The 50,565-nt window shown below is 44.1% G+C and carries 47 protein-coding genes and 1 pseudogene; 37 read left to right on the forward strand and 11 right to left on the reverse strand.

Translation table 11 applies throughout. The features are described 5' to 3' along the window. Positions 1-3 precede the first annotated feature (3 nt). The 6 genes and pseudogenes from G604_RS14205 to G604_RS0110655 all read left to right on the forward strand — a co-directional run. Positions 4-495: pseudogene (locus G604_RS14205) on the forward strand (helix-hairpin-helix domain-containing protein); the annotation flags it as partial. Between the two features lie 143 nt (positions 496-638). Then, positions 639-998: a hypothetical protein gene (locus G604_RS0110635; protein WP_028910551.1), complete on the forward strand. Its 360-nt coding sequence runs from the start codon at positions 639-641 to the stop codon at positions 996-998. Positions 999-1,003: 5 nt separating this feature from the next. After that, complete coding sequence (locus tag G604_RS0110640) at positions 1,004-1,183, forward strand: hypothetical protein (protein ID WP_028910552.1); 180 nt, start codon at positions 1,004-1,006, stop codon at positions 1,181-1,183. A 3-nt stretch (positions 1,184-1,186) separates the two neighbouring features. Then, positions 1,187-2,521 (forward strand): hypothetical protein, encoded by a 1,335-nt coding sequence (locus G604_RS0110645; protein WP_028910553.1) that lies wholly within the window; start codon positions 1,187-1,189, stop codon positions 2,519-2,521. A 414-nt stretch (positions 2,522-2,935) separates the two neighbouring features. Beyond that, positions 2,936-3,166, forward strand: a complete 231-nt coding sequence (locus tag G604_RS14210; protein WP_036905427.1) for a hypothetical protein — start codon at positions 2,936-2,938, stop codon at positions 3,164-3,166. Positions 3,167-3,177: 11 nt separating this feature from the next. Then, positions 3,178-3,570 (forward strand): VOC family protein, encoded by a 393-nt coding sequence (locus G604_RS0110655; RefSeq protein WP_028910555.1) that lies wholly within the window; start codon positions 3,178-3,180, stop codon positions 3,568-3,570. 459 nt (positions 3,571-4,029) lie between these two features. Here the strand turns inward: G604_RS0110655 and G604_RS15065 are convergent, their stop codons facing one another. Together G604_RS15065 and G604_RS0110670 are read right to left on the reverse strand one after the other, a co-directional pair. Beyond that, positions 4,030-4,239 (reverse strand): hypothetical protein, encoded by a 210-nt coding sequence (locus G604_RS15065; protein WP_028910557.1) that lies wholly within the window; start codon positions 4,237-4,239, stop codon positions 4,030-4,032. A gap of 80 nt (positions 4,240-4,319) precedes the next feature. Next, positions 4,320-5,183 (reverse strand): hypothetical protein, encoded by an 864-nt coding sequence (locus G604_RS0110670; RefSeq protein ID WP_028910558.1) that lies wholly within the window; start codon positions 5,181-5,183, stop codon positions 4,320-4,322. 173 nt (positions 5,184-5,356) lie between these two features. Between G604_RS0110670 and G604_RS15575 the strand changes: the two genes are divergently transcribed. The 25 genes from G604_RS15575 to G604_RS0110795 all read left to right on the forward strand — a co-directional run bounded on the left by G604_RS15575 (position 5,357) and on the right by G604_RS0110795 (position 34,602). Next, positions 5,357-6,058, forward strand: a complete 702-nt coding sequence (locus G604_RS15575; RefSeq protein ID WP_231376142.1) for a hypothetical protein — start codon at positions 5,357-5,359, stop codon at positions 6,056-6,058. A gap of 5 nt (positions 6,059-6,063) precedes the next feature. Further along, the gene (locus G604_RS0110680; RefSeq protein WP_028910559.1) at positions 6,064-7,062 is read left to right on the forward strand and encodes a helix-turn-helix transcriptional regulator; all 999 of its coding nucleotides are present in this window, start codon (positions 6,064-6,066) and stop codon (positions 7,060-7,062) included. Between the two features lie 120 nt (positions 7,063-7,182). After that, positions 7,183-7,386, forward strand: a complete 204-nt coding sequence (locus G604_RS0110685; RefSeq protein ID WP_028910560.1) for a helix-turn-helix transcriptional regulator — start codon at positions 7,183-7,185, stop codon at positions 7,384-7,386. After that, the gene (locus tag G604_RS0110690; protein WP_028910561.1) at positions 7,383-7,853 is read left to right on the forward strand and encodes a BrxE family protein; all 471 of its coding nucleotides are present in this window, start codon (positions 7,383-7,385) and stop codon (positions 7,851-7,853) included. Before G604_RS0110685 ends, G604_RS0110690 begins: the two co-directional genes overlap by 4 nt. After that, a complete protein-coding gene (locus tag G604_RS0110695; protein ID WP_051220367.1) occupies positions 7,850-8,617 on the forward strand; it encodes a BrxA family protein in 768 nt (255 codons plus the stop codon). Before G604_RS0110690 ends, G604_RS0110695 begins: the two co-directional genes overlap by 4 nt. Continuing rightward, on the forward strand, positions 8,604-9,164 hold the full coding sequence (locus tag G604_RS0110700) for a DUF1788 domain-containing protein (RefSeq protein WP_028910563.1): 561 nt from the start codon (positions 8,604-8,606) through the stop codon (positions 9,162-9,164). Before G604_RS0110695 ends, G604_RS0110700 begins: the two co-directional genes overlap by 14 nt. A gap of 3 nt (positions 9,165-9,167) precedes the next feature. Beyond that, positions 9,168-12,764, forward strand: coding sequence for a BREX system P-loop protein BrxC (gene brxC / locus G604_RS15270; RefSeq protein WP_155941928.1), 3,597 nt, complete (start codon positions 9,168-9,170; stop codon positions 12,762-12,764). Positions 12,765-12,773: 9 nt separating this feature from the next. Further along, a complete protein-coding gene (pglX, locus tag G604_RS0110710; RefSeq protein ID WP_028910564.1) occupies positions 12,774-16,667 on the forward strand; it encodes a BREX-1 system adenine-specific DNA-methyltransferase PglX in 3,894 nt (1,297 codons plus the stop codon). 57 nt (positions 16,668-16,724) lie between these two features. Next, positions 16,725-19,217, forward strand: coding sequence for a PglZ domain-containing protein (locus tag G604_RS0110715; RefSeq protein WP_036905433.1), 2,493 nt, complete (start codon positions 16,725-16,727; stop codon positions 19,215-19,217). Positions 19,218-19,219: 2 nt separating this feature from the next. Next, a complete protein-coding gene (brxL, locus tag G604_RS0110720) occupies positions 19,220-21,352 on the forward strand; it encodes a BREX system Lon protease-like protein BrxL (RefSeq protein ID WP_028910566.1) in 2,133 nt (710 codons plus the stop codon). A gap of 5 nt (positions 21,353-21,357) precedes the next feature. After that, the gene (locus G604_RS0110725; protein WP_036905435.1) at positions 21,358-22,821 is read left to right on the forward strand and encodes a P-loop NTPase fold protein; all 1,464 of its coding nucleotides are present in this window, start codon (positions 21,358-21,360) and stop codon (positions 22,819-22,821) included. A 93-nt stretch (positions 22,822-22,914) separates the two neighbouring features. Beyond that, positions 22,915-24,816, forward strand: coding sequence for a hypothetical protein (locus G604_RS0110730; RefSeq protein WP_155941929.1), 1,902 nt, complete (start codon positions 22,915-22,917; stop codon positions 24,814-24,816). Continuing rightward, complete coding sequence (locus tag G604_RS0110735; protein WP_028910569.1) at positions 24,813-25,493, forward strand: OmpA family protein; 681 nt, start codon at positions 24,813-24,815, stop codon at positions 25,491-25,493. Before G604_RS0110730 ends, G604_RS0110735 begins: the two co-directional genes overlap by 4 nt. Next, on the forward strand, positions 25,486-26,856 hold the full coding sequence (locus G604_RS0110740; RefSeq protein ID WP_028910570.1) for an EH signature domain-containing protein: 1,371 nt from the start codon (positions 25,486-25,488) through the stop codon (positions 26,854-26,856). Before G604_RS0110735 ends, G604_RS0110740 begins: the two co-directional genes overlap by 8 nt. Continuing rightward, positions 26,853-29,618, forward strand: coding sequence for a DEAD/DEAH box helicase (locus G604_RS0110745; RefSeq protein WP_155941930.1), 2,766 nt, complete (start codon positions 26,853-26,855; stop codon positions 29,616-29,618). The genes G604_RS0110740 and G604_RS0110745 overlap by 4 nt, the downstream gene beginning before the upstream one ends. 57 nt (positions 29,619-29,675) lie before the next feature. Beyond that, positions 29,676-30,149 (forward strand): GNAT family N-acetyltransferase, encoded by a 474-nt coding sequence (locus G604_RS14225; RefSeq protein WP_051220368.1) that lies wholly within the window; start codon positions 29,676-29,678, stop codon positions 30,147-30,149. A gap of 2 nt (positions 30,150-30,151) precedes the next feature. After that, the gene (locus tag G604_RS0110755; RefSeq protein WP_196801124.1) at positions 30,152-30,619 is read left to right on the forward strand and encodes a pyridoxamine 5'-phosphate oxidase family protein; all 468 of its coding nucleotides are present in this window, start codon (positions 30,152-30,154) and stop codon (positions 30,617-30,619) included. Further along, a complete protein-coding gene (locus tag G604_RS0110760) occupies positions 30,619-31,029 on the forward strand; it encodes a secondary thiamine-phosphate synthase enzyme YjbQ (RefSeq protein ID WP_028910573.1) in 411 nt (136 codons plus the stop codon). The genes G604_RS0110755 and G604_RS0110760 overlap by 1 nt, the downstream gene beginning before the upstream one ends. Before the next feature lie 7 nt (positions 31,030-31,036). After that, positions 31,037-31,600, forward strand: coding sequence for a flavin reductase family protein (locus G604_RS0110765; RefSeq protein WP_028910574.1), 564 nt, complete (start codon positions 31,037-31,039; stop codon positions 31,598-31,600). A 12-nt stretch (positions 31,601-31,612) separates the two neighbouring features. After that, positions 31,613-31,960 (forward strand): MmcQ/YjbR family DNA-binding protein, encoded by a 348-nt coding sequence (locus G604_RS0110770; protein WP_028910575.1) that lies wholly within the window; start codon positions 31,613-31,615, stop codon positions 31,958-31,960. Positions 31,961-31,964: 4 nt separating this feature from the next. Then, complete coding sequence (locus G604_RS0110775; RefSeq protein WP_028910576.1) at positions 31,965-32,216, forward strand: hypothetical protein; 252 nt, start codon at positions 31,965-31,967, stop codon at positions 32,214-32,216. Then, the gene (locus tag G604_RS14830) at positions 32,213-32,590 is read left to right on the forward strand and encodes a hypothetical protein (RefSeq protein ID WP_028910577.1); all 378 of its coding nucleotides are present in this window, start codon (positions 32,213-32,215) and stop codon (positions 32,588-32,590) included. The genes G604_RS0110775 and G604_RS14830 overlap by 4 nt, the downstream gene beginning before the upstream one ends. Positions 32,591-32,780: 190 nt before the next feature. After that, the gene (locus tag G604_RS0110785; protein WP_028910578.1) at positions 32,781-33,227 is read left to right on the forward strand and encodes a cupin domain-containing protein; all 447 of its coding nucleotides are present in this window, start codon (positions 32,781-32,783) and stop codon (positions 33,225-33,227) included. A gap of 80 nt (positions 33,228-33,307) precedes the next feature. Beyond that, positions 33,308-33,676: a winged helix-turn-helix transcriptional regulator gene (locus G604_RS0110790; protein WP_028910579.1), complete on the forward strand. Its 369-nt coding sequence runs from the start codon at positions 33,308-33,310 to the stop codon at positions 33,674-33,676. 2 nt (positions 33,677-33,678) lie between these two features. Then, the gene (locus G604_RS0110795) at positions 33,679-34,602 is read left to right on the forward strand and encodes a DUF1848 domain-containing protein (protein WP_028910580.1); all 924 of its coding nucleotides are present in this window, start codon (positions 33,679-33,681) and stop codon (positions 34,600-34,602) included. Positions 34,603-34,606: 4 nt separating this feature from the next. Here G604_RS0110795 and G604_RS14235 read toward each other — a convergent pair whose 3' ends face one another. The 3 genes from G604_RS14235 to G604_RS0110810 form a co-directional block, all read right to left on the reverse strand. Further along, positions 34,607-35,911: a relaxase/mobilization nuclease domain-containing protein gene (locus G604_RS14235; RefSeq protein WP_051220369.1), complete on the reverse strand. Its 1,305-nt coding sequence runs from the start codon at positions 35,909-35,911 to the stop codon at positions 34,607-34,609. A 16-nt stretch (positions 35,912-35,927) separates the two neighbouring features. Then, entirely contained in the window at positions 35,928-36,314 is a 387-nt protein-coding gene (locus G604_RS14240) for a hypothetical protein (RefSeq protein ID WP_051220370.1), read from the reverse strand. 641 nt (positions 36,315-36,955) lie between these two features. Beyond that, positions 36,956-37,573 carry a hypothetical protein gene (locus tag G604_RS0110810; RefSeq protein WP_231376144.1) on the reverse strand — a complete coding sequence of 206 codons (618 nt, stop codon included), beginning with the start codon at positions 37,571-37,573 and terminating at the stop codon, positions 36,956-36,958. Positions 37,574-37,780: 207 nt separating this feature from the next. Between G604_RS0110810 and G604_RS15275 the strand changes: the two genes are divergently transcribed. After that, complete coding sequence (locus tag G604_RS15275) at positions 37,781-37,951, forward strand: hypothetical protein (RefSeq protein ID WP_155941931.1); 171 nt, start codon at positions 37,781-37,783, stop codon at positions 37,949-37,951. Positions 37,952-37,979: 28 nt separating this feature from the next. Here G604_RS15275 and G604_RS0110820 read toward each other — a convergent pair whose 3' ends face one another. From G604_RS0110820 to G604_RS0110830, 3 genes are all read right to left on the reverse strand, one after another. Beyond that, positions 37,980-40,067 (reverse strand): bifunctional DNA primase/helicase, encoded by a 2,088-nt coding sequence (locus tag G604_RS0110820; RefSeq protein WP_028910582.1) that lies wholly within the window; start codon positions 40,065-40,067, stop codon positions 37,980-37,982. Between the two features lie 14 nt (positions 40,068-40,081). After that, complete coding sequence (locus tag G604_RS14835) at positions 40,082-40,525, reverse strand: hypothetical protein (protein WP_051220371.1); 444 nt, start codon at positions 40,523-40,525, stop codon at positions 40,082-40,084. A gap of 63 nt (positions 40,526-40,588) precedes the next feature. Further along, positions 40,589-41,086: a hypothetical protein gene (locus G604_RS0110830; protein ID WP_028910583.1), complete on the reverse strand. Its 498-nt coding sequence runs from the start codon at positions 41,084-41,086 to the stop codon at positions 40,589-40,591. Between the two features lie 610 nt (positions 41,087-41,696). On the opposite strand from G604_RS0110830, the gene G604_RS0110835 reads away from it, so the two are divergent. The 4 genes from G604_RS0110835 to G604_RS0110850 all read left to right on the forward strand — a co-directional run bounded on the left by G604_RS0110835 (position 41,697) and on the right by G604_RS0110850 (position 45,070). After that, the gene (locus G604_RS0110835) at positions 41,697-42,281 is read left to right on the forward strand and encodes a flavin reductase family protein (RefSeq protein ID WP_051220372.1); all 585 of its coding nucleotides are present in this window, start codon (positions 41,697-41,699) and stop codon (positions 42,279-42,281) included. A 283-nt stretch (positions 42,282-42,564) separates the two neighbouring features. After that, complete coding sequence (locus tag G604_RS0110840) at positions 42,565-43,149, forward strand: type IV toxin-antitoxin system AbiEi family antitoxin domain-containing protein (RefSeq protein ID WP_028910585.1); 585 nt, start codon at positions 42,565-42,567, stop codon at positions 43,147-43,149. Between the two features lie 255 nt (positions 43,150-43,404). Next, the gene (locus G604_RS0110845; protein ID WP_028910586.1) at positions 43,405-44,175 is read left to right on the forward strand and encodes a type IV toxin-antitoxin system AbiEi family antitoxin; all 771 of its coding nucleotides are present in this window, start codon (positions 43,405-43,407) and stop codon (positions 44,173-44,175) included. Beyond that, positions 44,165-45,070: a nucleotidyl transferase AbiEii/AbiGii toxin family protein gene (locus tag G604_RS0110850; protein WP_028910587.1), complete on the forward strand. Its 906-nt coding sequence runs from the start codon at positions 44,165-44,167 to the stop codon at positions 45,068-45,070. The genes G604_RS0110845 and G604_RS0110850 overlap by 11 nt, the downstream gene beginning before the upstream one ends. A 655-nt stretch (positions 45,071-45,725) precedes the next feature. Here the strand turns inward: G604_RS0110850 and G604_RS14250 are convergent. Next, complete coding sequence (locus G604_RS14250) at positions 45,726-47,135, reverse strand: site-specific integrase (protein ID WP_081657749.1); 1,410 nt, start codon at positions 47,133-47,135, stop codon at positions 45,726-45,728. 172 nt (positions 47,136-47,307) lie between these two features. Further along, a complete protein-coding gene (locus G604_RS14840) occupies positions 47,308-49,086 on the reverse strand; it encodes an ATP-binding protein (RefSeq protein ID WP_051220374.1) in 1,779 nt (592 codons plus the stop codon). A gap of 158 nt (positions 49,087-49,244) precedes the next feature. Here G604_RS14840 and G604_RS0110865 point away from each other — a divergent pair, with 158 nt between their 5' ends. Beyond that, entirely contained in the window at positions 49,245-50,276 is a 1,032-nt protein-coding gene (locus G604_RS0110865) for a hypothetical protein (protein ID WP_028910588.1), read from the forward strand. Here the strand turns inward: G604_RS0110865 and G604_RS0110870 are convergent. Further along, the coding region (locus G604_RS0110870) for a transposase (RefSeq protein ID WP_028910589.1) at positions 50,273-50,565 on the reverse strand (293 nt) is incomplete at its 5' end. The genes G604_RS0110865 and G604_RS0110870 overlap by 4 nt on opposite strands.

The following is a 50,565-nucleotide window of genomic DNA, read 5'->3' on the forward strand; positions in this document are numbered from 1 at the left end:
ATCATTATGAAGCTGCGGGCAGTCATAGAACGGATTACGTATCAGAATGGCGAGAACGGCTATTCAATACTGAAGGCACGGGTGAAGGGGTACGACGACCTCGTCACCCTTGTCGGCAATATGCTCGACGTGACCGTAGGCACCGTGCTCGTCGCTGACGGCCAGTGGAAAGTCCACCGTCAGTACGGCAGTCAGTTTGTTGTGGAGAGCTACGAAGAAGCCATGCCCGCCACACTCTTCGGTCTGGAGAAGTACCTCGGCAGCGGACTTGTCAATGGCATCGGACCAAAGTTCTCCAAACTCATTATCGCCAAGTTCGGCATGGATACCTTTGACATCATCGAGCACGACAGCAAGCGGCTGGCAGAGGTCGACGGCATCGGTCCCAAGCGCATCAGGAAGATCCACGACTCATGGATGAAGCAGCTCGACATCAAGGACGTGATGGTCTTCCTCCAGGACAATGGTGTAAGTACCGCCTATGCCGCCAAGATACCTGATAGAGAATACATTTTATATGTTGTGGGTGATGAGATCACATCTGCTCCCAACTATGATGTGGCAAAACTAAAGGAAGAGTTTGCACCAAGCTTAAAAAAGGGAGCACCATTCTTTGTCTCATACTAATTATAAGATTTATGGACATTAAAGACTTTATAAAGGAGTCTCTACTACAAATAGTAGATGGCATAACTGAGGCTAATATAGCTCTAGAGGCTAAAGGTGCATCTATTCCTACTACAGGAGTAGCAGGAGAGGGTGTATGGTGGACTCTTGTAAAAGAGGGTAAAAACCAGCACACAAGACACGCTCTAAGAGTTGATTTTGACATAGCTGTTACTGTTACTCAAAGTGACAACCTCAAGGCTGGAGGTGGCATATCCATAGCCTCTCTTGTAAACGCTGGTACTACTTGTGAGAACAGCTCACAAAGTGAGTCCGTAAGTAGGATAAAGTATACTATCCCTTTGAAGTTACCCGAGCTTAATAAGAAATAAAGTTTATGAAAATACTAGGAATAATCTTTTTAGTGCTAGCGGTGCTAAATCTATTAGTAGCATTAGTTGCTATGTCAAATGGTGCTCCCTCTGAAGCAATTACAATGAAATTTAATGCTTTCGTTTTACTTGCTGTCTTAGGCGGTGCTTTGTACTATTTTGGAAAGAAAAAACAAAACAAATAAATTATGAAAAGAGGTAATATAATTGCTTTAGCATTTGTCGCTTACTTAGTGGCAATGGTTGCAATGTTCTTTGGTGTAAATTCCTATATAACATCAAAGGACATCAGATTAAGAGATGAAATCTATGAAGCCGTTTCAAATGCTTTTGAGGGCAGAAAAGAGGTTATAGGTTTGACATATTCTGGCTATAGAGTAGAATATGACAAAATGAATATACCTTTAAGTCCAGCTCAACTTGCTAAGAAAATAGACAAATCAGAAATAGCACAGCTGCCAGACTCCTTGAAACATCTTGAAAGCACCACCCTACAATCTATAGCTGATGACCAAGAGAAAGAGTGGAAAGAAAACTATGGAGATTTGTATAAGATGTACCAGCTACGCTGGAATGACAATATTAGGAAAGAGGATGGATGGTGTTTGTCTGTCTGCAAACAAGAGATAGATGGAGTATCTATGTCTTATATATTCCCATACGCTGTAGGTTATAAAAAACAAGAATGGAGTGACTTTTATAGTTATGCACCTAGTGTACAGGCGGCTGTAAATGAAGCGTTTGATTTCTTTACAAACAATGACAAATCACAATATTACGGAATATACGAAAAAAACAGTGTGGATGATTTGTGGAGCAAGCTCAATGCTGCATCAAATGAGTATTATTTTCTTGCAAAAGATGAAACACCTAGGATGTGGGTAGGTTCTAGTAGCACACGAATAGACCCTGAGATAAAGGACAAGAATGGTAGAGAGGTTTGCCCTTATAAAAATGGCTCAATGTATAATGGATATTATAGAGTGTTTATAGGGCGAACACAGCCAACCACATACTCTATAGAAAAGTATGGCTGGGAACCTGATGAGAAAGATAGAAAAGATTTGTGGCTGTATTGGTCTATAGGTCTTACTGTGTTACTCTTGCTGGTAGTAATACCTCTTTGGGTAATAGATGCAAAGCATCAAAAAGTTAAAGATGAGTCTTTATATGACAAGCTCAAGCGAATGTGTAATCCTACAAACTTTATGAATGGTGCTAACTATGATAAAGAAAAAGTAGACAGGGCTAATGCTATCTACAAAAGATTACTTGAGATAAATGGAGATGATGTAGAGTCTCTCAATGAATTGCAGCAGCAAGCTGTAGCAGAATTAGGTATTAACCTTATTGATGCAGAAAAGCTCTCTGATCTGAAAGAAAAAGTAAATCCAAAGAATTATATGACCCCTTACAATCCTGATAAGGTTGCTTTAGCAAATGAGCTGTATGCAATACTTAGCAAGGAGGAATTGACATATAATGAAATGGCTGATGTTGAAGAAAAATCAAAACAATTATAAGATATGAAGCACTTATTTATATTTTTTTGTAGCAATGAGCATTTGCTGTTTTGCAAAAGCTCAATCAATTAGCCAAGGTTTTACTGGTAATATGGTTGTAAATACTGAGGGCGGCAATAGATTTGAACTCAGTTTTTATAATCATAAGGGAGCTGATGTTGTATCAATATGTGATTGGTATAGAAACCCTGGATTATCTACACCGCCGTCACCCGTGCCAAGAAAGTCTGCATTGTCATCAGTCAGAAACGCGCCCTGTGGTATGCCGTCAGCCATGTCACCGTCACCCAGCGTAATACGAAGCTCAAGGAGCGGTTGCAAGGAAAGACCGTCCACATGACCTACACCCATCATGACGAAGCGACACAGACGGATATGGCAGCAGAAGAACACCCACATAACAAATAGAAGCCTATGAACTACGAGGACATCTGGCAGATACAGGACGAGATAACGGCAGCAGTCAACTCCATTGGCTTTTCCCTATGGGACTTGCACTACGAGCGCCCGTCCCTCTCCTTCCACTTGGAGTTGAATGAGCACGTTCCCGACGACGCACTGACATCCCTTTGCTCACAGATGCCATTGACCACTGACTATGATGGCGAAGGCTGTCATGGCTCAGTGTTCACATTGTACCCTTAAAAACGGAGACTATGAAGATAAAGAATATCGACCATTTCGTAATCACTACACAGCATTTGCAGGCTTGTCTCGATTTCTATGTCAGAGTATTAGGCATGGAACACCGAGAAAGTAAAGGCCATCACAACCTATACTTCCCCGGTGGCAAAATCTCTATCCATACCTGTAAAGGTGAGTTTCAGCCAGCTGCCCAAAATCCAACTTACGGCTCGCAAAACTTCTGCCTGTTAGTAGAGGATGACCTGCAAACCGTCAAACGGGAATTAGAGGCTAAAGGTATCACACCCTTAACGGATATTGTTGAGCGTCATGGTGCCCACGGAGTCATGCACAGCTTGTATGTCAGAGATCCCGATGGCAATCTTGTAGAACTAAGCAATTATCAAGAAAGATGTGAAATGTAGATTGCTATCTGTGTTCCTCCCAAAACGCATCATCCTCTTCTTGCTGTTGCTTGAGCATGATATATTCGTCTATTTCATCCATAAAGCCGGGATCTGATTCGGGATTATAGGGGGTACAGTCATTACCGCCTATGACTTTTTGCTTTTTGTGTTTTTTGTTTGAAGGTGGCTTTTGTTGGACAATGCCTTTGCGTCTTAGTCTCAACCGCTTCCTGTCATGCCTATTCATCGGTTTGGAAATGTTAATCCCATACCGATAATAGATTATCATCTGTATGATGGCCAGAACAAGCAGAAGTATGGATATGACTAGAACCATTATTGCTAAAAACTAATGAAGAAAGTTATCAATGCTACCCACAAATCCGCAACCTTGACATTTGCAGGTTCCGTCATCATAGACGATGACCTCCGGACATCCGCATTCGGGGCAAAGTAAACCATCCATAAGCGAAGATCTTATTTGAACAATGCTTTGAAAATATCGCCCAATCCGAATGTCGTGCGGCGATAGACACGGTTATACAGGGCTTTCTTGGGGTGTAAGATGCCCATGCCACGTTTTCCATATCCTGGAATTAGCGCACGCTTGATGGCTCTCTTGGCCCGCCCCGTCGTCCGTGCGCTGATGCTTCTCTTGATTGACGGTGTTCTGAATCCGAATTTCATAAGCACTCCTTCCTTTATATGTCATTTACAACGGCAAATATACGACTTATTTTTCAAAGTCGCATATCTGCCAAAGCTTTTTATTCGTACATATCCGAGCTGCCATTAACACCCTGACTACGATAAGTCTTGTAGAACTTATTAGGCCCGCCAATCTTGAAGTACTCGCGCTTCTGTTTCCGTGTGCTGTAGCAGTCGGTCTTTTCGCGTACTTTCTCTACCGCAGCCTTTTTGGAGTAGTTGGTGACACCGCTCACATAGAAGCTGTTCTCAATGTGCTGCAAGTTCTTGCAGTCACTGTCGAATGAATAAGCTATGCGGTTCTTGAACTTCACAGGTGATGAGCCCTCCGAGTAGCTGGCTACAGTGGCAGTACGTTTCGGGAAGTCTTTCGTACGCTCGCAAGTCTTGACAAAGCGTGGCGATACCTTATACTCGCTGATGACCTTATAGGCGTGAGCCGGGATGCATACGATCTGCTTCTCCTTCGTTGTAACACCATGCGACTGCCCTTTCACGAGTTTAGCCAGTGCTGAGGCCGTGGTCGGTACGTAATACTGAGTCGGCCAATAGCCGTTCACGCTCCAATAGGTCTGACTGACTCCATATCCCATAGAGGCAACCTCGGTAGTGCTCGTCGTGTACTCCCGATTCTTGAAGTAGTCGTTTGCCTCCCCATTGAGGATAAAGAACGTCTTGTCCATATCGACAAACAAGTCCTTGTCGGTCTTGTTCTGGAGGATAAAGCCGACAGAGCCATCCTTTCCCCAAAGATTGTACATCACCTTCATGTCATTGTTCTCATACACCAGCGAGTTGTCCTCCTGCTTCAGTGCATCCGATTTGACATCATACACCTGATAGTAGAGCTGTTTACACGATGACAGTCCCATGCAAGCTAAGACGGCCATCAAGGCCAGCGTTCTCATGCTTCTTTTCTTCATAGTTAATGCGTTTTTAGTTGAACTTAAATTAAAATCTGCCGCAAAGATAATATCCATCTGTTCTCCCTATGCGGACACGTCCATTTATTTTCGATAAATACAATTTTTTTTGAACGTGTCCGCATAGGACGAACATATTCTTCGTATATTTGCACCGATTAATAGAATACTATATGGACAAGAAGTTGAAAGTTTACCTCAATTACGATGCCGAAACCAAGGAGTACAGCATCGTACCACCAGAATTGGAGGCACATCATATCTTTGCCTTCGGTTCCGAAGTAACAGAGACGGTGGAAGAACTGATTACTCTTATCGACGACGTACAGAGCTTTGAGTATAATGACGCTACTTTAGAGGTGGATCCGCAGGACATCATCGGCTTACTTTTGGAGATCGTTCTAAAATGCGAGATTTCCGATGAGGATAAACTCTATATTGATACCATAAATCTTATGATGCGTCAGCACTACGGCCAGAAGGACAAGGCAGGGAAAGACTATTACTTCCATCCGTTAAGGGTCAGCACACGCCTGAATCTCATTGACACAAAAATTGTCGCCTTGCTGCATGACACAATAGAAGATACCGGCATGACAGCTGAGAAGCTCTTGCAATTAGGCTATTCCCAGGAGACTGTCAATGCGATTCTCTCTGTCTCGCGAAAGAAAGGAGAGAGCTATGCCGAGTTTATAGCAAGAGCCAACACCAACCAAGCCGGAAGACTTGTGAAAATGGCAGATTTGGAGGATAATATGGACATACGCCGCCTGCGTGACCTCACGGAGAAGGATTGGCACAGACTCAATAAGTATCTTCATTCCTACCATTTTCTTAATGGAGAGGAAAACGACACATCACTCATTAAAGATTAAGCACAATGCCGAATACTAAGAACTATTCAACCCGTCTGCGCGTCCTCGACCAGTGTCTGCGCAGTGGACACGCCTATTCGGGCAAGGAGCTCACCGATTTCATCAATCGGGAGTTGGAGCTGCGTGGTGAGCCTGTCATTACCTCACGTACCACGCTGATGGATGACCTGCTCAATATAGAGAATGAGTATCACACCAACATCATTCGCAAGAAACACGGACGGCAGACCACCTACCAGTATGAGGATCCCAACTTCTCCGTTTTCTCCACAGAGCTTAACGAGGACGACATTCTGCACCTCAGTCAGGCCATGAACATCCTCCAGCGGTTCGACGGCATGCCGGAAGCCGATTGGATATCTGAGCTCAGTGCCCGTCTCAACCTTTGTATGAACAACCGCAGGAAAGTGCGCTCCGCAGTCGGCTTCGAGTCCTCCTTATATAATAAAGGTATGGAGCATTTCACTCCGCTTTTCGATGCCATCCGTAAGAAGACCACCGTGGAATTGCGCTATCAGAGTTTCAAGATGGCAGAGCCCCAAACGCTCATCGTGCATCCATACTACCTCAAGCAGTACAACAACCGCTGGTTCCTCTTCTGCTGTAACGGTGACTACACCAACCTCAGCAACTATCCCCTTGACCGCATCCTCAGCGTGAAGCTCGCCCACGTGCCTTATAGAGACACCGACATTGACTTCGACGAATACTTCGCTGACATGATAGGTGTCAGCCGCCGCAACGGGCAAGAACCGGAAGAAGTAGTTCTCCGCTTCCCCAAAGACCAATATAAATATGTGGCGACAAAGCCTTGGCACGGCAGTCAGAAAGTCATAGAAGAGACAGGCGATTATGTCTTAGTTCAATTGAAAGTCATCCACAACTATGAGTTGGAACAGAAAATACTATCATTTGGTCAATATGTTGAAGTATTATCTCCAAAACAACTTCGTGAGCAAATAAATGATAGATTAAATAAATCTTTACAACAGTATAACCCTTAATGCGAATAGAATGACGGCTTACAAATAAAAATTGCATTATACGCAAAACTTTTTATTCTAAAATTATGTCGTCTCAAATTATAGTTGTATTTTTGCATGTATAGACTAAAAATAGCTAATATGGACGACATCAACCGCCTCAAGATATGTCTTGTGGAGCATAAGAAAACCAACAAGTGGCTGGCCGAGCATGTGGGCAAAGACCCTGCGACGGTCTCTAAATGGTGTACCAATACTACTCAGCCGGATTTGGTAACACTCAAGAAGATTGCACAGCTTCTTGATATAGACATTTGTGAACTTATAAATCATACCAAGCAATGACAGAGCAACAAATCAAAGATATACTTGCTCTTCGTTATGCAGTCTATAAGTTAGGCGCGGAGAAGGGATTTTGGCAGGATTTAGAAAAAAATTCCGCCAAGCCGGTAATGGACTATCTTTTCGCAAGAACAAGTAACATAGCCTATTACAACATGATGCTGGAGACCTGTAAAAGTAAGCATACGGGTAACCAAGGCGAATACAATCTTTTTAAGTTGCCAGCAAGAACAGAAGAGGAATTACTCAACTATATGAAAACTCATCTTGATTTGAATGTTAGCACACTTGTAAAAGAACCTGTAGAATACTTGCAGCAGAAAGCTATTGTCACTATTGCCCCAACTGACGAGCCTGTCAACATAGGCAGAATGTCGGAGCATGACACGGACACTCTGCTGGCACTGATAGCATCCGTTTATCAAAATGCATTCACCAAAGGAGCCAATAATTATCCATACTTTGAATGATGGCAAATAAGAGCAAATATACAGTGGAGCTTATCAAGGGCACGGGGCTGGTGCCTGAGACGATGACCTTGCTTGAGAACTATGAAGGGCAAGACAAGAATACTTTTGTCAAGTTCATACTTGACAACAACATTCTTGCCACCAGTTCGGAGCGAAGAGCGAAGGATATTGTCTCCCGCGTATTCTTCAAACGGTACGTTGATCCAGACAGGGCAATCGTGACTCGTCTGAAGACAATACGCGAGAAAGGACTACCGTTGAAGCAGTTCAAGCAGTTGCTATATCTTTACACGGCACGTGTCGATACTGTACTTCGAGATTTTATCACTAAAGTTCTGAATCCTATCGTCAATGAGGGTAAAGTCATATTAGACGATAGCACACCGAAAGCTTTTATCGAGCATCTAAACGATGAGGAGGGGCTTAACTGGAATGAGGGTAACATACGACGTGTGACAAGTGGATTGCATAAAGTGTTGATCGACTTCGACATGCTGTCTAAAAAAAACGACATCACCTTCGACGGCATTTCCAGTTTCGTGTTCCTGTACATCTTGCACGATCTCCATTTCAAAGGAATGTCTGACAAGGAGGTATGGGAACATCCTGACTGGAAATTGTTCTTCCTTGACAGATATTCAGTGCTCGATCTCATCAAGGAACATAGTTTGCGTGATGGCTACATCGCCCAGTCAAGTGGTGACTTACTTGCAATAACTTGGAATTATAAAAGTATGGAGGAGATGATAAATGGCTTATTATGAGAATAAGATAGATGACGCGCTCAAATTTCTCTTGAGTCATCAATTGACCAATCCTATGGGTGACAAGCCTATAGTGTATGTGGTATATGAACCATCTGATGCCATAGAAATTGAGAAGCTAATAAATAGCATCATTATGCCCAAAGTAAAATTTTGGGGCTTTAAAACCATTGATGTCATTAGAATGGGAAAAGTAATTGATGAAGCCATCCAATCCAGTAAAAACTTGAAATGGTATTCTTCCAACAGGTTCAAAGAAAAAATGCTGTTCAAGGGCATAGCTAAGGAAATATCAGATTCAAAGTACATGTCGAATGCCATTCTTGACAAACAGAAAGAGTTGTCAAGCAAGGAAAAGCCACTCATCATTATCACTGAACTGGAGATGCTGCATCCGTTTGAACGCATCGGGAGTTTCGAGAATGATCATTATAATGACATTCAAGTGCCAATGTTGATTTTATATCCGGGTACGAGTAAGGGCTTTGCCCGTTCCTATCTGGGAGTCAACGAGATGGATGGCAGCTACCGGTCAAAAAACTTTTAGAATATGAAGCAGATAAAAGATCTATTCGATCAGTCAAAAGATATCAATCGTAAAATCGAAAGTGTTGTCACATTCGGAGCCAATACCAAGGATGATTTGGAAAAGGAGCTGAATGAATATGTCGTAACCGACAAGCTTAAGGACAACTACAACAATGTCATGGAGCGTATCCGTGACGCTTTCGACAATGGTTCCAATGAAGTCGGCGTATGGGTTTCCGGTTTCTATGGTTCTGGTAAAAGTTCATTTGCCAAGTACCTTGGCTATTCTTTTGACAAGAGTGTAGTCTTGTCAGATGGTCAGACCTTTGGCGCAAGACTGATGAACAAAATTGGCTCGCAGCAGACAAAGGCCTTGAACCATATCCTTCAGCAGTTCAATCCTGTCGTTGTTATGATTGACTTGCTTGTCAAGATGAAAGCAGGACAAGGACAACGCGCTCCCATTAGTGACATTATGTATTATGAGACGCTGAAAGAACTTGGATTCAAGACAACGGAGCCCAAGCTGATAGCCCTTGAGTTGCTCCTTCAAAAATATGGCAAATACGATGAATTTCTGAACCGCGTTCGTGAAGACAATGGAGAAGACTGGGAAGAAGTCGTTGAAAATCCATTGGCCGGATTGGGTATCGGCTCTACTCTTGCACACGAGCTATTGCCCAATATATTCCGTACTGAGGATACGCTCATTGATATGGATGTGGACTCGGTGATGAATGAGAAGGAACGGTTCGACAGCTTGCTACGGCTTGTCAAGGAGAAAAAAGGCAATGAAAAAGTCATCTTCGTCCTCGACGAGATAGGATTGTACATGAACGACAACAAAGACCTTATTACCAGTCTTGAGGGCACCATGCACATTCTAAAAGATGACTTCAAGGGTAAGGTGTGGGTTATTGGTACAGCTCAGCAGACCCTTACGGCTAATTCGCCAGATTCAGCCAATGAGATATTTACACTCAATGCTCGTTTCCCCATTCATGTGGACATCGAGGCAGACGACATTAAGGAAATCGTTACACGCCGTCTGTTAGGTAAATCTGTTGATGGCAAAGGTTACTTGACAAAGCTATTCCACGAGTTTGGCCCTCAGCTAAATGTTGCCACCCAATTCCACGACATGCAGGACCGGTCTGTCTATTATGAACAGCCAGATGTTGAGTCTTTCGTCAATCTTTACCCATTCCTGCCTGTACACATTGAGATGTTACTCAATCTGCTCAAGAAGCTCGCGAGCAGAAGTGGTGGTGTAGGACTTCGTTCTGTCATCCGCCTTATCCGTGATATTCTTGTTGACAAGAATTTGGCGGATAAACCTATCGGCACATTGGTGACACCGGCTGACTTCTATGACATCTTCAAGAACGACATGGAGGATAATGGATACAGCGAAATAGTTCAGGCAGCAAAGAAAGCTATCACGATGTATAGTGACAATCCTTTGGCAGTTCGCATCTGCCAAACGATAGCCGTCATGCAGTTGCTTGATGACTTCAAGCTGAGCCGTGATAACATTGTAGCCCTTCTTTACGATAAATTAGATGCAGACGTAAAACCTGCAGAGGTGCAACAACTTCTTGACGAGATGAAGGACAACGAGAGCATCACCCTTCAGGAGGTCAAAGGCGTGTATCAGTTCATGACCAATGCCATTCTCAATGTCCAAAGTGAGCGGAACCGTATTCAGGCTAAGCCAGAAGAGAAACGCGAGGTGCTGGTAGATGCAGTCAAAGATGTTCTCTCACCTCTCCCCAGCGTGCAAATCTTCAGTTCTCTTACTGTGCAACCTTCCATAGAGTTGACCGAAGGTCGCAAGGTGTGGCCCGTAGAAGTACGTCCGAACAGTGATATTACGCTTAACTTCCGTTTCATAGATGCCGCAACCTTTGAGGATACAAAGCGTAAGGTACTCACGGAAAGTAATCTTGACGAGAACAAATACCGGCTTTATCTCATCTGCAATCTGAGTAAAGACAAGGACACTCTGCTTAACGATATTGTCAAAGACCAAAAGATTATCCGTCAGCATCGAGGCGATGCTGACCGTGAGATCATGGCCTATATCTCTTCTCAAAAGGAAGACATGGATAACAAAACGCAGGAGCTGACCCGGTTGTTGCGCCAATCCCTTGATGACAGTGAAGCTGTATGGCTTGGCAAATCCCAGAATGTTGATCGCGACACCTATAAGACCTTGGCATTGACTGATTTTGCCAAGACGGTCTATGATAAATATTCACTTGCCAACAATCCCATGAAGAGCAATTCCGTATTGGATTTGGCTACTTATGAGGATTTCAGTACCATACCGCAATCTCTAAATCCATTTGGCATTATCAAAGGTGACGGCAGCATTGATACCCAGAATGGTGCTATCACAGAATTGCGCGACTTCATTGAGATGCGCACCAATGTGTCTGGTGGTGAGATCCTGACTCGCTTTGGCAAGGCTCCTTACAGATGGTCGAAAGATGCAACCCGATACCTTGTAGCCCTCATGCTCAAGGGCAGCCTCATCATTGTACATGCAGGAGGCCTGCGCTTCAACATGTTTACAGAAAAGGCAGCGGAAGCCATGAAATCCAATCCGTCTTTTAGCAAGCTGAATGTTGAGATGAACACGGAAGCTCCGCTTGATGCTACCAAACTCTTGACAGCTTGTAAAAACATCATGGAGCTGTTCAATCCTTCAAAGAAGCCAAATCTTCTGCCTGATGCCATCGCCAAGGCTGCCTATGACAGCATACGCAAGAAAGACGGGCTGCTCAGCCAGGCTCGACGGTTGAAGGACACTTTTGATGCCTATCATATCGCTGGTGCCGACCGTATTGCCACAGCCCTCAACCATGCGCAGGAGATTATGGATTCTGAAGGCGCGAAGGCTCCACAGCTATTGTCTGAGAATAATAGCTGCATCGAGTCGTTCAAATATGTCAAGAAGATTGTTGAGTGCGACTACAGCAAGGGGTTCATCAGTGACATTCAGAATCTGAAGACACTCTTCGAGCGTGTTTCCTTCATGGCAGATATGCCTTTACTAAGCAGTTTCAAGAAGCACTGCTCTGCCATGCATGACGATTACAAAAAAATGCTTAACAATCCCGACTGTTATGAATTGTACTCAAATTACTCTGATTTGAAAGGAGAGTTTGAAAATGCCATAGCCTTAGCCAACACTGACTTCTATACAGAGGCGACAAAAGAGCTCCAGACAAAGAAGAACCAGATGCGTAGCTCTACCGACTTCATGGCATTGAAAGATGATCAGAAAGAGCAGATAAGCCAGATGTTGGACAAAATAGTCCTTGACGAAGGCAAGAATCTTGATGAACTCATACAGGAAGCAAACACCTATACGTCGTTTATCATGTCTGCTTTCCCTGACATAGAACAAGCGATAGACAAGTACACAAACGATAATGCCACGGAGGCGCATGACGATCCCGTACCATCTGGGAAGAAGCATGCCCACAAGGTGACTGTGCGCAACCATATCACCGACAAGGCCGAGTTGAACAAGGTCATTCAAGACCTTGAGACGGTACGTGACAATTGGAACGAATACAGTGGTGTGGACTTCGATATTCAGAACTCTTAGACTTAGATTATGATCCCTAAAAGTGCAGAAACACGACTACAGCGTTTTACACAGGATGCAAAATCACTGTTAGTCAAAAATATAACCGATATTCTCGCCAACCGCTACGAGATATGGGCAGACGGCCACATGTCGCGCGTCGGCGACCTTCCTGCCACCGATGCCGATACGCTTCATACAGCGCGCATGTTGCGTGAGCGTATCAGCAACCTTGAGGACGCATTGGCTGACAACGTGGAAAACAAGACAGCCATAGCCGTTACGCAGCTCATCGCGGAACAAGCCTTCACTGTCCTCAATCGTTTTTGTGCCTTGAAGATGTGCGAGGAACGCGGCATTTTCAACAGCATCATAGACCATGGCATGGCCTCGGAGATGTTTCAGGCCTATGACATGGTCACAGGTGGTGGAGCCATCGGCAGCCAATATCAGCGCTACAAGATGTTCCTCATGAGTCTGTTCGACGAGCTATCCATTGAGATGCCCTCAATATTCAACCGCTATTCGCCATACGGACTAGTGTTTCCCGATGAACGGACGCTCAATGCACTGCTTGCCCTCATCAATGCCGATGATATGGCTGCCTACTATGATGCGGCAAGTGGTGTGACGGTGAATTTCTGGCAGGAGGACGAGACCATCGGATGGCTGTTCCAATATTACAACTCTTTGGAGGAGCGTCGGCAGATGCGTGCTGAGAGCAACCAGCCACGCAACAGTCGTGAGATGGCCGTGCGCAATCAGTTCTTTACTCCGGAATATGTCGTAAGATTTCTCACCGACAACACGCTGGGCCGTATCTGGTATGAGATGACGGGCGGTTCGAAAGCTATCACTGATTACTGCCAGTATCTCGTCTATCGTAAGGACGAGGAAATTCCCCATCGAGATATCAAGGAACCGACTGAAATCCGTACCTTGGATCCGACTTGTGGCTCCATGCACTTCGGCATGTATGCCTTCGGCGTATATGAAGTCATCTATATGGATGCTTGGGACAACCATCCCGAGCTATTGATGAAGTATCGTGCCCGTCGTGACGAGACAGGCCGTGTGGTCACTGTTTCCCGTGAGGAATTCTATCGCTTGGTACCAAAACTCATACTGGAAAACAACATCTATGGTGCGGAGATAGACCCACGCGCCTTGCAGATTGCCGCCCTAAGTCTTTGGCTACGCGCTCAGCGTAGCTGGAGTGAGCAGAAGGTGGAGATGTCGGAACGCCCGATGATAACCCGTTCCAACTTAGTCCTTTGCGAGGCAATGCCGGGCAACAAGAAAATGTTGGCCGAACTGCTCACAGGTTTCAGTCATCCGATGCAATTGCTCATCAAGTTCATTTGGGACAAGATGAAATATGTAGGTGAAGCCGGACTGCTCATCAAGATGGAGGACGAGATAGACCGTGAGATAGAGTATATCAAGGCAAACTGGACCAAAATCAACAAAAGGAAAGACTTATCTTTTGATTCTTCCGCAGAAGATTTTGAGGAGCAACAGCGTGTTGCCAACCTTAATACCAAGGAAGCAAAGGATAATTTCTTCCAGGATATTATGTCCAAGCTTCGTAAGGCTCTTATTGACCTTACTCAGCAACTGTCCGAAAGCGAGGGATATGAGAACGTACTCTTTGCCGAAGATGCTTTGCGTGGTCTTGCGTTCATCGAAATGTGCAATATGCGCTTCGATGCCATTGTGATGAATCCGCCATTTGGAGAAGGAAGCGTAAACACCTCATCCTATTTCGATACTAATTATCCCGCATGGTGTGGAAATCTTGTGTGCGCATTTTTTGACCGAATGCAGGAAATGCTTAATGTTGATGGACGATTGGGAGCTATCTTCGACCGCACTGTTATGATTAAGTCGAGCTATGAGAACTTCCGAAAGCGCAATCTTTGTGGCTTTATCACAAACTGTGCTGATACAGGTTGGGGGGTACTGGATGCAAACGTAGAGACGTCAACTTTAGTTCTTAATAAAATTGCTTCAGAAGGGAAAGGTGTTTTTATGGACGTGCATGATGTGCCTTCCGATGAAAAAAATGAGCAACTACGTGCCCTAATACATTACTACCATATTGAAAAGATAGCGAAATGGAATCATGTAGTCAAGTCTATAGAGTTTAAAAACTTACCAAATGTAATTATCGGCTATGACTGGAATGAAGAAATGCTCAAGTTATTTGAGAATAATAATCTTGAAAACAATAATTTTATAGCAAGAAAGGGAACAGATTTTGTAGCATCGAAGCATCCAAGATTATATTTCGAAACACGTTCTCCAAAGTATTTCCACTATTATAATGGTGGAAACTTTAGCCTATTTTATAAGCCTTATCGTGATATCGTCTATTGGAAAGAGGATGTAATAAGAGCAGATAAACAAACAAATATAAGAAATAGTTTTTATCAGTTACACCATGGTATCGGCTTCGGTAAAAGAGGAGAAATATTAGATGCTCATATTTTGAAAGATAACTCCTTCTTTACTTCTGAGGGAATAGCGATAGTAGAATCAAATAAACATAATGACGAAGTTATCTGTAGCTTTATCAATTCTATTTTATCGCAATTTACAATAAACAATTATTGTGGAGAACATAAGCAGGCTGGATATGTTAATCTTTTGCCCATGCCCGACTACACTACTCGTCAGTCTGATATAGAGCAGATAGTAAACAATATCATTGCTATCAAACGTTTATGGTTCAGCTTGGATGAGACCAACTTGGAGTATCATGGCTTAATCTCTCACTTTGATAGTAAAGAGAACTTGAAAGACAACTTCGGCAAAATGCAAGAGAAGTTGACAGCAGACTATGACCGCTATGAAGACTTGGTGAAGCAGAACGATGACTTATGGATGGATTTAGCGGATATTGCTCCCGACAGTGATTTCCGCAGTACGCTTAATGACTATAAGAGCCGCAGACCGTACGAGGAACTGTTATCCATTGATGGAGCCAGTACGAACAACGTCATTAACAGTAAAGTGATGGCGCAAGAAATTGTGCAGGAATTGGTGGGCCTCGCTTTCGGTCGCTGGGACATTCGCTATACCAAGGATAAGCCCGTGCCCGAGTTTGGTGATGTGTTCGATCCGTTACCCTTCATGCCTGTGGTATCTTTGAAAGACAACGAGCAGGACGGTTACCCGTTGGAGATACCTCAAGACGGAATCATCAAGGGAAGCGACATGGTGGCTCTTATCCGAAAGGTTATGGAGTATATCTGGGGCGACAAGGCCGACGACATCGAATATGAACTCTGCCAATTGATAGGGACAGACAGTCTTACAGAGTATTTAGAAGATCCGAACGGCTTCTTCGCTTACCACTTCATGCGCTACACTAAGAGCCGCCGCAAAGCCCCCATCTACTGGCCTCTCTCTTCGGAAGATGAGAGCGAGACTTGGTGGGTATACTATCCGAAGCTCGATGAGCGTACACTGCCTAATCTCGTGTTGAAGCTCACTGACGAGATAACGATGCTTCGTGCGGACTTGCAGCGCACAGCCGACAAGGACAAGGCATCACGGTTGAACAATGAGATGCTCGACCTGCAAGCTATGAGCGACGAGTTGCGCCGCCTGCAAGCTTTGCCCTACAAGCCCAATCAAGACGATGGCGTTCCCGTGACAGCCGCTCCTCTCTATACGCTCTTCAAGAACAAGAAGTGGCGTGCAGCCTGTGTGGACAACTGGAAGCTACTCGACAAGGGCGACTACGACTGGAGCCATCTCGCTTATGCCATCTATCCAGCCCGCATCCGGCAGAAAGCCAAGAAGGACTGGTGCATGGCACTTACACACGGCTTGGAAGAGCTATGCGAGAACAAACCGAAGGAAAAGAAGAAGAAAACGACAAAGAACAAAAAGGTGGACGAGCCTTCGCTCTTTTAATCAGCCTTGATGTTGTGAATCGTTTACGATTGCTTGGTTAAATACAAAAAAACAGACATGACCATAGAGGAATATATAGTTGATTACTGGTACAGCAAGGTGAGTGACGCCCACCCACTGCTCATCATATATGATGCAGAGAAGACATACCAAAAGTTATTGCCACTGGCTGAGAAGAAAGGTTTCAAGGTTATCGACACGACAGAACAGGCATTGGCACGCTTCTTGGAAGCCCGTGAATACTGGCGTAATCATCTCGTGCGTAACAATAACGGAGAGCGGATGTTGGTATATCGCACAGTCCATATACCAACCTCCAACAGTGACAAACAGGCTGAACCCTATTATGCTATGTCGCTGATTGGTGCAGAATTCCCTATTGGCGCAAAAGACAATTACCAGACCCTCTGCCACCAGTTTATGCCCGACCATGTCAAGGAGATAGACAAGCTTTTTGAGGAAGGACACACGGATTTTGTCTATATCAACAGCTTAGGCAGTGGCAACAACTATCCTGTGTTGGAACAACTCACCGGAGGCAAGAGTATGATAGAGATAACTACAGGTTTCTTGATGCTTCGCCGTGTCTCGGCGAATGACTGGCAGGAAGAATGGCAGCGGTTTTGCCAGCAGTATTATCCCAACCTTAACACCTCTGATGCTGACCTCAAGACGATGCAGAACCGGTTGTGGCAATACCTGTTGTTCTCGGAGTTTGTCTATGACCTGCCAGCCAAGACCCGCCTGCCAGAAAGACTGAAGAGTATTCCCACCGCTCCAAACGAGGAAAGTCGCATACGCACCATCGACGACGTGTGCAACAAACTGCGGAGCGACATGGAGTTTCGGGATGATTATGTAGAGCATGCTGAAAAAACAGCCAAAGACTTAGGTCTGGAGGATGCCTTTGCCAAGGCTACGGATTTAGGTGAGATTGTCACCTTTGCTTTTGAGAATATTGTGGAATACAGCAGATACATACAACTCATCAACAGCGGTAACTACGCTGAGGCTACACAACTGTTAGATAAAAACCGCAAAGGAGTGTGGTTCTCTGCCAACAAACGGGTGGAGATGTTTTGGAAGCTGGCAACAGAGCTGAATACGCTTGTTCACTATGCCATTGTTGAGGGCCTTGGTGACCACAGTTCATTAGACGCCATGATAGACCACTACGCCAAGAGTGGCTATCACATCGACCAAGCCTTCCGTAACTTTATGATGTTGGAACAACGTGTAGATTTTGTATCGCCGTTTATCAAGGAGCTGAAGCAGATAGCCATCTCAACCTACAAGGACATCACACAGAAAATGGTGATTGAATATCAGAGCGTCTTCGCAGCTGGCATAAAGAATGTCTCCATAGACAGAAACAACCAAGTATTCAACCACTATGTACTTCCTGAGCTAAAGAACAAGAAACGCGTGGCCATGGTCATGGCAGACGCTTTCCGTTACGAGATGGGCGTTCAATTGTCTGACCAGTTGAAACAGAACAACGACTATCAAGTGGAATGCAAGCCTTCGTTGGCTCAATTGCCCACCTACACCCCCAACGGCATGGCTGCACTGCTGCCCGATGCAGACACCCAACTAGCGTTGAAGACGATTGACGGTAAACTGGAACCAATTATTGACGGTAAGAAAATTTCCCTGCCAGCAGAACGAATTGCCTATATTCAATCATCTGTGTCGTACAAAGTACAGGATATGCTATTGAGTGAATTGGAAGCCGAGAAGGTCGATAAGGATACACGGCTTTTGGTGATACGTGACACCATCATCGATAATCTTGGTGAGCATGGTAGCATACAGGGGCTTGACAGCATGAATTCTATCTTACGCAAATATAGTAAGGCCGTGATGCTCTGCCGGGCTGCGGGTATCGACGAAGTCTTAATCTTTGCCGACCACGGTTTTATGATACAACCGGATGCGCCTGTCAGTGAGACTATTGACAAGCCAAAAGGAAATGATATTGGACTCAATCTTAGGCGTTGTATGGCAGGAAACCTCGATAGTGCTGCCAACACTTTGGCCTTTTCTCCCGAACAGCTCGGAATTCGCTCTGATGCGCCACAGTTTGTTTTTGCACATAACTTTTGTACATTCTCAAAGGGACATTATTATTTCCACGAGGGGTTGTCGTTAGAGGAGAACATTGTGCCGATAGTCAGCGTACAATTGGCAAAACAGCAAGAGGGCAAGCCCTACCAATTGACCATCAGCTACAAGAACGGCGATACGATACGCATATTGCACCCGAAACTGTCATTCACCATTAACTTCCCTAACGAATTATTTGGTGAAGATTTGCATCTGCATGTCACCATTAAGGACCAAAATGGGAACAATGTTGGCAGCGTCTTAGGTTCATCCTATTATGATGAGGCAACAGAGGTGTTGAACATCCCTGCCGGCACGACCTCTTTCAACCAGAATATTGAACTTGAAGAAGGTATTTCCGGTGAGATAACGGTTACGGTGACAGATGCTGCGACAGAGGTGATGGTTGCTACACAACAAATAAAAACTGATTTGCAATTCTGATAATGGATACACTCGATAAGAAACTGAACGCGGCCTTCCCAGGCAAATGTGTGCGGAAGGATTTGCTACACGATATTAAGCGCACGGTCAATGTGCCGTCATTCGTTCTTGAGTTTCTGCTGTCACGTTATTGTGCCAGTGATGACCCCGAAGAGATAGAGGACGGCAAGAAAGCAGTACTCCAGACCATAGAACGCAACTACGTGCGCCCTGACCAAAGCAACAAGGCTCAGAGTATCGTAGAGCAAAAGAAGAAGCATAAGTTCATTGACAAAGTTCACGTGAAATACTATGAGCGTGAAAAGAGATATTGGGCGGAGATGGAGAACTTCGGTTCGAAGCGCATCGCTATCAATCCCCAGTTCTATCAGAAGAACGACAAGCTTTTGGAGAGCGGTATCTGGGCCGAGGTCACCCTTGCCTATAATGAGGTAGAGGAAGACGACTATGCCTTCTATATCGAAGACCTTCGCCCCATACAGTTGGCTCACTTCGATGCGGAGACGCTCTTTAACGGCAGAAAGCAGTTTACCACCAAGGAGTGGATAGACGTGCTGATTCGTAGCGTGGGTATCAACCCAGACTGGCTGGAGAAGAAATCACGAGAGACGTTGCACGATGAGACCGGCATGCGACTAAAGATGCACATCCTCGCCAGATTCATCCCTCTGGTGATGAGCAATTACAACAGTATTGAACTTGGTGGCCGCTCGACAGGTAAGTCCTATTTCTACTCAGAATTCTCACCTTATTCCACACTGCTCTCCGGCGGACAGGCCAGCACTGCTACGTTGCTCTATAACAACCAGCGCAAGCAGGTCGGTGCCGTTGGCTATTGGGACAACATCGGCTTCGATGAGGTGGCGAAGATGCGCATCAAGGATGCCGACACCGTGCAGATTATGAAGGACTACATGGCCAACGGACGTTTCTCGCGTGGCCGGGAGGTGACGGGATATGCGTCATTCTCTTTCGTCGGCAACTTCGACTTGAACATCCCGAACATCGTAAATGCCTACAACAAAGACTTGCTGTTGACATTGCCACCCGCTTTCGACTATGCCATCATCGACCGTATCTATGACTATATACCCGGTTGGGAGATACCCAAGATTGACGACAGCAGCCTGAACAACGGCTACGGACTGATAACCGACTATCTCTCAGAGATATTACATTATCTGTTCACCCATAACAGTGAGTATCAGAGCATGCTGAACAAATACCTTAACTTCGGCGACAACGTGGAAGGCCGCGACAACCGGGCTATTCAGCGCACCGTGATGGGTCTTCTGAAACTTCTTTTCCCTGTTGGTGAGCCAGAGCCGGAAGAGTTTGATCAGCTGATGGCCTATGCCATGGAAGGACGACGCAGAGTTAAGGAGCAGTTGAATAAGCGTAAGCCAGATGAGGAATATGCCAACATCAATATGTCCTATATCAACTCAAAGGGTGAGAAAGTCGTGGTATATTGTCCAGAAAGTAAGTATTCTCAAGCGACCCAAAATCCGAGAAAGACGGCAGGGGTAGAGATACCAAAGAAGCCAGAGGCAATCAACCCCAATGATGTCGTCTCCCCAATTATGGTGGAGCGGCAAGATGTAGCTCACATTACACCGCAAGCAGAGGTAAGCGAAGAGCCCGAAGCTGTGGAGAAAACCTTAAAGATTATGTATGGTGACACCGGCTTCGGTTACCGTACAATATTCACCCCGTATCTGAAGGGGGCGCGCCGTATTATCATCCACGAGCCTTATTTGGTGAAAAGCTATCAGCAAGTTGACTTGCTTCAGTTTTTGGAATTGGTATCAAGCATCGGTGATTGTCAGATGGTCAAGGTATATACTGGAACCGGCGAGAATATCCAACAGAAAGAAGACATTCAGTTAGCCTTGAACGAAATAGCAGACTCTCTGGCCAATACGGGCACTGGTATCGATATGACGATGGAGTTTGATGCCAACGCACACGATCGCTTCATTGACATGGATAATGGCTGGGAGATAACGCTTGGACGTGGTCTCCACTATTTTCAGAATATCAACCAGGGCAAGAAGTTCTTACAGATAGGCTCCTATGACAACGACATGAAGCCGTGCCTGGAAACCAAAATAGACTTCAGAAAAATCAAGTAAGAAGAATGGCAACAGAATCAATAAATAGTAGATCTGAAGAACTGGAGATACCAACGGAATCTCCATTCATCAATGATGCCCTAAATAATCGTGCACAATTTGCCCGTCTGATGACACAAATCGTGGATTTGTATGGCGATAAGGGATGCGTGCTGTCTCTTAATGGACAATGGGGATCCGGTAAAACCACATTCGTAAAAATGTGGGAGAAACAGTTGAAGAATGATGGTTACAGAACTGTCTATTTTAATGCATGGAAATATGACTACACAGACAATCCTCTTGTTGCATTAGTATCACAACTGGAGCAAATTAGTGGAGGTGAAAACAATGCATTCAAGAACATAGTAGACTGTATAGGCAGAATAAGTTTTAATTTGTTTCGCGTATTAATAAAAAGTCTTGCAAAAAAGCATTTGGGTGCAGATGTTCAAGATTTTATTAATGCCGCATCAGAGACGGTAACAGAAATAGGGAGCGAAGCTCTCCAAAGCTTCAAAGAACAGAGTCAGACACTAGTTGATTTCAAGAAATACCTGTCTGAATTTGTAGCTTCTCCTTCGACGGATTCTGAGAATTGCAAGACACCTGTGATTTTCTTCATTGACGAGTTAGACAGATGCAATCCCACATACGCTGTCAAGACTCTTGAAATCGTGAAACATCTCTTTGATGTTCCAAACATTGTGTTCGTCCTTTCAATTAATAAGGAACAATTGTGTTGTGCCTTACAGGGATACTATGGTTCCAATGAGATGAATGCTTCTGAATATTTGAAGCGTTTTATCGACATTGAAATGAATTTGCCAGAAGGAAATATAGAAAGTTATTGCCATACTCTTCTTGACAAATTCAACTTCGATAGCTATTTTGAAGTTAGAAAAATCCACCATGCTTACCAAAGTGACAAAGAACAATTTATCGATGGTGCAGTAAAGATTTGTAAGCACAAGCATCTTAATCTACGTGCCATTGAGAAACTATTCGCTCAATGCAGGCTGAGTTTGATGGACTATTCTGCCAATCACAAATTTATGCCCGAAGTTTTCTTTTATTTGTGCTATTTACGTGGTAATGACACACCGATGTATAACAAAATTGCCAGTCAGCAATATAGCATGCAGGAAATGATTGAAGCATTGGAGGGCGAACTTCCAGAAGATATGTTGGCTGCAAGCAAGGAAGACAACAATGCAATCACGAGTGATGGAGGCTTTGTTAATTGGCTCATCGCTACGATGATGTTTCTTTATGCAAATTCGTACAGTCGAGATACGCCAAAAGAATGGCATAGAACTGAAGACGGTAAGAAGATGGAGACATCCTTGAAGTTCAACAAATGTGATAAAGAAAAGATAATGGACATATTGCTCTGTATAAGCAATGACATAAGCAATCAATACCTGAACATGGGCTTTGTTCTGAATAAGATAGAGTTACTTGATTATGTCAACTTCAACACTTTTTGAACTCGGATTGCATATAGTAGGAAGAAGCGCAAGTACAGAGCGTTCATAGTGAGTTTTACAAAAGAGTAATAATAAAATCAAGAATGTATGTGGATGAACATATTGACGGCAGTATGCTGTTTAGCTATCGTGTATATAGCTTATAAGTACTATATTCCTTTACGACGTCTGGCAAGCTTTGTTAAGACTTGGGCGAACAGCCAGAGGGTCAATGATGTAGAGTCTTCATTTGAAGGAATGAAGCAATTAAACGATGGCTATAAAGAAACAGCATCGTTAGAGATAGAAGGTGCAAACAAGACAACGACGCACGCCGAAGAATTCTATTATAGAAGAAACATTGCAAGAGTAATTGGCGTCAACCTTAAAGCAATCAGTTCTGCGCCTGGTCTTATATCCGGTTTAGGCGTACTTGGAACTTTCATTGGTTTGACGATAAGTGTTACTTTGTTCAAAAGTAACAACTCTGAGGAAATTATGAATAGCATCCAAACTCTTTTGGGAGGTATGGGTACAGCTTTCTTGACTTCTGTTTTTGGTATGACTTTGTCTTCTCTATATATCTGGAAACAAAAGAAAGTTTATAACGATTTAGACATCGTGACATCCAAATGGTGCAAGGTATTGGACGACAAATATTTCGTGTCCGAAATCGACTTGCTCAGAAAAGAAAATATGCTCCAGCAAAATGAGATGATGAAAAGTCTTAAGGCTATTCACGAAGCTAACGAGAAGCAATTGAAAGCCTATGAGCAGAGTGTAGAAAATCTCAAACAGCAGGAAGAAAGCCATCAGCAGGCATTAATGGACGCACTCATCGGGTATGATGAATCTGGCGAGGCTATTAAGCCTGGCGATATGCTTCAAAATCTTTATGAAGAATCAGAAAAACAGTCACAGGCTTTGGAGTCCTTCACTACGGATCTGTCCAATGAGTTAAACGCATCATTGGGTAAGACTATGAATGCATCTATTGTTCCACTGATACAAGATTTGGAAAGAAGTCATCAGACTTTTAATAGTAAATTAGACTCACTATCGGAGAACATGAAGTCACCGGCTACGGATATGGTATCATCTGTGGTTAGCGAGCTTAAGTCGTCCATGCAGCAGATGACAAATGAATTTAAGGATTCTATATCAAGTGATACGATGTCGCAGATGGATGCCTTGGCCGCCAACCTCACGAAGTCAAGTGAAGTGTTGAACGGTATTCCTCAAACTATGGAGTTGATGACCAAGAGCGTTACGGATAATTTCAACAATGTCAAGAGCATCATTGGGCAGTTGCAAACATCCGTCGAAGATCAACAAACTCAGATGGTAGAGAAAGCACGCACTGTCAATGAGGATATGGCAACGCAGATGAAAACCAAATTTGATGAGATGATGAGCACCATTACCACATCTGTAGCAAAACTCAATGAGCAACAAAATGGTCTCATTGACGGTCAAGGCCGTTCTACACGTGAGATTGCTCGTCTGCTTGTCTCTTTTGACGAGAGCATCAGTAAGATGAAAACATCGAACTTAGAAACCTCTCAAATGTTAGTCAATGTACAGAAAGTCGGTGAGAATCTGGATGCCTCTGCCGGGAAGATTAAAGAATTGTCAGGAATAATGAAAGATGTTTCCGACACTCTTATCTCACAGCAAAAAGAAAATATGCAGAAATACAAGGAGATACAACTGGCAAATCAAGATACAGTCGATAACATCAACCAGACTTTGAAGACGACCCAGCAATTGATAACAGATTATACTGCACAATATGGCATTATTCATCAAGGATTAAAAGACATCTTTGCAGAGATAAGCAAGGGCCTGCAAGATTATAGCACAACACTAAGCAAAAATACGGGGGAGGCACTCGGATTGTACTCTAATGCGCTTGAAAAGTCAACAAAGGGCTTGCAGAATATCGCGGAGGCACTCAATGATTCTGCCGAAGAACTTACTGACGGCGTGGATAAGTTAAAGATGAGAATACGATGAGAAAACAACTGCGTGAGAACGAAGAGAATGAAAATCCTTTCGCAATGTCGATTGGTGACTTGATGGCTGGCTTGCTGTTTATCTTCATTCTTCTACTGACTGCTACAATGCTCAAAGTGCAAAAGCAGTCAGACAAGGAAGCTATGATTACAACGGAATATAATCAAGTAAAGACACAGTTGTATATTGACCTCCAAAAAGAATTTAAAGATAGCCTCAAAGTCTGGAACGCCATCATTGACTCCACAGAGCTGAGCGTTAGGTTTCAGGAGCCGTCCACTTTGTTTGACTTTAACAAGGCTGACCTCAAGCCAAAGTTCAAAGTGATACTAAACGATTTCTTTCCGAGATACATAGCACTTATCAATCAGCCTAAGTATAAGAAAAATATTGAAGAAATACGTATTGAAGGCCATACTGATACATCGGGTGATTATTTTACGAATATGAAATTGTCTCAAGATCGAACCCGTTCGGTCCTGCAGTATTGTCTGTTTCTTTTACCTCGGAATGAACAAAAATGGGCGATGCAACGCATAACAGCCAATGGTCTGTCGTCGTCGCATATCATTATACGGAATGGTAAGGAAGACCCCAGATTGTCACGACGTGTGGAATTCAGAATCAGGACCAATGCGGAAGAAAAGTTGGAAGAAATAGCAAGACGACATGAATAACGAATTGGCGAAAATACTTGGTTTTAACTTCTCGGCAAGTGACTATGCGCTTGCTGCGAAGACTTTATTGTCACGTTCTGAAAAGAAGGGAATAGACGACAATATCAAGAGGCTTGAGGCCATTGCAGAGCGTTGCCGGGGCATCGAAGAGCGTATTCCTGACAAAAACATTACAGACCAAGTTTTTAATCGTTTTCGTCTTTCCTATAAAATTCCTCAAAAACTTTCTTTCTCTTCCAGAGAGTTGAGAATGCTAATCTACTCAATGTATCGTATGAATACATTGCCTATGATGAAATCGTTTGTATATTTGCTGGATCACAATTGGAGGGATAGATTTTTTAATGGATTGTTGTATTTCATGCTTTCCAATTGGGATGATACTGATGCAGAAATAATGGAATTAGTTATGAATCTTGTTCAAAGTAGATTAGATTCATACCAAGGTAGACGCGATAAGTATCTCATCTTAAAAAAGAACCGACGGTTCCTCTCACAAGAGGGGCCCGAGCTTCTAGGCATTACTTTGAGCCAGCGTGATAAGGGGCAAAGGATAGCCTGCTCTCTTAGAACTGCACCTTCTGTTTTCTTCGGCTTATCGCGTGATAAAATTAATATGCAATATTATTCACGTGTAATAGTAGCATATTTTGAGAAAGACGGACTTTCTCGGCTTAAACTGATGGAAGACGTTCTTAACGAGCATAATTATGGTCCTACTGCAAAACGATTAATACCTGCCATCATTCTTAACAAAAGTAAAAGTGCAACACCATCACAGATGGAAGCCATCAAGACACTTGCTATTACTGAGATTGGGGATCCTTCAATAGCGTCGAAATGGACATTGTCTGTAGGAACAGAAGAGGAGAAGGAAAATCTTAAAGAAGCGAGAAGACTCCTTAACGAATGGATCAAGAGGAAGTTTATCTCCATCTTTTTTGAGAAGTGCGTACGTGATCCAAGAAGAAAGAAGTATTGGATCGAACATGTGGATTTAATTAGCGACTTTGATATCTTTTGCACAAGGAGGACGAGATCCGTACTCATGCAAGATGAGAGAATTTCCAAACTTGTCAGTCAAAAAGTATCATTGCTTAACGATGGTTCAGACAATGAACTGTCAGCTCTGGGTATGACCATCGGTAATTACTACTTTGTGGAGTTTTCTGAAAGTGGTAGCGGTAGTATTTACATCTATCGAGGTAAAGTGAAGAATCCCTCTTACTTCTACCAATTAAAACGTCCTCATTTGCCAACGATTCAATCTTTTATGATAGATAAGGATGAAGGAAAACTTCCGCATTTATCTGATTGGGAGAAAACATTAAATCAATGGTTTAGAAATCACGGCTTATTATGATACAATATCAACCATCAACTGAGTACATAGCATTCCGATTTATAAAGGAAGGAAACTCTCTGGCTTTTTCTCAATGGGACGAAGACGAAGAAGCCTGCGTGTACTCTGAGTTATTGCAAGAGTTTGTTGATAACGGTTTGGCCGTTGTTGATGGCGATGCATGTAATGTCTCATACGATGGTATATATAAGTTAAGCACCTATGAGCGACGGGCATTAGGATTACCGGAAATTTACCCGTATACGATTTATATACAGCCTAAGGGTCTTTTAAGAGATTCGTCTTTCCAGTATGTTATATCATACAGACAATCCAAACTTGGCAGAAGGTTTGCAGTAAAACGAGAAGGGGCTGTTATAAATGCTGGTCATAGCGAATATCTTCTGCGTATGGAACAACTCCGCCTGGTTGAAGCTATTGATGAGTACAATACGTTGCCCATAGAAAGTAAAAGTCTTAATGGCAACCTCATTGCTTTTAGTCAAATAAAAGAGCTGTCAGAACTTGCCCAGGCTACACTTGATAAATATCTCACAAAGGAGAATGTGCTTGTTCCTTCAAAGCTCAAGATAGAAGTTGATAAGGTTGGTGAAGATTGCTATGAAGTCTATCCGACTATAGATTCACCGTTTTCGGATCAGTTTGACAGATACTTAGAATCCCGAGAGGAGGTCCCTGACAACCTAGCTTTGACTGATGACAATAACGGCCGGGTGAGAGTCGTGCTTGACGATGACAAGCAAGAACAGATTCGAAAGATCAGGAAAAACTATCGGAGGGTCAGTTCAAAAGATCTGAAGGAGCTCGTGGATAACCCGGCTTTACACTTAGATCCGGAGCAATGTGACCTTTCGGCATTTTATAGCGACCGTGTGATTGAAATTGGTTTATACAAGCCAAAAGTATATCCATTTGTGTCACCTTTCACTTCATCATGGCTCCCCCCAACGTATGAGGTGGAAGATAGAATAAACGGTAACTCTAAACTTACATTTAAGTCCGAAGAAGAAGTAAACGAATTTGAGCAACAAGCCCGATTGGCGATAGCTGAAGGAAAGTCGTCCATTTCTTATAAGAACATACCACTCAATGTTAATGACGCATTAGAGATAGCCAAAAATGCTCATGAGCAATTTGAAAAGAAGAAACAGAAAGAAGAAAAGAAAGTCCTAATAGTAGAAGAAAATGCAGAAGAACTTGGATACCAAGTTGAATTCTCAAAGTACGATAAGACCAATAAATACATTTTCTCTTCAATTCCTGGCCTGAAGGATGGCATAACGTTGAAGCAACACCAAGTAGAAGGAATTGCATGGTTGCAGCATCTTGTATTTGAACATTCTAAGGGATGCCTTCTCGCTGATGATATGGGGTTAGGCAAGACTCTTCAGCTCCTATCTCTAATAGACTGGTATGATCGCAAATATAATGATACTAAAAAACCATATTTGATTGTAGCGCCAATATCACTCTTGGAGAATTGGGAGAATGAATATATAAAGTTCTTTGAGAAGCCAAGGATTCCTGTAAGAGTTGTAACGTCCCGTGTAGCCAAGCACTTCACAAAAGGCATTGACCGTAACTTCATTCAATTCCTACAGCATAGACATATTATATTGACAAATTATGAGACTGTTAGATCTTATCAATTCAGCTTCTGTGCAGTAGATTTTGCCATTGTAGCACTCGATGAAGCTCAAAAAATAAAGACACCCGGAACCTTAGTGACGAATGCCGCTAAAGCACTGAAAGCAGAATTCAAGGTCGCAATGACAGGTACACCTGTAGAGAATACGATGGTGGATCTGTGGTGCATTATGGACTTTTGCGTTCCTGGATTGTTAGGAAACTGTAGAGAATTTGCACAGAAATATCAGTCGCCATTAAAGTCTCTTGATACCGACATTATCGAGTTAGGGAACGAAGTGCGTAAAGATATGGGGCAATACTTCCTAAGAAGATTGAAGGCGGATGTCGCTAAAGAACTTCCAGAAAAGAACATAAAAAGATTGGAATACCAAATGCCCGCCATCCAAAGGGAATATTATAACCATGCTGTTCAACAAGCCCGAAAGGAAAAAAATAGTCCCAATCCGCCAAAAGGCTATATGCTTGTATGCATTCAGCGACTAAGGGAAATTTCTGACCATCCGTATCTTGGAACAGAGAAGATGGATGATTGTTCTGTTGAAGAGCTAATTGAAAGCTCTGCCAAATTACAAGCTATTATTCCTATCTTGGACGAGATTAAGAAGAAGAAAGAAAAAGTGATTATATTTGCTGAGCGTCGAGATACACAGGCAATCATAAAACGCATTCTGCGCATGCGTTATCAGATTATGCCTCATGTAATCAATGGTGACACACCAACTGGTAAAAATGATTTATTCAAGCGTGGTAAAATGTCACGTCAGCAGGCAATAGATGATTTTCAGAATGTAAATGGCTTCAATGTCATTATCATGTCTCCGATTGCTGCCGGTATGGGACTAAACGTAACAGGTGCGAACCATGTCATACATTATTCGCGCCATTGGAATCCTGCCAAAGAAAATCAGGCAACGGACCGCGTTTATAGAATTGGGCAAGATAAGGATGTCTTCGTATATTACCCAATGGCTGTGTCTGATGGTATTACAACTTTTGACCAGACGCTTGATAAATTATTAGAGAGAAAATCTCAACTAGCAGAAGCAACTTTGTTCCCGTCTGCTCGAATAGAAGTCAACTGTGAAGAGTTGTTTAATGCTCTTGTAAGTTAAACTGCGAGTACGGCTATACAGTATGCTTGAAAAATAGTAATATTGCAATTAATCAATATGGAGCAAATGAACAATTATAGAATACGATGGACTGACGGCAATGACAGGGAGTTTGAAGAGTTCCACGCGATAACTGAGAACTTCTACAACCAGCTTGTCGGTGGTCCTCAGAACAGACAGTCGTTTATTCCGGGCAACCAGTCAAAAGATGTGAAATATGCGATGATAGTCTATTCTGATGAGGATGTCCCTGCTGCCTGCTCCGGTTTGAAAGAACATGGCAGCGGCGATGTGGAGATAAAACGGGTGTGGGTGCAGCCACCATTCCGAGGCCGTCACCTTGCGTCATTGATGATACGTGAACTTGAAGGCTTTGCCCATGAACGTGGATATAGACGGACAGTACTTATGACACGTGAAAGAATGGACTATGCGATAAAGATGTATGAAGGATTGGGTTATAAACGCATTGAGAACTATCCTCCATATCAACATATGGATGATGCGGTTTGCTATGCTAAAAATTTATGAATATGAAAAAACTGATTTTATTCTTCATGCTGATGACAGCAATGGTGGTAAACGCACAGACGAAAAGTGCTGTGCAGGAAGTTCGTGACTATCTCCACGAGTGCGGTGTATTCTACATTGCCACAGTGGATGGTGACCAACCTCATGTGCGCCCGTTCTCAGTGGTGGAGGTGCTTAACGGCAAGCTCTACATTCAGACCGGAAAGAAGAAAAAAGTATTCAAGCAGATGATGGCCAACCCGAAGTTCGAGATCACAGCCGTGAAGCCGTCGGGGACCGAGTGGATTCGCATCAGTGGTAAGCTCGTCAACGACGACAGCCGGGAAGCGAAGGCTTATGTGCTTGACAAGAATCCGGAACTGAAGGGAATGTACTCTGCCGACGACGACAATACAGCTGTCCTTTATATCACGGATGGTGTCGCTCAGTTCTGTTCCTTCTCTGCTCCTACAAAAGAGATAAAGTTCTGATGGTACAGCAAATAGAATTTAAATTGAAGCCCCAGTCCCGTGGCTTCCATCTGATAACCGAGGAAGTACTCCGGCATCTGCCACAGTTGCCGAAGGCAGGACTGCTCAACCTCTTTGTGCAGCATACAAGCTGCGCATTGAGTATTTGCGAGAATTGGGATCCGGACGTGAGGGGTGACATGGAGACGATATACGACAGACTCGTACCGGAGAACATGCCGGACTATCGGCATGTCCTTGAAGGTTCCGACGATATGCCGGCACATGCTAAGTGCATCATCACGGGCGTGAGCATCAACATCCCCATTACTGACGGACGGCTCAATCTCGGTACTTGGCAGGGCATCTACCTCTGCGAGTTCCGTAACGACGGAGGCAGTAGAAACATTGTAGCAACAATTATAGAATAAGACGAATATGAAGAACTTTGATCCAAAGGCATGGTTCATGCCACAAGCAGTACTCGTTATCGGTACTTACGATGCCGACGAAACACCAAACGCGATGAATGCGGCATGGAGTGGTCAATGGGATGAAGACAAGATTATGATTTCGATGGGCAACCATCAGACGACAGTCAATCTCAATACCAATTCCGACTTTACAGTTGCATTCGCCACAACTGAGACTATGGTCGCAGCAGACTATGTTGGCGTTGTAAGTGGAAAGAAGGTCAAGGACAAGGTGGCCAAGACCGGCTGGAAGGTAGAAAAGGGCGAGAAAGTGAATGCTCCCGTATTCACCGATTTCCCCATGACCATGGAGTGCCGCATCGAGCGGAAGATAGATGAGTCGGAGACGGGCTACTATATCGTGGCCAAGATTCTGAACATCAGAGTCAACGAGCAGTATCTTGCCGAAGATGGTAAGCCCGACTTGGAGAAGATGCACCTGCTGACATTCGATCCCGTTCATCTTGGCTACCTCGAAATTGGCAAGCGAGTGGGCAACGCCTTCAAGGACGGAACACAGTTGAAGTAATATAATCAGCTGATGAACATCGAAGAAGTACGCGAATATGCGCTGTCCTTGCCGGGGACAACGGAGGGCCAGGCTTATGGTGAAGGTTGTGTGCTCTTCCGCATCGAGGGTAAGATATACCTCCACTTGTGGTTGGATGCTCCGGAGCCTTCCTGCGCGCTGAAACTTCCACCTGAGCAAGGACAGACGCTGCGTGACCATTACGACGGCATCCGACCGGCGTACCATCTGAATAAGGTGCATTGGAATGATGTTTTCCTTGATGAGATTGACGGTGATATAGTGAAAAACCTTATCACCCAGTCCTATCAGCTCGTGCTCAGTAAACTGCCCAAACGGTTGAGAGAGAAATATATTTAGAGAAATGAACACATCAGACATTGACACAACAAACATGTGCTCACATCTGTGGCATAAGCTGATGGATGCCGATGGCGTTTATCATCAGATATGGCAGACAATCAATGACGACACTGAGCTGACAGCCGTTGTCCGCTCCCGCCAGCTTCATATCTACCGCAATGGCAAGAAAGTGCTGGTACTGAAGGGAAAAGCAGAGCCTCAGATCATTAGGGTGGATGCTGTCTGCGACCTACTAATGGATAAGAAGTTATGAGCTGGAACGAGACAATAGACAATTACCTCTATGATGAGGAGAATGAATACACCCAAGCCGACGACTTGTGGGATGACTTCTTCGTGGAGAGAAGAAACGAGATTGATGAGCGCCCTTGGAACCAAGCCGACGCCCTGGCTCATAGAAATGAACTCAACAAGCAGGTCGGTGATATGCTCGACAGAGTATTGCCGGAAGAAGAGCGTGAGCTGCTGCGCTTGTACTTTGGTATTGGCCGCCGTCGGCATTCCATGGAAGAACTGATTGCACTCTTTGACGGCGAGCGCAAAGTAATCGCCATGTTACAGTCAGCCTTGGAGCGTTTGCGGTATTCAGATGAGATACTGGCCATCTATAAATATCTGCATAGGTAATTTGTCTCCGTCTGAGGAATATACGGAATGCTAAACTATTATAAAGTTGATTTTTGTAATACGTTGATTTTCAATAATAGTTACCTCAAAGTAATAGTCTTACTTTTAAGTGCCTTCTTGCAGGTTATTAAAACTGTTACTATCTTTGCACCAACAAATAAAAAGTAAGTAAACGCAAAAAGACACTATTATGAAAGAGATTAAGGAAATTGCAGAAGGCAAGAATTTCACAGCCGTCGATTTCGGCAAGATGAGTGACTTGGGTGAGTATGTCCTGACCATGGGCGATGTAAAGATACCCGGCAAGGTATTTGGTGGCCAGGCTCTCGGCACCCAAGGTTCGGAATTCTCATTTCAGATTTACGCTCCCGGCCAGGAAGGCGGTTTCTACCATTCCCACAAGACCCATGAGGAGCTCTACTTCGTGCTCAGCGGCAAGGGTGAGTATCAGGTTGACGGCGTGAACATTCCCCTGCAGGAAGGCAGCGTGGTGCGTGTATCACCGAAGGGTAAGCGCACCATTCACAACAACGGCACTGAACCGATGGTTGTGCTCTGTGTACAGTATCGTGAAACGCTGTTCACACAAGAGGATGCCACTGATGGCGTTATCCTTCAGGAGCAGGTGAAGTGGTAATAAAGAATACTTTCAAACACTATACCGTCATGGGCTTGTTACGAGTCCGTGGCGGTTGTTGCGTATAAAATGCATAGGATATGATTAGAAAACAAGTTGTAGATCCACTGTTCCCAAGCTGTCCGATTAGAAATGTGCTTTCAAGGATTGGTGACCGCTGGTCGTTGCTGGTACTGTTGACCCTGCAAGGCAGTTCGCAGCCCATGCGCTTCCGCGATCTCTGTAAGGCGATACCTGATGTGTCGCAGAAGATGCTGACTTCGACACTGCGTGAATTGGAAGCTGATGATCTTATCAAGCGAACTATCTATCCGGAAGTGCCTCCTCGCGTGGAATATGAACTGACGGAGCGCGGGTTGTCGCTCATTCCTCTTCTCAACCAACTTGTAGATTGGTCATTGGAGAATATGGATGCCATTGTCAATCACAGAAAGAAATTTGCATTGTAAGCATGATACTTAATACTGGAGGACGGACTGATACGGTGAATTATTTCTCGGAGTGGCTGCTGAACCGCTTCCAGGAAGGTTATGCACTTAGCCGTAATCCGTTCTACCATGATGTAGTGAACAGAATCGAGCTCACACCAGAGACCATCGACGTGGTGGAGTTCTGCAGCAAGAACTACCGTCCGATTCTGCCTCGACTGCATGAGATCACCGACCGCTTCAACTGTCATTTCCACTACACCATTACCGCCTATGGGAAGGACATAGAGCCAAACGTACCCAGCATAGACGAGAGTATCGATACTCTAAAAGAACTGTCAGCACAAGTCGGCAAAGAGAAAATCATCTGGCGGTATGACCCTGTGCTGCTGACCGGTAAATACACCATTGAACGGCATTTCGAGACTTTCGACTATATGGCAGAGCGAATAGCACCATACGTTGACCGTTGCCTTTTAAGTTTCGTGGTGTGGTATAAAAAGTTGCACATGCCGGAGCTGCTGCCAATTTCGGAACAGCAGAAGGATCAGCTTGCAAAAGGCTTGGGTGAGATTGCCGCCAAGCACTATCTGTATATTCAAACATGTGGAACAAAGAAAAGCTATGAGCAATACGGCATCCACAGCAGCGGCTGCATGACACGAGCGGTCTATGAGCATACACTTGGCTTACATTTCAAAAAGGTAGCAGAGAAGGGCAATCGCCCAGGATGCCGATGCATGGAAAGCCGTGGGCTCGGCGATTACAACACCTGCATCAACGGCTGCCGATACTGCTATGCCAACTACGACCATGAGAAGGCAAAGGAGAATTACAGTCTCCATGACCCTCTTTCTCCTTTGATGATTGGTCATCTAAAGCCAATAGACAAGATCGTTCCCCTGCATCAAGAGAGCTACCTTGACAAAGAGCCACGGTTGTTCTAACCGACTATCTCCGCCATTTTGCTTGCTGACTCTGTTCGTCGTCTACATCATTCACGTTCATGCCTTTGCCGACCTCGTATTCACGGTTGGCATCCTTGGAACCGGCATTGTTATCCATAGAAGAATGACGAGGCACCGAAGATGACGGTTGCGGCTTCTGCTCTGCTTTTGGATGAACAGGTGTTGTGACCTTGACAATTCCTTTCGACTCCAAGTAGTTGTCATGGAGTTGACAAACAATAGACTCTCGCAGATTGATGGTCTCACCATTCCACGTCACAGTTCCTCTGTGGATGCGTGTGCCAAATTGCCGATAGAGAATGCGGTTGATGTCTGCTGTGGTGAGTTTTGGGTTTTCGGTAAGCAGGCCGTCGATGGTCTGCTCAATCTTGGTAAACCGGGTGGGGGCATCCTCGAACTGGAGTAGCTCCTTGATGCTGAGAAATTCACCACCTTTGAAGACCGTCTTATTTTTGTGGTCAACAACGATATAACCATACGGTGTATCAGCCTTGCCTACAAATACCAAACTGATGCCAAACTTACGCTTCATGTGGGTGGCAAGTTCTTCCTTATTGGCAGACAAGTTGCGGTATTTTTCAAGTATGGCACGAAGTTGCCGACGACGTTTGTCATCGGGCTTGTTTTCCTTTAGGGCATACTGCATGATGAGCTCTGCACGGATGGTGCCCTGTTCCTCACCATTTCGATAGAGGTGAACAACCGGCTTCTCATCATCTTCCTTGCATTCATAGCCCAAGCTCTCCATGATGGCACAGAACTGAGCTTTAGATGTATAGCGGTAAGAAAGTGCGTCCTTGGCTATGTCGTTGACTTCCGGCTCCTGCTTTTGGCCAGTGTATTCCTTCATAATCTCCAAAGTTACTGCTCGCGAGCGACGCTTTTCATGATTGTGGTCTATCTTATGACCATCGGGTGCCACACGGGAAGTGACAATATGGATGTGATTGTTCCCCGTGTCATGGTGAGCATAGGCCAGCAACGGCTGACCCGCCTCGGCATAACCCATCTCTTTGAGGTATCGATGCGCGATGTCAAGCAGCTGCTCATGGGTGTACTCATTTCCCTTACAGCTGACAGCCACATGGAACTGAGCATTCCTGACATACGTGTTCCGGGCGGAATAGTCAAGGAAATATTGCCGGAGCTTTTCGGGAGTGTAGGCTTCCGGTCTTAGTCCGAGGATGTTCTGAGCCTCCAAGAGCGTAGCCACGCCCTTCTCAACCTTCATTTCATTGTAGGCGATAGCATGGAAGTTAGCGGAAGAGGGCAGGATAGTGATTATCATATTTGGGTCTAAAGGTTTACGTTTCTTCTTGCTTGTCGTGGATGGCATCCAACTCAGCCTTGATGCTTATGATGGCCTTGACGGCATTCCGAGTTTCAGGTAGCAGAATGCCACGGAAGAAACTTTCTTTGAGTTCACCGGCTATGGCCAGCTCGTTAGCCCGGTGCATACACTGGTTGAAATTACCACCCAACCACGAGAGCTGTTGTTGATATTTTTTATAGAACTGCAGGAGTGCCTCCATCGTCTCTATCTTTCCTCTTGTGCGCTTATCGTCGAAGCGTCTGACCGCATCACGCACCATGGCACTCATGTTGCCGCCATAGTTCTGTGCCTTGTTTTGGAACATCTGAGACTCATCTTCTGTGAGACGGATTTCCAAACGGATACATTTCTTCTTCATACTTTGATGGTTGGTTTATAGTTCATCTGACAAGGATTAGGGAGTTGCGACCGTTAATCCGCCCCAGCTCTGCTGGCAAGTGACTTTTGAAGTGCGCCGAGGTGTTAACCGAGGTGTACGTACAAAAGTACAACTTGCTACTCCCAATTGACTGCCGTAGCGGTGGCAAAGCCTGTTAATAGGGTAAAAGTGCCGATTTACAAGTAGATATGTTTCGTTCTCCATGTTGAAGTGCTCAATATTCCAATAGTATAAGTGAAATCGTACTAAAAGCATGCGCCATCGTGTCATCAGCAAACTCAGTATTTTACTGGCTCGAACTATGCAAAAGATAAATTCTATCTTTAGATTGCTTAGATAGATTCTATCCGTAGATTGCTCTGATTGCTCTGATAGATTCTATCTTAAGATTGCTTAGATAGATTTTATCCTTAGATAGCTCAGATAGTTCTGATAGGTTCTATCTAAAGATTGCTTAGATAGATTGGATAGATTCTATCTGCAGATCACTTAGATAGATCAGATAGATTCTATCTATAGATTGTAGCTGATAGCTTGGATTGCTCTGATAGTTTCTATCTTTTGTGCCTGCCTCTTGACTGAAATCCGCCAATAACACTTTTGCTGGTGTCAAATGCAGATTACGGAATACACACGCGGTATTTTGTCAAGAAATCTATATTGATGAATACTCCATTCTGACTGTAGCCATGCGTGAATATATTCTTGCATTTTACATTACTGGAGACAAAAGGCAGAAGCTCTTTAGGTGTCATACTCGCAACATAAGCATCGTCCACCTGCCATCCATTAGCCATTCCACCCTCAAAGCGGAGGAAAAGTGTATAATCGCCGGAAGAGATTTTAATGTCCCTACAGAGTATCGGATTGCGTTTTGTCGCTATCTTAACCTTCCTTCCCGATACCTTTGAGAAGCACTCTTGTAGATAGTCGTTGCGGTTCTCGGTCTTGTCAAAAGGCATGTTGGCAATGTTGATGCTGCCCGGATGCTCTTTGCGGAGCGGAGACAGAATCATGGTTGTATTCTCAAATTCTGTCTGCAACTCATCTTCGAGCTGCTTGCAGAACAATGCTACCAACAAGCAGTGGAAAGGTGTCTCGATGGACTTGTCCACGATGGTCAGGTTGCAGTCCTTTCGTCCTGCAAAAGTATTTCGGAAGAGAGCCCAGTTCTCTGTATCCTTTGATACGATACTCGGCAGAAACGACTGTGTTGTGGTGTCCTCTCTGAAAAACACATTGAAAGTCAAGATCGCTTTTTGGTAATTTGGAATGGTATTTGTACTCATAGTGACAGTGATTTTGTCGTTGGAAACGATCGATTTTATTGCATATTTATAGAAAATAATCGCAGAAAAACTTGCGTATTTCGAAAATTATTCGTATCTTTATAGAGATTTAAGGAGTTAACAAACATAATTATTCACCCTCAAAAAGATGTCTTCATGTTCGCACTCTTCTTCCTTTACGCTCTCATCATCGCCGTTGTCATTGGCGCGGTAGTCCTGGTCCTTAAGGTCCTCTTCTGGGCTTTGATGTTTCCCATACTCTGGATAGGTTTCTCTATCGCCAATGCCATTGACCGCAGAAAGAAGGTGGCCCGACAGCTCAGGTAACCTGCACTGCCGGTGCCACGGTATCGGCTCAGAATATCTTGAGCTGATAGGATTGGTCGGATAGCTGCTCTATAATTGCTTTATCCCTCATAGTACGAAGATAGTCCTTTGCCGTCCGGGGCTGTATCTCCATCGCATCGACGATGGCCTTCACCATTTCTCCATATGTCAGCTTGTCAACCTTCTCGAAGATACCCTGGGCTATGCTCTTGAGGTCATTGATTTTCTGTCTTTCCTTATCCTCTTTAGACTTCACGCCCATATAGACGAACATGTCCTCCTTCTTGTCCCATCCGAAAGACATCATCGGAATATCCAGCGGACTTCCGTCTCGCACCTTGATGCACTTGACCACAGAGTAGGCTGGATTGGTGTCTTTCTCAATGGACAGAATGCCAGCAGCCTTGCGCTGAAGCTCAGAGCCTATATGTCCTCTGAGCTTAACCCCGTTAGGCACAAAGTGCAGCACACAGACAATACAGCAGTGGTAAAATCCTGCAAGACGGTACAGCTCATCAATGACATCCACACTCTCCAGCTCGTCGTTGGCAGAACGCACCAAGTCTGCCACACCGTCGATGATGACCAACTGGATGCCTTTGTGCTGATGGAAGTTCATGTCGAGTGCCGTTCGGATGATGTCAAGACGCTCCTTGCGCGACTGCTCCGACAGATGATAGGCATGGAAGAAGTCCGGCTTGTCATCGAGATAAGCCCTCTTGACAGCCTTACGCACATTCTTGTAAAGCTGATGCTCAGACTGCTCCGTGTCAAAGAGAATAACGGCCCTACCCGACGGATTCGGGATGATGGTAAGGCCCAGCGTGCGCTCGGCGTCCAGCGCACTCTCAGCTATTGTACCGGAGATGATGGCAGCAACGAAGTTGCTCTTTCCCACGCCCTCACCCCCGGTGAGACAAAAAAGGTTATCAGAGGTGCCTACCGGTACGTCATTGACCTCGACCACCGAAGAAGACCTTGCGGGTGGATTTGCATAGTCCAGTTCGCACGACTTGAAAATGACCGAGCTCTTGCGATATATCTTCTGAATGAATTCTGTGATTATCCTGCTGAGTTCGTCGGCGGTATGTCCGAGAGCAAAGAAGTCAGAGATGTCCTTCTCGCTTTTGGTTCCAGCAAGCGGCAGTTCCAACCGTTTCACGCCATAAGCTCTCAAAGCCTGCTCTATTCTTGCAGCACTTTTCTTGCCCGTGTCGTCCATGTCATAGAGCAGGACGATATGCTTGAACCGCCGGTGAAGATTCTCAATGATGTTGATTGGCGGGACCGCTGTCTCACTGTTGAAGCAGACAGCATTGAAGTCATGTGCCGAGAGCGACATGACATCCTTCTCTCCTCCGGTGATGAACACCATGTGTCCGCGCGCCGGCAGATGCTCCAGTCCGTAGACATACTCACCACTCGGCCGGTGCGCATACATGAACCGCAGCTTGCTCTTCGGCATATACACCTTAACGGCTTCGTCAACGGTGTGATACACGAACATCGGCTCGTTGGGCTGAGAGTATATCTTGTATTTCTTTCCCTCCTTTGACACACCGGTGAGCGATTTTGCGCTCCTTACCTTGAAGCGTTTAAGGGTACTTGCTGTAATGCCATACCGACCCCAGTATTGCAGTTCCACTTCCGAGAACTCCTTGTAGGCGAGTTTGACGTTCGGCTGCGGTGAGAGTTGTTCGTCAACTTTTGATTCAGCATAACTCTCTGATGCAGTATTGGCAAAAGATCTGGGCTTAGGCTCAGCAAAGTTTGTCTGCCAGTTCCCATATCTGTTGTCAGTCGTTACATCCATGGGTATGCAGAGGTGCATATCCTCGTTGATACGTCGCAGAATCTGCTTGAAGTCGCTCTTCATGTCAAGCCCCAACATCTTGCCGACCAACCAAAAGCAATCGCCTGAGTACTCCGGGTCACCGAAATCCTTCATCATATAGATTCCAGACTTCTTGTTCAGATAGATGGAACACGATGCCTTCGTATCATTGTACAAAGGGTTCTTGAAACTCCTGTTTGGAATGAACTTCACACCCAGGTAGTGATGGAACACGTCAAGACCTTGACGTGTCCTGTTCAGAATCTGAATTTTAATATCCATAGCATATGCAGTAGTTAATCATTGTTTTCTCTCAGTTGGCTCACATCCCTTGAGTAAGTCAAGATACGCTCCAAGGCTTTGATTTTGCCGAGTCCCTTACACTTCACTATTCCAGTGTTGACAGCTTCGTACAGTTTCGAAAGCTTGTAAGTGACATGATTAATGGATATGTACGTGAATTCCAGCTTCCCGTTTCTTCGCCAACGCTTCAGCGTGGTCTCGGAAATTTGTAAAATCTCCATAACATCACGGCTTCCAACCTCTATGTTCTTGGCGCGGAGAATCTCCTCCGCGTCATGATCAAAAGAATTAGTTCTGTTCTCTTCAGGAGGTGGGTTTTCTCCGGTCAAGACCAAGTGAAGAGTGCTTACTTGATTTTTTAGGACTTTGACATCCTCACGAGTCTTTGTAAGCATTCTGCACATGGTCTCAAGTTGTTGAGTCAGTGCTTTCTCCATTACTCTCTTACAATTTTTAATTAGTTGATTATGTTAAGGGTTCTCTCGTTCCGTCTCGGAGTATTAATGGGTTAATCGCCAGATAAGATCCAGTAGCTTCTCAGTGTCTGATGAGAGCATCTCAATGATATCTTCCCTGCTGCCTTCGGTTGATGCGGCTCGCGCAAGAACAGCATTAAACATAAAGGCTGCCTTCCAAATTTCCTCATAGTTTCCCTTGTTGCCAGCGGCATTGATGAGAAAATCCAAGAGTGCGTTGCTGCCGTCTCCCAACGGCACTCTCCAATAACACTCCTGCTCTTCACCGTAACCGGCTATCAAGCGTTTCAACTGTGGAGACTCTGGTACAGGCACGATAATGTATCTCATGTCATATGCAGTACCTATGTCCTGCAGCACATCCATGGTGAAGTTCCGCTTACCTTTGAGGACTTGTCGAAGGTAGCTCTGGTCTCTTTTTGCCGCACTAGACAGCTTTGAGAAGAAATCTTCATTTTTCTTCTTAACTTGATTAATAACTGAAACTATTACGGGCTTAATTTTGTTCTTTTTGTTGCTCATGGTGCAAAGTTTTGAATATTTTTTTATTAGTACTTTAGTATATAGTCCAAGTATGAGACTATAGTCTTACAACTTACAAAAATGTTCTTATAATGCACTGTAGCATAAGCAATTACAAATGATTAATATGAAACTTAATTTGTTGAAAAGTTTTATATCTGTAAAATACTATTACTGATCTTCATTTAGCATGTCGCCTTCTTATATTAAGTGTATATATATAAACTTTTGACAGTATGACCATGAATTAGAGATGATGAATTTGCAATTATAATTCCGCGATACATATCATATAGCTAAGAACATCGCTGAGTGATCGCACCAATAGAATGTGTTGTAATGATTGAGTTGGAAGTCAGTATGTCGCCCCGGTCAGATTCTAAATTTTGTTCTCAGGAAAAAATCAAGCTGTCTGGAATAATATTATCGTATAATATTGCTATCTTTGCCATATCATTTAGAAATGCGGCTCTTGGGTCCTGACCCTATAAAGACTTGGAGTGCTCTTTGAATGATGAAATCTGAGGAATTTTTCTTCCCATCAGACAAGGAAAAGACAATAATCGTAAGCATAGCAGCTTAACAGTGGTATTAAAAGAACAAAGGAATAATGGATGTAAAAGACATAAACAGCTACGCTCCGAGAGCACAGGCTAAGAAGTTCGAGAGTAAAGAATATAAAGTATTTGAAATGTTCCGTAAGGACTGGGCTGTGGTAACGGCTGGTACTCCCGACAAGTTCAACTCGTGCGTTGTTGCTTGGGGGAGCCTTGGTACAATATGGACGGTGCCTGGTAAGAAGACCGGCTCAACGGTGACCGTCTATATTTACCCGACACGTTACACTAATGAAGTCTTGCAGCATAGCGAAAAATTTACGGTAAGCTTCTTCCCTAAGACGCTCCGTAAGCAAGTTTTTGTTTTGGGCAGCCAATCAGGTCGTGATACCGACAAGGTGAACGAGTCCGGGTTAACTCCAAAAGTGATTGATGGTGCAGTTACATACGAGGAGGCCACCTTCACTTTCGTTTGCCGCAAGATTTGTCAGCTGCCAATAAAGAAAGAAGACATAGCCCAGGATATACGGGACTATTATGCTGCAAATCCACAAGGCTATCCGGTAGATGAGAATGGCGATTATCATCCTCACTGGATATTCATGGGCGAAATTATTGCCACAGACGGTGAGCTTTGATAAAGTTTGGACCAATCTACTGAAGATTCCTCAAAACCTCAGCGGTCTTGTTTTTTTGCCTACAGGCCGGGAGTGTATTGTTGTCGCCACTTGAAGTTGTACTCGACTTCCTTAAACTGCATCATTCACAGGCCTATGGAGTCAATAGTAATGTAGTACAATTTTCAGCTTCAACAACACCATGAGTGCTCAAATTGGGATTATTCTACGGATAAAATGAAAATAATCCGTAGAATATTTCTCGATTTAAAGGTAATTGCCTATCTTTGCAAAAAAATACGATATGTATAAGGCTTCGAATCAAGCAGGTCAGCAACATGGCTACATAAGAACTTCGGAACTATCAGACAGGAAGAAATACCGTCGCGTTCTGAAAGCAGTTAGTGCCGGCGAGCTGGTTAAAGTGCGGCATGGTGTCTATGCTCCACCAGAGGAACTACTCAGCAATATGGTAGATGTCGAGAGCATTGTTCCCGGAGGTGTAGTGTGCCTTTACAACGCATGGGCTTATTATGGCCTGACTACAGTCAGTCCACCGGAATTCTGCATTGCCATCTCCGCAAAGCGCAAGGTGTCGCTTCAAACGCCGTTCCCCATCAAACTTTTCTATTGGAAGGATGACAACCTGAAGTTTGGCATTATTGAGGTCAAAGTAAGCAACTACAAAGTCCATATGACCGACCTTGAGCGAAGTGTGTGTGATGCTGTCAAGTACAGGAATAAGATAGGCCACGCCCTGTGTTCGGAGATTATCCGGAACTATACGAAACGCACGGACCATAACCTAAGCCGCCTGTCAGAATATGCCAAGATATTGCGAGTTGAAAAGAAAATGAAAGAATACATAACAATTACATTGGGAGAATGATTAAGCATAAGAACTACGGGAAGTCAGTAAGGACCATGATTAAAGAATAATATATCCCTTTTGTCTTGCACGTCTTGCAGATTGTACACCTTATGTAGCAACATGAATAATACCATTAAAATGTCACGACTGCGATAAAAATGTTCAATAAATCAACTTAAAGTATATTATAAAGCATTATTTTCAACCATAATCTTGCAAGATAAGAAAAGATTGATTATCTTTGCAGTTGAATATACAGAAAGGAAATATACTATGAGTGTATCTGCCGGAACAAAAATAAACCAGTTGCTTGCCAATACATCTCCATCCGGACTTATGTTCTCAGAATGGATGAAACGAAAAGGCTATTCGTCGCAACTGCAAAAACGATACCGGGACACAGGGTGGCTGACAACCTTGTGTAAGGGTGTCATGTTCAGAAGTGGCACCCGCCTCAACGCTTTCGATGCGCTTGCCTCCTATAATCTCCAAATGGGAAGACAATTGAGGATAGGAGCCGTCTCAGCCTTGGAATATTCAGGCTTTAACCATTATGTTCCCATGGGCAAGCCTTTGCTGATGGTGGCTTTGCCTGCGGGAGAGAAGATGCCCATGTGGATGAAAAGCGATGCGTATGACATGACTTTCCGGACTTTCTCTTCAACGGCTTTTGCAGAGGTGGAAGTAACTAAGCATGATACCAAGAACGGAACGCTGTATGTGTCCTCTCCGGAACTGGCATTTCTTGAATGCCTTGCGCTGGTACCGAAGCAGTATTCATACATGGATCTCTACTATATCATGGAGCAGCTGACGACATTGCGGTCTGAGGTTGTACAGAGGCTGTTGGAGAATACATCCAATCATAGGGTGAAGCGAATGTTCCTCTATATGGCAGAAAAGGCCGGTCATTACTGGTTCGAGGAATTAGATACAAGCAAGATAGACATGGGTACCGGAAAGCTGCAACTGGTAAAAGACGGTATCCTCAACAAGAAATACTCAATAACAGTTCCAAAAGAATTAAACGATTATGAGGGATAAATACAGGAAGCAGGTCGAGCTGTTGATACGTATCATGCCATCCGTGTTTAAGATAAAAGAATTCGCCGTACATGGAGGCACGGCGATCAACTTGTTTCACAAGGACCTGCCAAGGTACTCTGTGGATATTGACATCACCTACATCCCGATACAAGACAGGGAAACAAGTCTGAGAACAATAAATGCGAGACTGCTGGATATCAAGGCAGATTTGGAAAGAATCATCCCTGGCATCAAAGTCATCCCTAAACCCAATGTTTGGAAACTGATGTGCAGCCTTGGCGAGGCTACTGTGAAGATAGAGGTCAATGGCACGAAGAGGGGCATTATCGGTGATACTGTCGTTATGCCTCTTTGTGAAAGGGCAAGAAAAGAGTTCAATATGGGTTGCAAGGCCCGTACAGTCTCTTTCAGCCAGCTCTATGGCGGTAAGATAACGGCAGCACTTAGTCGTCAACATCCGCGTGATCTGTTTGACTGCCATCACATGGACTTATCCTCGTTTGATGAGGTTAAGGATGGCTTCATGCTCTGTCTGTTGGGAAGTGACAAGCCCATAATCGAATCTTTGCAGCCACATGAGATTGACCAGTCAGAAGCTTTGGAAAAGCAGTTCGAAGGAATGTCGGCTCTCAAGTTTGACTATGCAGACTATGAGCAAGCAAGGAAAGACTTGATTCGAATGATTCATGACGGCTTGAACGAAGAGGACAAATCATTCTTGCTCTCCTTTGAGCGTGGCGAACCAGACTGGACTCTTTGTTCAGCAGGTAATCTGTCTGCATATCCCTCGGTGCAATGGAAATTAATCAATATACTCAAACTAAAAGAAACCAACATAAAGAAGTTCGAACAGGGTATCAAGAAACTTGAGGACTACCTTACATGTAAATGACAGTGCGAATTTCGGACTTGTCATCTGAATACGGAATACATGTCCGCAGTTGGCAAACACGATAGTGCGGTGTGCAAGGTCTCCTATATATACGACCTCGCACACCGCACTATCGTGTAGCCAAAAATTTTTTTAAAAGATTGTAGCCCAAATATTTGGTAGATAGTTCATTTTTTGCTAACTTTGAACCCGAGAATTTGAAAATTCATCTCATGACTGGTACATGGTCTCTGTGTGGTCATAATGTCTCCCTTAGGGGTTCACGAAAGGGTCAAAAAATGGCTACACATACGGTACACGGCTTTTGAGTGATTAGATAACTACTTATTATAAAGGAAATTAGCGGATGAGGTCGCGGAGCCTCTCTCTCCGCTTGAAGCCGTAACTAATTGGCTATCAATTAGTTACGGCTTTATCAATTTTAACGCGTCCACACGATTTTGAGGGTATCAAGCGTTGCTAATATTATGTATTTTATTGATAATCAAACAATTACATATAACATAATAAGTGTTACTAAATGATAAAATGCACAAATAGCGTCCTTTGAGCAATTTGAGGCGATTTTCAGACCCGCTAAAGACCCGCTAAAGACCCTCTGACGATTTTCTTCAGACCACCTGGTGACCCTCTGAAAAATCCTTATATTTTTGCTTCATTTCTTATCCGGGTCGTCGTCCTTACCGATATTCCATAGATTGAGTTGGTCGAACAGCTTCATGGCTTTCTGCTTGTGACTGTCGACTATGTCAACGTATGGGTCCATGGACTTGTAGTCCTTATGACCGGTCCACTTCATGATAGTATCTCTATCGATACCCAACGACAGGGCAATGCATACGAAAGTCTTACGCCCTATCTTGGATGATATCCAGTCACATTTCGGCTTGATCTCGTCATATCGCTTGGCGCCTTTATAGTAAACCATACGTGTTGGCTGTGTGATGCCTGCCATGCGGCAGAGCTTGTGGATGTGCTCATTGAGCTTCTGGTTACTGGTTACCGGAAGAGCCTTTCCGTCAGGCAAACCTGCCTTCTCGTACTTCTTGAGTATAGCCCATGCGAACTTATTGAGGTTGATGTTCAAGTTGTCATTGGTCTTGATGGTCGTGATTGCCATTCCATTCGGAGCGACAAGATCACAGTGATTCAGATTATAAACGTCTGAATAACGGAGACCTGTGAGACACATGAACAGGAACACGTCCCTTGCATGTTCAAATGCGACATTCTCCTCTTGATTGTCGCTTGCGAACTGGAGATTGGCAATTCTTTGGAGTTCATCAACACCGAGGGATATGACTCTTCTTTGATTGCAGCGGAGATGTGGACGGTAACTTTCGAAGGCGATGTTGTGGTTCTTGTCCACCGACAATGCCCAGCGCAAGAACCACCGTAGAAAATCAAGATGCTTCATCATGGTAACGTTACGCAAGTTGAAGTGATCCTGTACGTACTGGCAATACTCATCGAGACCCTCTTTCGTGAAGAACTCGAAGGTAAGAGCGAACTTCTTGTTCGATTCTCTCTTCATCTGCTCAAAGGCTTCCATATGGGTCTTGAGACTGTGGAACTTCTCTCGGGTAGCTTCGCCCCACTCACGAAGGACATTATTCTCACTACGGAACTGATCAAGGGAATTCCAGAAGCGATCTGATCTATCCTTCAATCTTTCGCCCTCATTGTCAACTACAGCCTTGTCCGTGGAGAGCACACGACCGAACTCGCGGCTCATGCGGCGGTACTCCTCAGTGAGTTCACGTTTGTTCGGGTCCACTCCTTCCCGGTCGAACAATCGTACACAGCTCTTGAAGACGAGCTTCGTCATTTTCAATCCTTCATTGATCTGCTCGGCCGTGTCGCAACTTGGTTTCACACGTTGAGTACTTGAATCCCAATCGTCAAGATCAATATGAAGGCCGGTAGAGAAGTCAATCTTGAATCCCTTCATACACACCCGCATGACAATGAGTAGATGTTTGTCACTCATGACGTTCAGGCAAGTGATACTGTCGACCTTAGAACGTCTCTTCAGCATGAAACTGATTGATTCAATTCTTTCCATAATCTTGTTACAATTATTATAAAATCGCGAAGAAAACAATGACTAGAACAATAACAGGGATACAACATCCACATCCGCAGCATCCATCATCGGAAGAGTGATTTAGAATCACTGTTCCGATGAAATAGAAGAGCAGGAATACTATAAGCAAGGTAATCATGATACCGTGACCTTAGTTTGTTACGAAGCCGATTTGCGGACGTACTCGTTTACCGTATGAAATCTTCTCGTAGAGTTTGATCTGACTCGTGGTAAGAGATGGACCTACTGTCGATATAGCCTTCTCAAGGATAGCCTGAGAAATAGGACACTGTCTCTTGAAGGCAAGTAACTTTGCTTGATTTGCAATCAACGTTATGTCTGCAGATACATAGTCCCTAGTAAGAGAGGAAAGACGGCTAAAGTCAATACTACCATCAGTCCAAGCCTTCTGCAGATTCAACTTAAAGATGCCCTTCCGGGCCTCTTCATCAGGTAATGGCACATATATCTTCTCATCCAAGCGTCCGGCTCTGAGAACGGCAGGATCAAGAAGATTCAGATTGTTTGTCGTGGCAATCACGAAGATGCCGCGCTCACTGCAGTTATTCATCTGTGAAAGCATCTCATTGACCTCCATAGCATAACCACTCCACGTCATCCGGGTGCGATCACCAAGGATTGCGTCAATCTCATCAATGCACAGGATACACGGTTTGTGTTCCTCAGCCTGGTTGAAGAGCTGGGCAATGAGCTGCTGACTGCCATGGGAAAATGAAGAACTGAGGTCAGAACTTTTGATGAAGCAGCAGTTCATGCCGGCTTCCTCTGCAAAGCGTTCGGCAATATAAGTCTTTCCATTCCCAGGAGGTCCATAGAGCAGCATACCGTTGATTGCCTGCAAGCCATATTTCTCACGTGCTTCCTGGTTCCTGAGAGGAAGTAGCACTTCGTCACGCAGCGTGTTCTTTAGTCCATCCATACCGGCAACTGCATCAAATCCGAACAGCTTACCCTCTTTCCGCTCGGCTATCTTGAAATCAAATTGGGTTTCCATAATGGTGTCATAGTTACGATGTCGCTTCCCGGTCTGTTGATTAGTGGCACTTCCGTCAGGCTTATCAGAGAACAGATTGTCTAAATCGTCGCCGAAAGACAGCTCGTCTTCATCCTCATGCTTATAGGGCTTGAACTCCAAGGCCGGATTCTTTTGAATCATGTCCTGAAGTGCAACCATCTGGCGGTTCAGCATCTCCATGTCATGTTCATTGCCGGGACGCTTCATCATGTCAAGACTGGTCATCTGCTGGAAGACTTCAGAAGCTAATTGAGGCATAAAACCCTGAGTTACAGGAATGCCGCCGTCGGCAAAAGGCTTCTTGCCGGAAACCATCTCATAGAACAGACAGCCGAGCTTGAATATCCCGTCATTAAACTCACGTCTTTGGTCAGACATGTTGCGTGGCCGGATCTTATCGAAGCCAACGAAATGAACATTCTCAGAGAACTTGCCTCTCATCACGATATCGTCTGCAGAGACATCTGTCAGAATCACGCCTCTGTCAAGAATATTGAAATATGCAACAGAAAGGCGGTAGATGATTCGCCAGGCATGCTGCCAGGTATAAGTGAATCCGCTGTCAAGAATCTCACGGAGACTCTTGCCTCCGACATACAGTCTCTCGACAAAGTGCAGCTTCTGACCCTTAACGATGGTCGTGTCGATACTGTTAACGATGTGCGGAATGAGGAACGCATCCTGATTCTGTACCGGACATCGGTAGAGCTGCATCTCCACCAGATGTCCTCTGAATAGAAGAGGTGAATCGTCAGGCAGATCGCAGTACTTGACCACAATCTTCTTACGGTCTGAACGCAGGAAAAGATACTTCTGACACTGTTCATCAACCTTGAGCACCTTGATACATGTATCACCATGCCACTTCTCGTTTACTTGAAATAACTGATTCATATCCAAATGTTTGTTCGAAAGCAAAGTTAATAATAAAGGGTGTGGCTATATCAAAAGTCAATACGTATAAATAGATAAATAATAAAAAACTTGTAGAAATCCTTGCATTTTTCAAAAAGAAGATCTATCTTTGCTATCAAAATCAAAACTTAAAGGAAATGACATTCAACAATGAAATACAATCTCAAAAAGTGACATTCAACAATGAAATACAATCTCAAGAAGACGGTATAAATAGAGCCAATAGAGCCATTAATGATTTGTCAATTCCACGTGTTATTATAAATGCCATACATGAGGGTAAAAAAGGAATAGGAAACTTCAAGTCTGTTTCTGATTACTTATGTAATAAGAACACTGATGTTACGATTGACAATGTTCGAAACTGGTTCAAGTTATTCTCTACTGAACTTGAGCCAAAGTTCAAACCTCATAATGATGTGAATACAATAGACGAGTATTGCAATGACATATATTACGAGGCTCAGAGTGGCGTTAACCGTAAGGATTTAAGTAAGGACGAGCGTACCCTTATAAGAAAAATCAATGATTTCGGAGTTGGCCTTAAAGGTATCTGCACCTTCAAGGATCTCTATAACTCTGTAGATTTATGGCTCTATCCTGGATATGTTGAGTCTAATAATGATCTGCTTGGAGTTTATCAGAGGGACTTGAAAGTCGGTCTCTTTATAGACGAGATTGATAAAGTCGCAGAAGACGCAGAAGATAAGGGCTTGTTATCTTTCTTAGAATTAGATAAAGACAAGTTCACTTCTTATCTTACTAGTTACGTATACATTCACGAACTCTTCCATCGCTATTATGATCTTTTCCATGAGGAGGCAATAAAGACGACTGTTCCGCAAATAGAAGAGCCAATGGCTGAGCTAGGAGCGTTAGTCACAATTAAGAAAATGGTTAGTCAGAAGTTATTTGATAAATCATTTTTCAAAGTTGCATACCAACAAGTGTATGCTAAGTGTGGTACAGATAAGTATTATCACTATTCTTTGGGCAGTACCCTTTTTGACAAAGGTTATGGTAAAGAACTGATAGAGCATTACGTCAGAGTCTCTTCTTTATTTGATGTAAATGAAGATGAAGTTAAGAAGTACAAGTCTTGCTTACGTAGTAATAAGAATGATCGGCCCAAGGGGGATTGTCCGTGGCGGGCGGATGCCGCTGCCTAACCAAAGACGGTAATACATCTATAGAAAAAGAAGGGTATATCCCTTATTCCCTTCAGGCATGACCTAAAGGCTTTCATCTTGGAGTTGAGCGATTCTGCAGAAGCATTAGTGTCTCTGTTGATAAAGTAATTGAGTATCTCGTCCTCGTAGTGCTGGATAGACTGTTTTACGGATTTAATCTCTCTAAGGGTAGACTTGGTGACCTTCTTGTACCATCCTTCAAGCGCTTTCTTCGCAGTCTCCTTGGTGCTAGACTTCGTACGAAAGATTGCTCGGAGATCGTTTATCA

Source organism: Prevotella sp. AGR2160 (genome assembly GCF_000424185.1).
In the GTDB taxonomy this organism is placed as follows: domain Bacteria; phylum Bacteroidota; class Bacteroidia; order Bacteroidales; family Bacteroidaceae; genus Prevotella.

Excerpts from the sequence above, each read along its gene's own strand:
- G604_RS14210 (WP_036905427.1), top strand. The coding sequence starts at position 2,936 with ATGAACTACGAGGACATCTGGCAGATACAGGACGAGATAACGGCAGCA.
- G604_RS14235 (WP_051220369.1), bottom strand. The coding sequence starts at position 35,911 with ATGATAATCACTATCCTGCCCTCTTCCGCTAACTTCCATGCTATCGCC.
- G604_RS14835 (WP_051220371.1), bottom strand. The coding sequence starts at position 40,525 with ATGGAGAAAGCACTGACTCAACAACTTGAGACCATGTGCAGAATGCTT.
- G604_RS0110850 (WP_028910587.1), top strand. The coding sequence starts at position 44,165 with ATGAGGGATAAATACAGGAAGCAGGTCGAGCTGTTGATACGTATCATG.
- G604_RS0110755 (WP_196801124.1), top strand. The coding sequence starts at position 30,152 with ATGAAAAAACTGATTTTATTCTTCATGCTGATGACAGCAATGGTGGTA.
- G604_RS15275 (WP_155941931.1), top strand. The coding sequence starts at position 37,781 with ATGTTCGCACTCTTCTTCCTTTACGCTCTCATCATCGCCGTTGTCATT.
- G604_RS0110680 (WP_028910559.1), top strand. The coding sequence starts at position 6,064 with ATGCCGAATACTAAGAACTATTCAACCCGTCTGCGCGTCCTCGACCAG.
- G604_RS0110840 (WP_028910585.1), top strand. The coding sequence starts at position 42,565 with ATGTATAAGGCTTCGAATCAAGCAGGTCAGCAACATGGCTACATAAGA.
- G604_RS0110670 (WP_028910558.1), bottom strand. The coding sequence starts at position 5,183 with ATGAAGAAAAGAAGCATGAGAACGCTGGCCTTGATGGCCGTCTTAGCT.
- brxL (WP_028910566.1), top strand. The coding sequence starts at position 19,220 with ATGGATACACTCGATAAGAAACTGAACGCGGCCTTCCCAGGCAAATGT.
- G604_RS0110645 (WP_028910553.1), top strand. The coding sequence starts at position 1,187 with ATGAAAAGAGGTAATATAATTGCTTTAGCATTTGTCGCTTACTTAGTG.
- G604_RS0110770 (WP_028910575.1), top strand. The coding sequence starts at position 31,613 with ATGAACATCGAAGAAGTACGCGAATATGCGCTGTCCTTGCCGGGGACA.
- G604_RS14830 (WP_028910577.1), top strand. The coding sequence starts at position 32,213 with ATGAGCTGGAACGAGACAATAGACAATTACCTCTATGATGAGGAGAAT.
- brxC (WP_155941928.1), top strand. The coding sequence starts at position 9,168 with ATGAAGCAGATAAAAGATCTATTCGATCAGTCAAAAGATATCAATCGT.
- G604_RS14240 (WP_051220370.1), bottom strand. The coding sequence starts at position 36,314 with ATGAAGAAGAAATGTATCCGTTTGGAAATCCGTCTCACAGAAGATGAG.
- G604_RS0110740 (WP_028910570.1), top strand. The coding sequence starts at position 25,486 with ATGAATAACGAATTGGCGAAAATACTTGGTTTTAACTTCTCGGCAAGT.
- G604_RS0110640 (WP_028910552.1), top strand. The coding sequence starts at position 1,004 with ATGAAAATACTAGGAATAATCTTTTTAGTGCTAGCGGTGCTAAATCTA.
- G604_RS0110795 (WP_028910580.1), top strand. The coding sequence starts at position 33,679 with ATGATACTTAATACTGGAGGACGGACTGATACGGTGAATTATTTCTCG.
- G604_RS0110655 (WP_028910555.1), top strand. The coding sequence starts at position 3,178 with ATGAAGATAAAGAATATCGACCATTTCGTAATCACTACACAGCATTTG.
- G604_RS0110700 (WP_028910563.1), top strand. The coding sequence starts at position 8,604 with ATGGCTTATTATGAGAATAAGATAGATGACGCGCTCAAATTTCTCTTG.
- G604_RS0110685 (WP_028910560.1), top strand. The coding sequence starts at position 7,183 with ATGGACGACATCAACCGCCTCAAGATATGTCTTGTGGAGCATAAGAAA.
- G604_RS14840 (WP_051220374.1), bottom strand. The coding sequence starts at position 49,086 with ATGAATCAGTTATTTCAAGTAAACGAGAAGTGGCATGGTGATACATGT.
- G604_RS0110790 (WP_028910579.1), top strand. The coding sequence starts at position 33,308 with ATGATTAGAAAACAAGTTGTAGATCCACTGTTCCCAAGCTGTCCGATT.
- G604_RS0110695 (WP_051220367.1), top strand. The coding sequence starts at position 7,850 with ATGATGGCAAATAAGAGCAAATATACAGTGGAGCTTATCAAGGGCACG.
- G604_RS15065 (WP_028910557.1), bottom strand. The coding sequence starts at position 4,239 with ATGAAATTCGGATTCAGAACACCGTCAATCAAGAGAAGCATCAGCGCA.
- G604_RS0110730 (WP_155941929.1), top strand. The coding sequence starts at position 22,915 with ATGAACATATTGACGGCAGTATGCTGTTTAGCTATCGTGTATATAGCT.
- G604_RS0110820 (WP_028910582.1), bottom strand. The coding sequence starts at position 40,067 with ATGGATATTAAAATTCAGATTCTGAACAGGACACGTCAAGGTCTTGAC.
- G604_RS0110835 (WP_051220372.1), top strand. The coding sequence starts at position 41,697 with ATGGATGTAAAAGACATAAACAGCTACGCTCCGAGAGCACAGGCTAAG.
- pglX (WP_028910564.1), top strand. The coding sequence starts at position 12,774 with ATGATCCCTAAAAGTGCAGAAACACGACTACAGCGTTTTACACAGGAT.
- G604_RS0110690 (WP_028910561.1), top strand. The coding sequence starts at position 7,383 with ATGACAGAGCAACAAATCAAAGATATACTTGCTCTTCGTTATGCAGTC.
- G604_RS0110845 (WP_028910586.1), top strand. The coding sequence starts at position 43,405 with ATGAGTGTATCTGCCGGAACAAAAATAAACCAGTTGCTTGCCAATACA.
- G604_RS0110725 (WP_036905435.1), top strand. The coding sequence starts at position 21,358 with ATGGCAACAGAATCAATAAATAGTAGATCTGAAGAACTGGAGATACCA.
- G604_RS0110830 (WP_028910583.1), bottom strand. The coding sequence starts at position 41,086 with ATGAGCAACAAAAAGAACAAAATTAAGCCCGTAATAGTTTCAGTTATT.
- G604_RS14225 (WP_051220368.1), top strand. The coding sequence starts at position 29,676 with ATGGAGCAAATGAACAATTATAGAATACGATGGACTGACGGCAATGAC.
- G604_RS0110765 (WP_028910574.1), top strand. The coding sequence starts at position 31,037 with ATGAAGAACTTTGATCCAAAGGCATGGTTCATGCCACAAGCAGTACTC.
- G604_RS0110785 (WP_028910578.1), top strand. The coding sequence starts at position 32,781 with ATGAAAGAGATTAAGGAAATTGCAGAAGGCAAGAATTTCACAGCCGTC.
- G604_RS15575 (WP_231376142.1), top strand. The coding sequence starts at position 5,357 with ATGGACAAGAAGTTGAAAGTTTACCTCAATTACGATGCCGAAACCAAG.
- G604_RS0110865 (WP_028910588.1), top strand. The coding sequence starts at position 49,245 with ATGACATTCAACAATGAAATACAATCTCAAAAAGTGACATTCAACAAT.
- G604_RS0110760 (WP_028910573.1), top strand. The coding sequence starts at position 30,619 with ATGGTACAGCAAATAGAATTTAAATTGAAGCCCCAGTCCCGTGGCTTC.
- G604_RS0110635 (WP_028910551.1), top strand. The coding sequence starts at position 639 with ATGGACATTAAAGACTTTATAAAGGAGTCTCTACTACAAATAGTAGAT.
- G604_RS0110745 (WP_155941930.1), top strand. The coding sequence starts at position 26,853 with ATGATACAATATCAACCATCAACTGAGTACATAGCATTCCGATTTATA.
- G604_RS0110775 (WP_028910576.1), top strand. The coding sequence starts at position 31,965 with ATGAACACATCAGACATTGACACAACAAACATGTGCTCACATCTGTGG.
- G604_RS14250 (WP_081657749.1), bottom strand. The coding sequence starts at position 47,135 with ATGGAAAGAATTGAATCAATCAGTTTCATGCTGAAGAGACGTTCTAAG.
- G604_RS0110735 (WP_028910569.1), top strand. The coding sequence starts at position 24,813 with ATGAGAAAACAACTGCGTGAGAACGAAGAGAATGAAAATCCTTTCGCA.
- G604_RS0110715 (WP_036905433.1), top strand. The coding sequence starts at position 16,725 with ATGACCATAGAGGAATATATAGTTGATTACTGGTACAGCAAGGTGAGT.